The sequence below is a fragment of the Maridesulfovibrio salinus genome, assembly GCF_055394525.1.
In genome coordinates this window covers 57,672-115,342 of sequence record NZ_AP042461.1, presented here as the reverse complement: position 1 = coordinate 115,342, position 57,671 = coordinate 57,672, and the positions used below count along the sequence as shown (strand labels likewise).

The window sequence follows — 57,671 nt, the reverse complement described above, 5'->3', positions numbered from 1 at the left end:
ATGGCTTGCCAAGTATATCGTTAAGGTAGAGTTCGGATAATCTTTGGGCCTGCAATGATTCCAGATCGGCAACCCAGAGTTCCAGCCCGGCTTCTCCGTAGAGGGTCATGGCAATGTACTTACCCTTGGGAGACCATGAAATATGGCCGATTCTGCTTTCCTCGGGTAGATTTTCAACGGTTCTGCTGAGACCGCTTTTGATATTGTAAATTTCGATCGCCACCCCGAGATCCATTGGTCTTTTGGAATTGCTTTTGGGGTCAATGGCAATTCCGGCCAGTCCTACTGTGGGGCGGGCCAGCTCTTCAACAGAGGGCAGCCTGCCATAGTGAGTCAGGAGAAGATTTTTACCGTCAGGGGATGGTTTGGCTTTCGGCGGCATAGGTACATTCATGATTTTTTTTACAAAATCAGGCATGTCCTGATATTTGGATGTATCGGCTGAAACCGGCCCCGCTGCCAGCAGGCAAAGTGCCATGGCCAGAATCGTAAATTTGAAAATATGCATAGTTATCCCTGTAAGTGGATATTCGTTTTAAGCCCGGTTGACAGTTTAAGCAAATGGGTACTGGTGGACATTTGCGAGGGAATCAAGCATAGAGTGCTCAATCCCCGTGGGAAATAATTGTTTGTTGTCTGGAAAATCATGAAGTAATCAGCCCTGAAGAAATAGCATAACTATCTTTTTTTGACAAATATTCAGCATCAATGCGCAGTTATGTCCAGTGGTTGCAGAATCTGTCTGGATACAGGATTTTTTACGGGAACCAGAGATTCAGGAGAATTGACATGAAACATTATTTATTGATTATATCCATCAGTCTGATTCTAATGATGTCTGCCTGTGCCTCAAAACAGGCAAAACCCCTTCCACCCGTTGATGAACCGGTTACCAAGCCCGAGAAAGTCGTCCCGCCCAAAAAGGAGCTTTCTGAAAAAGATGAAGAGAAGGTGGAAAAAAAAGAACCCGTTGCTGAAAAAAAGCCGGTCAAAAAGCCCGAGAAGCCCAAACCCGAGAAAAAGGCTCCTGCAGACCCCTGTATTCTGGCTGAAGGACTGGTCCTCATCGGGGAGCTTGAGCAGGTTTATATAAAAGAAGCCAAAATGAAGCTAACGGCCAGAGTAGATACCGGAGCGACCACTTCATCGATCAGCGCAGATGATATTGTAAGATTTGAAAGAGACGGTGATAAATGGGTCCGCTTTGTGATTCGTGATAACAAGGGCAAAAAATCAGAACTGATTGAGAAACCGCTGTCACGCATAGTGCGAATAAAGCAGCACGATAGTGAGGGCCAGAGAAGACTGGTGGTTGATCTGCAGATACTGATGGGGCCGATAAGGATTAAAAGAGAATTCAGCCTTACTGACAGAAGCGATTTCAAATACCCGGTTCTTATAGGCAGAAATGTACTGCGGAGCAAAGCCGCAGTTGATGTCGGCCACAAATACCTGACCTCACCCATGAGCGAATAATGAAGACAAAATTTCATTTTACGATACTGGTAGCAGTCCTGATTCTCCTTGGGTTGGGACTTACCGCGTACAAGGTACTGGTCCTTGGTTTTTCCCTTTCTCCCAGTGAGAAGGTGAAAGTCTGGACCGTTGAGTCTGTGATCTCATTTACTGGAGATGGCGGACCTGTTGAAGTGTCCCTGAACCTGCCTGACAACCGCAAGGGACTGGTTGTTATGGAGCGGAGGGTAAAAAAGGGCAGCTACGAATACAGCATGGAGAGAAAAGGAAAAGCCATGCGTGGTGTCTGGCGCAAAAATAATGCCGAGGGTCCGCAGAAGCTTTATCTCCAAAGCCAGATCTACCGTAAGGACTGGAAAGAATCCCGTCCGGTAGAGGATGGGTACAAGATAGCTGAGCTTCCTTTCTTCAGCAGCGCTGCCGAGGACCTTGCCCGCGGATTGATAATGAAGGCCAAAGAGGAAGGGAACGGCCCTGTTGAAATTGCCAAAAGTATTCTGCGGCAGTTGAACAGGCCGGAAGAGAACGGAGCTGCCGCTATACTTTTGGAAAAAAAGAAAGATTTTGGCGGAACATTGGAACTGGCCCGCGCGCTTATCAATAAGGCGGGGGTAACAGCACGCACCCTGAAAGGATTCTTCCTCGATAAGGATTCATCCAATATAGAATTGCAGGGGTATGTTGAAATCAGGGACGGAGAGGAGTGGCTGCTGATCGATCCTGTTGAGGTAGAGGTACTTAATTCCGGTTCTTTTCTGCTCTGGCAGATGGATAAGGAATCTGTTTTGGAAGTGACTGGTGGTTATAATTCCAAAGTGAGATTTTCCTCCCTTGCAACCAGCATCATTGCCAACAAGGCGGCTATTGATGCCGGTCTTGGCAAGTCGAAATCCATGTTCGTTGATTTCTCCATATACAGCCTGCCTATAAAAGTTCAGAACTCTTTCCGCCTGCTGCTGCTCATTCCCTTCGGAGCGCTGGTGGTGGTTATCATGAGAAACCTCATCGGAATAAGAACTTCCGGGACTTTTTTACCTATCCTGATCGCCATGACTTTCATCCAGACCTCTCTGCTGTGGGGGCTGGCTCTTTTTATTCTTATCGTCAGCATGGGCCTCGTTCTGCGCTCATACCTCAGCCGATTGAATCTGCTGCTGGTTCCCAGAATATCTGCAGTGCTGGTTTTTGTGATTGTAATTTATGTTTTTATCGCCGTAACAAGCTACAAGCTGGGCAGTGAACTGGGATTGATGGTCTCCTTTTTTCCAATGATAATAATATCATGGACGATAGAGAGAATGTCCATCCTATGGGAGGAGGAAGGCCCCAAGGAAGTGTTCATTCAGGGGGGCGGATCTCTACTCACCGCAAGTCTGGTTTATCTGTTGATGACCAACAGGTACATTGAGCATTTAAGCTATTCATTTCCGGAACTGCTGCTGGTGGTACTGGCCGTGATTCTATGTATCGGAAGTTATACGGGATACCGGCTTAGCGAACTTGGACGGTTTGAACCCATGGGGAGGCTCTGATGCGTTTTATCAGCCCCGGGAAGCTTAAAAAATTAGGTATTGTCGGGATGAATATGCGCAATGTCAGGTATGTGGCGGCAAACAATCCCAGACATCTTTATCCCATTGTGGACGATAAGCTGAAAACCAAGATTGTTGCGGAAGAGGCGGGGCTTGCAGTCCCAAGACTTATCGGAGTCATGAGAGTTCAGAAGCATGTGAAGGAACTGGTTCCTTTTCTGGGAGACCGCGAGGACTTTGTGATCAAGCCGGCCAAAGGAAGCGGCGGCAAAGGAATAATGGTCATAGTCGGTCGCTCCGGTGAAGGATTCGTCAGACCTGACGGCAGGATTATTTATGAGCAGGACCTCCATCGGCACTCATCAAATACTCTCAGCGGCCTGTTCAGTCTCGGGGGAAATCCAGATGTGGCTATGATTGAGGAGAAGGTCCGGTTCTCGAAAGTTTTTGACGGATTCACTTATCAAGGTGTGCCTGATCTCCGAATAATCGTTTATAAAGGGTATCCGGTGATGTCCATGGCCCGTCTGTCAACATCCAACTCCGGTGGTAAAGCCAATCTTCATCAGGGGGCTGTCGGGGCCGGAATTGATATCGGAACCGGAAGAGCCCTCAGGGCTATTCAGCATGGCCTGCCGATTGAAAAACACCCGGATACAGGAAAAGTACTGTCTGGGTTGGCGATTCCGGACTGGCATGACTGTCTCAGACTGGCTTCAAGGTGTTATGATGTGACCGGGCTTGGCTATCTCGGGGCGGACATTGTTCTTGATGTGAACAGGGGACCACTCATACTTGAACTCAATGCACGGCCCGGGCTGGCGATTCAGGTTGCCAACGGCTATGGGCTGCAGCCCAGAGTTGACTTGATCGATACGGTTGCCGGAAGTCAAAGGAGTGTAGAAGACAGGGTAGCTTTTTCTGTTGATAATTTTGGTGAGCTTTAATTTTCTGACTTTTTTCTGGGAAGCGGGCCGATGGGAATGTTCCTGCTCGGCCCGTTTTTTATTCAGGTATTACTGGATTCCTGTTTTTCCCGATTCCGGAATTGTTGAGAAATCAGGGATGTGTCGATGCGATTTCGGAGCTGAACTGCCTTCAGATTCTGCCTCAAGGTTTTCTATGAGAGTTCTGAGTTCGGCAGCAAGGCTGGCCAGATTTTCAGCGGAGCCGAGCGATTTTTCCATGGAACCTGTAGTTGCTTCGGCCATGCGGTTTATGTCCTGCGAGGTTGAGTTGATCTGGTCCGAAGAGACAGACTGTTGCTCTGTGGCTGCTGAAATATTCTGAACCTGTCCGGTAACCCCTTCCACAAGGGCCACTATTTCATCAAGAGCATCTCCAGCCTGTTCCGCGAGGCGGGTGCTGCTCAGTATTGACTGGGAGGCAACCTCCATGCTTTCCACGTTGGCCTTTGAACTATGCTGGATGGTTCTAACCACATTGGTTACATCTTTAGTCGCTTCCATGGTTTTCTCAGCGAGATTTCGTACTTCATCCGCCACAACTGCGAAGCCTCTGCCCGCGTCTCCCGCCCGGGCTGCTTCAATGGCCGCATTAAGGGCCAGCAGGTTGGTCTGATCCGCAATGTCACTGACAACGGACATGATTCTGGTAATGTCTCCGACCTGAATGTTCATTTCGTTAAGATTTTCCTTCAGCAGGTCGCTTTGTTCTTTAACGTGGAAGATAGCTTTAACTGCTTCGGAGGTCATTTCAGCTCCTTTCGTCGCAGTTTCAGTGGCTTCTCCAGCACCTATGACCGCATCGGAACAACTGCGGGCGACGTCCTGAATGGATTCTGTCATCTGGGAAAGAGCGGAGGATGATTCAACAAGGCTTTCCTGCTGCTCCAATGCTCTGGAGCTGGATTCTTTTACATGTGCTGAAATATCATCCGAGGTGTGCGAAAGCCCGTTAACAACCTGCTCAAGTTTGCGGACAACATCTATAATAGCTTCTCTGCGGGCGCCCTCTGCTTTTTCCTGTGCTTCATTGAGTCCCTGCAATGCTTCTTTTGCCGACCGGGCTTCCTTTTCTGCCTTGGCCGAGGCCTCTTCCACTCTTTTCCTGTCTTCACTGATCAGAGCCATCAGCCTGTTGAATGCTTGGGTGAGCTGACCGAGTTCTCCCTGTCCCTTTTCTGCTATGCGGTGGCTAAGGTCTGCACTACCCGAGCCGAGGCCGTTGCTGACCTGAGATATCTCGCCGATGATCCGGCGTAGTGGGTTAATGATAATGGTTCTGCTGAGTATGATCAGCAGCAGCCCGATAACCGCTGCAATCCCGGTAATACCTTTAACCGTGGTCCCTGCTTTCTGCTGCATGGCGGTATACTGTGAAACCTGGCTGCTCCGGAACTGTCTAGCCATTTCCTGAAGTTCAATTCTTGCAGAATCCATTGAAGCCATATCTTTTTTCATTTCAAGGCTCAGGTCAAAGTAGGCCTTGAAACTTTGGTAATATTGATTGGTCAGCTCTACTATGGAGTTAAAAAGGAGTTTTTCTCTTTTTGATGTGAAGAGAGGGGAGAATTGGGGGTATGAAGCTCCCATAGTTGCTTCTTTGTCAATGCCGAGGAGTTTCTCTATGTCTACTATAAGACCTGAGCCGCTTTTTTCATCTTTATATAGAATGAAATCCTTGGCCATTTCTTGAAACCCCAGAGGTTTGTTCAGCAGTATGGCGGAAGTCTGCCGTTTTTCAGTAATAGCCTGCATTTCCTCTACTGCTCCAGACAGTTCCCGGGCAATATTCTGATAATCCTGCCCGTCTTCAGCTGACATTGCCCGTTTTCTGAGTTCTCTGATCTTCTTTTCGGTTCTGCGTGCGCTACGATCAATGCTTTTCTGGAGGGATAGAGCTTTGGCAAGAATCTGAACAGACGTTTCCCGCAGCCCTTTGACTATTTCTGTTCCCGCGTTGAAATTGTTCTGGAATTTATCAAAACTGTGATCGAAATTATTGAATCCGGTCTGAAGCATGGTTATGTCGGAAATGAGCAATTCATTGCTGGTGGTTTCCAAAGCATGTCCCAGAGTTTCTCTTACTTCCGATGCTTTCACCGTATATTTTACTTCCGGACTCTCATGGCTATTTTCACCTGATTTCATTGAGAGTTCTTCACGGTGTGCCAGCCAGTCCAGAGCGTCTTCCTGAGCTTCTACAGCTAGAGAGACAATTTCTTCCAGCCTGTTACGGGTTTCCATTTTCCGGGTCAGCACATCAAGTGTAAAAATCGAAACAGCTCCAAGTCCCATTGCGCAAATGAGGAAAACGAGCATCCCGAAAACTATTTTATGCGAAAGTTTGAATGTATACTGCATCTCTTAGCCTATTACAGGTGTCCATGAATATTGGCGGGGTGCGCGGGATACGATCATGACCACCCTGGTTGGTTATAGTGTTTGCGGCGGACGATAGTGAAAATGAAAAGCGAAATCAATAAAAGAAAACACAATTATGTTTTTGCCGTTTGACGGTGAAAAATATGAATTGGGAATCTCTGTTCTGTTTCGTGATTTAGTCGTGATGATTTGTGTTCATAACAGGCTTGACTTTGAAGATGGTTACCACTATCGATTGAAAACGACATTCAATCTCGACAAAGAGATTGCAAAATAATCGGGGTCTCCGGGGGTGGAGAGATATGGCTACAGATTTTTTTTACAAGGAACAACGGCTGCTGGATAAGTCTTTTGATGTGCTTCAGGCCGGAAAATGCAGCTGCACAGTGACCAGAGATACGTTTGAAGAGCTTGTGAAAGGTTATTCAAAATTATTGCGGCAAAGCAGACGTCTGGTGACCATGGGGGACCGCATGCAGCTCACTCTGAATGATCTTAACCATAGCCTGTCCATAAGTGAGCAGAAGTACCGTGGAATATTTGAAAATGTTACCGAGGGTATATACCGGTGCAGTCCATATGGGGATCTTGTCGAGGCCAATCCTGCTTTGGCTTCGATGTTCGGCTATTCTGAGCCTGATGACTTCATGGCAGCAATAAAAAACATAAGGTCGCTCTTTTGCAATTCAGAAGATTTTGATCGGTACCAGGAATTGCTTGCTGCAGGAGAATTGAAAAATTTTGAGGTGACGGTCTACAGTCCCAAGGGCAGTGTGCTCTGGGTTGAGATAAGTGCGTCGGTTATACACGACGGAGATGATGGTGACGCCTGCAGGGGAGTTGCGGGGGTTTTAAGAGATGTAACCGAACGCAAGGCTATGATGGAGGAAATGTGCCGTCTGGCTCGAACTGACAGTCTCACCGGCCTCTGGAATCGGGGGTACTTCATGGAATTGGCCGGGCGGGAGATGCTGCGAACCGTGCGCGGCAATCAGCCTTGTTCCCTTATTCTTGTTGATGTGGATTACTTCAAAAAGGTCAATGATAATTACGGGCATGACGTAGGGGACTTGGTCCTTGTGGAGCTGGCCGGCATCCTTTGCAGGTCAGTACGAGAAATTGATGTGGTGGCCCGGATTGGCGGAGAGGAGTTTATTGTTTTGCTTCCTCAGACGGGCAGGGATGAGGCGGGGATCGTTGCCGAACGGATAAATACGAATGTCCGCAGAGCAGAAATCAGAGCGGGGCGCGGAAATCTGTCCATAACAGTGAGTCAGGGGCTTTGCGCGTATCAGGAGGGAGATGATCTGGACAGTATCATCAAGCACGCCGATATAGCGCTGTATGCAGCCAAAGCTAATGGAAGAGATAGAACGGAAGTCTACCGCGGTTCTTGTGAACAGGCTGGGCCCGGGCATGGTGAAGCTTTTGACAACAGGAGGTCCTGCCGACAATGAGCCTGTTTTTAAATCTGTTCAGCCCGCTGCTGAACTGGAGTGTCCAGCGCAAAATGGTGTTTATTCTGACGCTGCTGATGGTGATATTACCACTCTCCGTCCTTCTGATGCTTGATTCGAAGGGCCCTGCCGAGACAACCAATCTGCTGGTGGCTTTGGTAACTGTCGCAGTGGTTCTGGTCGTGCCTTTTTCAAAGCTTTTGAGCCACGTGGTTGCTTTGAATTGTATCAATGACCTTAATGAACAATGCCGGATGCTCAAACAGGGAAACTACGAACCGACTGAAAAGCTGCCGGATGGTGTGGCAGGCCATGATTTCATAGCCCTCAAGCGGAATATGCACTGGATGGGATACACCATCGCCGTCCGGGAGAAGAAACTTGAAAAGGCGATGACTGATTTGACCGCTGCTAAGCACCAGATCGAAGAGAGCATTGAATACGCGAGCCTTATTCAAACTGCTTTCCTGAATGGAGCCCGTAAGCTGGAAGAGGTTATTCCAAACCATTTTCTTTTATGGGAGCAAAGGGATTCTGTCGGCGGAGATTCGTATTGGTGCAGGCCGTGGGGCAGCGGTTATTTCATCGGCGTGATTGACTGCACCGGGCATGGAGTTCCGGGAGCTTTCATGACTTTGATTGTACAGTCACTTCTTGAGAGATCGGCAACGGTAACCTCGTCCAGTCCGGCCAGTGTGCTGGAGTCAATGAATATCCAGATCAAGGATGCTCTCGGTCAGCATTGCAAAAGTTCGCATTCGGACGACGGCATGGATTGCGCTCTCTGTTACGTTGAACCGGAGCGGAGAAAGCTTGTTTTTGCCGGGGCCAACCTTCCACTATATGTCGTTGACGGTAAAGGGACTCGTTTGATTAAGGGTGATCGTTGTGGTGTGGGTTATGTGCGATCTCCGGGCGACTACAAATTTACTGACCATGAACTGGATGTTGAACAAGGGATGCGTTTTTATCTGGCTACTGACGGGATAACTGACCAGGTTGGTGGCTCCAAGGGTTTTCCTTTCGGCAAAAAAAGATTGATGCGGTTCATGGGGGATAACCTGAAAACCGCGATTACTGAACAGGGTGATTGCCTTGGCAAGGTGCTTAGTGAGTATCAGGGGATGGAAGCAAGGCGGGATGATGTTACCGTACTGGGTTTTGAATTAAGCTGATGAGGATGAAATGGCTATAGAGTTGTACAAATATTATGAAGAGATGCACAAGTGTGGAACCATATTGTATTTCAACGGACCTGTTTCGCAGACTGTTGTTGAAGGAATAGCCGATATGCTGCGGGACAAGCTCAAGGCTGATTCAACCGGAATGGGTGCTGTACAGCGGGTTTTCTCCGTACTGGTTGAGCAGATGCAGAATATCGTCAGGTATTCCGCAGAACGGATAGAGACGACAGGGGGATGGGAAGGTGAGATCGCTTTCGGAACCCTTCTAGTCGGTCGCGAAACAGACGGCAGTTATTTTATTGCCTGCGGAAACAGAATAAGAAATGATGAAAGCGAATCTCTTGCACGCAGGATAGATGTCATTCAGGACATGAGCAAAGAAGATTTAAAGGCCTATTACAAAGAACGCCGTAAAATGAAGATAAATGAAAGCCGGAAAGGCGCTGGACTGGGGTTTATCGAAATGGCCCGAAAAGCGGCCCGGCCCCTTGATTACGCTATAATCCCGATAGACGGGGACAGTTCTTTTTTTATGATGAAAGTAGTTACGGTTTAGGAGACAGGCATGGATGCGTATAGAGTGGCAGCGACAAAGTCTTCTCCTGAAATTGACTTTGATCCTGATAATGATCTTTTTAAAATTACCGGTGAATCTTATCCTGAGAATTGCTGGAATTTCTACAAGCCAATGTTCAAGTGGCTTGAGCAATATTTCGCCGAAGCCAGCCCGGACAGATTCGAGTTGGTGATGGAGCTTCTTTATTTCAACAGTTCTTCGTCCAAGACCTTTATGGACTTATTTGATCTTTTGGATGAACACGCGGACGCAGGCTGCGAAGTGGTAGTTAAGTGGCGCTACCATGAGGAGAATGAAACTGCCATGGAGTGCGGAGAAGAATTTATGGAGGATGTTTATTCCATAGATTTCAGGTTGGTGGAGTTTATGGACATTTAGTTTTTCTTCATTATATTGACGGAGATTCAAGCGTTCTAAATGTAATTGAAAATGAATTTATTTTTTGATTGACCATGTCGAGCTTCATCTTTAAAGTGAGATCGAAAATTAATATCAATACCGACTGGACGCATGTTAGATGCGATAAGGCTCGGGAAACTAAATATTACGAGACTGGTGAGATATGACTTTGGATGAAATGCAGCCGGGTAGCAATTGCGTAATGAAAGATGTCTCCGCCACAGGGGCACTGGGACAGCGCCTGATGGATATGGGGTTCTATCCCGGGGCTGAAATCCTTGTTGTACGCAATGCCCCGTTTCTTGATCCGGTTGAACTGCGTTTAGAAGGTTACCACCTTTCAATTCGTCACATTGAAGCAAGGCATATCGAGGTAGAGTAGCATGAAGGGGAGTAATCTTCTGGTTGCCCTTGCAGGGCAGCCGAACTGCGGGAAATCCACAGTTTTCAATATGCTGACCGGGGCACGGCAACATGTCGCCAATTATCCCGGCGTGACTGTTGAAAAGAAAAGCGGTGCTTTCGATCTGGAGAGTATCCGTGTCGAGCTGGTGGATCTGCCCGGTATTTACAGCTTAAGCTCATATTCCCTTGAAGAAAGAGTATCGTGTGATTTCTTGCTGAACGACAGCCCGGAGGTTGTTGTTGATGTTGTGGATGCCTCAAATCTTAAACGCAACCTTTACCTGACTGTTCAGATTCTTGAAATGCAGATTTCCACTATCCTGAATTTAAATATGATGGACGTGGCGGAACGCCGGGGACAGGAAATAGATATCTATAGGCTTCAGCAACTGCTGGGAATTCCTGTTGTGGGATCTGCGGCAAAGAGAGGTTCCGGGCGTGAAGATATCCGCAGGGCAATAGAAGAGTTGTCTGCCTGTGGAGCAAAACCCGATTTCCATGTGGATTACGGGGCCCTTGAGAAATATATCCCTGAAATAGAGGAACTCCTGGAAAAAAATCCGGTCTTAAGTGCCCAGTATCCGGTACGCTGGCTGGCGGTAAAGTTGCTTGAGGGAAGTGTACAGGCGGTCGAGTTGCTGAGGGACAATCATGCTGATTGGGAGGCAGTTGTTCAAAAAGCCGAGCAGATAAGGGAAGAGGCAAGTTCGGTTGTCGGGAATCCTCTTGAACGACACATTGCTTTCACCCGTCATTCCGTCTGCGCAAGTATTGCCCGAAAGGTGGTTTCTCAGTCCGATAAGGGAAAACATGATTTTTCCGATGTAGTGGACAGGTATGTGTGCGGGCGTTTTACCGGGCCGATCATACTGGTGGCGGTTCTTTTTGTCCTTTATCAGGTATCGATAGTTTTCGGCGGTTGGCTTGCGCAGGTAGTCTGGCCTTTCTGGGCAGGTATTGAAAACCGCACGCAGGATCTACTGCCTCATGCCGGGTTTATGACCGATCCCCTTTTGAGATCTCTTCTGATCTGGGTTCTTAAATCCGTTACATCAATACTCAACTATCTGCCGATATTTTTCCTGCTGTTCTGCCTGATCGCCATACTTGAGGACAGTGGATACATGCCGCGTATGGCTTTTATACTGGACAGGGTCTTCAGACGGTTCGGTCTGCATGGGCAGTCCACACTGCCAATGATTCTCGGGGGAGTCTATGTAGGGGGATGTGCTATCCCCGGAGTTATTTCAACCAAGGCGATACCTGATGAAAGGGCCCGACTGGCGACAATAATGATTGTTCCGATGATGAATTGCCTCGCAAAGGTTCCCCTTTACCTGATTCTTATCAGTTCATACTTTGCTGAAACCGGTGGTCTTGCGATGTTTTTCATTGCGACTGTAACTCTCTTCATGGCGCTGCCGGTGGCTAAGCTGCTTTCAGTCACTGTATTGAAAAATCACCAAAGCGCTCCGTTTCTTATGGAAATGCCACCTTACCATCTCCCAACTTTAACTGGTGTCCTCCGGCGGGCTTCTGAGCGTATCTGGCTTTTTGTAAAGAAGATAATCACTGTGGTCGCCGCTATCGCCGTTGTTGTATTTGTTCTTATAAATTTCCCCGGATTGTCAGAAGAGCGCATGGCTGATTATGAATCCCGCCGGGACGCTTCAATCAATTCATTTGTTACTGAGGTGGATAAGACAGGTTACAGGAATTACATAACAGCAGATAATGTTATTGATCTGATTCATTTCAATGAAAGCCTCAAGGAAGCCAAGATCGGAGTTGCTGATCGAGAAAAGGCAGCTGAAATAAACAGGGGATTTGAAATCGTTGATCCGGTTTTCTACGCAGTTGCAAAAAGGGTCGGGCCTGAAGGCAGGCAGCTAAACCGCGCTTTCAGGAAACTGCTTAATACCCGCAAGGAACTGCGCCGTGAGATTCGCGCGGACCGTTTCAAGTCCAGTTTTCTGGGCTCATTGGGACGTGCTCTTGAGCCTGTCACACAGTTTGCCGGTTTCAATTGGAAAATAAATATCGCGCTGCTTTCCGCCTTTGCGGCAAAGGAAAACAGCGCAGCGACCCTGGGATCAATTTATGGGATTGATGATTCCGGGCAGTCTGTTCAGGAGAGTATGAAGGCTGGAGAAAGCGGATTTACTCCCTTGCATGCTCTGGCTCTCATGCTTTTCATGGCTCTTTACCCGCCCTGCGTGCCTACTTCTATAATGGTTCGGCACCAGACAAACTCAACAAAGTGGATGTTTTTCTCTATCGGTTTTCAGACCCTGCTCGGAATATTTGTCGCCAGCCTGGTCTTTACCGGCGGATCGCTTCTGGAATTAACCGGTTTTCAGGCCATGTGGGTTTTTTACGCTGTATGTGTTGCAGCGACTCTGATTTCGGCCTTGATTCCGACACCTGAAGAGAGGGCCGTAAAAGAGATTTTAACTACAAATTCAGTTCAACAAAACTGTTCTTAAGGAGGAATTGGTATGAAAAAAATCGCAATTACACTCACTCTGGCTGCTATGCTTGCTTTTGCGGGGCAGGCTTTTGCCCACAGTCCGCTCATGAGTTGTTTCGACAATGGAGACAACACCATTACATGCGAAGGCGGCTTTTCAGACGGGTCATCCGCATCCGGTGTTAAAATGTTCATCAAGGACGGCAATGGTAAAACCATTATTAATGGCAAGATGAATGAATACAGCGAGTACACTTTCGATAAACCCGCTGGTGAATACATGGTAATTTTCGATGCTGGCGAAGGACATCAGGTTGAAGTCAATGGCGCCGACATCGTTGAGTAGGATGTAGAACTGTGCACGGGCGTATTATCTCGTGCATATTTTTTACCATTTTGGTTGAAAATAAAATTCAGTTTCATTTTTAAGGAGTGACCAATGAAAAAACGTTTGATTCTTCCCCTCGCAGCACTTTTCGTGCTTGCCTTCGGCAGTTCCGCTTTTGCACATTTCATGATGATGTATACCCCTGAGATCGCGATGGATAAAGGTCAGGAAATGGACATGCGTATCGTCTTCACCCATCCTGCCGAAGCGGGACACATGATGGATATGGGTGGCATTGAGGATTTCTATGTACTCAGCCAGCGTGGCGATTCCAAAGCCAAAAAGACCGATCTTAAACAGTACCTCAAAGAAATTGAATGGAAAAACCCACATTCCAGCGCTCCTGCTTTTGAAGCAAAGATCCCCAAGAAAGTTGTCCGTTCCATGGGTGATTACGTTTTCGTCATGAAGCCCGGCTACTATTTTGAAAAAGAGGAAGGTATCTATATGCAGCAGATCACCAAGCTCATTGCCAATGTTGCGGGTGTTCCCGGCAACTGGGCAGAGCCTGTAGGTCTTCCCTGCGAAATCGTCCCCCTTATCAAGCCCTACGGCATGTGGACCGGGAACGTATTCAAGGCTCAGGTTCTTTCAGGCGGAAAACCCGTTGCGGGCGCTGAAGTGGAAGTTGAGTACATGAGCCATCAGCCCGATCTGAAAAACAACTCTCTGTCCGCGAAGTCTTCCGTTGACTATCCTCAGGACTCTTTCGTGACTCAGACCATTTTCTCCGATGAGAACGGTTACATCACTTTTGGTGTTCCCAAAGCCGGATGGTGGGGCTTTGCTGCTCTTGGCGTAGGTCCCGAGACTGAGCACAAAGGCAAAGAACTCAGCCAGGACGCGGTAATCTGGATCAAAGCCGTAGATATGAAATAGACCCCGAACAGAATACTCTGCAGCAACAGAAGTATCCTCCATTTATACGGCGGGGCGGATTCTCCGCTCCGCCGTCATGCGTTAATCAAGTGAGACCCGCCATATGACGAAACAGGATAATCCCCGCTGTGTTACCATTGTAAGGGCCGCAGGATCATCCACAGAGACCAGACTGGTATTCTTGGCTGTGCTTATAACCTTGGTGATAAGTGCTTCAAGTATAGGTCTCAGAAATATATCTTACGGAAATAAAGAAACACCTGAGTGGCAGATAGAAGCTTACAGTTCATTATCTCCACAGGAGCTGGCCGTTTTTAATGCGTTGATAAGCGCCGGTGCAGAAATTGAAAATTATCATGCCGATGAAGGCGGATGGCCTGAAGTAAGAGACCTTGAGGAAGATTATATCCCTCCTTTCGTCAGGGACACTGCCTGGGTAAAAAGCGGAAGTATAGTCTGGGATCGTAAGGTTCTCAGCCAGAATATGAATCATGTAGTTTTATACCGGGGAGTTGCCAAGGATCAGGATATTGTCTCCTCAACTTTTCTTCTAGTCATAATGCACGACCATGTAAAAAAGCAGGGTAATGCCGGAGTTCCGGAACATGCGCCTTATGAGATATGGATGCACTCTTCTCCTGATAAAACATTTCCGGTGATTGTAACTGATCAGGCATTGATCAACACGGGCTGGAAGGAAGTGGTCGCCAGACGGGGGGAAGATGAAATGAAAAAGACAAAGGGCGAGGAGTTTATGTAATGGTCAGAAAAATTTTATACGCGCTGCTTTTTATCTTTATTTTTCCCGGTAATATTTGGGCAGCCCCTAAACCCAGAATCGGGGTCACTCTTCATCCCTACTACAGTTTTACAAAAGCGGTTGTCGGCGACACTGCAGAGGTGGTCCCCCTTATCGGCGAAGGTTTTAATCCGCACAACTATCGTCCCCAGCCCGAAGATATCAAGCGCTGCATGACTCTTGATGCACTGGTGGTGAATGGCATCGGTCATGATGAATTCGCATTCGAGATAGTTGAAGCCGCAGACCTTAAAGGCAGACTTCCCCTTGTAATGGCCAATAAAGATGTCTCCCTGATTCCTGTTGGCGGAAACCTTGACGGTAGAAAGATTGTCAATCCTCACACATTTGTCTCAATCACTGCTTCGGTTCGTCAGGTTTATACTATTGCTGCTGAGCTTGGCGGATTGTTCCCCCAAAATGCGGATTTATATCGCAGGAACGCCCGTAAATATTCAAGACGTCTTCGCAAGATGAAAGCACGGTATATGAAACGGATTGCCTACCTCCCGACAATGGATTTTCGCTGCGCCACAATACATGGTGGATATGACTACCTTTTTCAGGATTTCGGGTTGCAGGTCACAGCGGTTATCGAACCGGGACACGGTTTGAAGCCGACAGCCAGCCAGCTTGGGAAAACCATTGATGAGATCAAAAGACTGGGTGTTGAGGTCATTTTCACCGAGATGGCGTTCCCAGATAAATATGTTGATACCATCCATAAGGAAACCGGTATCAGAATCCGTCATCTTTCCCATCTCACTTACGGCGAATATTCAGAGGCCGGCTTTGAAAAAGGGATTGAGGCCAATCTCAAAGCTCTTACCGATGCGCTTATTGATGCCCGTAAAATAAAAGAAGGTAGTTGAGATGCTTGAAGGATCTTTAAAAACAGCTGGGCCGTCCATAAATTTTGAAAAGGTTGGACTGCAACTCGGGGGTAGCAGGATACTGCGAGATGTTTCTTTTGAAGTGGAGGCGGGGTCGATACACTGCATCATAGGACCCAATGGAGGAGGAAAGACCTCGCTTTTGCGTTGCCTTCTGGGGCTGATGCCGCACACAGGACATATTTCAGTCTGCGGCGGAAAGAAGGTTGTGACGGGATATGTTCCCCAGTCACTTGATTTTGATGACACACTGCCGATGACTGTTACGGATTTCATGACCATGGTCGGTCAAAAGAGAAGGCCTGCCTTTCTTGGTATGAAAGGAGAGAGAAAAAAAGAAATACAGGCAGCCTTGGCAAAAGTGGACATGATCCATAAGGCCGGCAGACCGTTCGGCTCTCTTTCGGGTGGTGAACGGCAGCGGGTTCTGCTGGCCCAGTCCCTTATGCCTGAACCGGATCTGCTCATTCTTGACGAGCCTGCGACCGGGCTGGACAGGTCCGGGGCGGCCATAATGCACGGAGTTATCGAAGATCTTTCCGCCGCAGGCACAACCGTTCTGATTATCCATCATGATCTTGCTGCGGTTCGCGATATGGCACATGGGGTGACCTGTATCAGTAAGGAAGTCCTGTTTTCAGGTGATCCGGTAAAGGAACTTACTGCGGAACGGATTTTTACCATTTTTTCATGTCCGGGCAAATCGCCGACCGAAACATCCGGAGTGGCCTGATTATGGACAATCTTTATGATCTTTTCCGTCTGCCGTTGATGGATTGGGCCAGAGCCGGGCTTGTCCCCGAGTTTCTGCAGTATGGATTTGTAGTTAATGCCCTTGCCTGTGCTTTGGTTGCCGGCCCTCTGCTGGGAGGACTCGGGACAATGGTGGTAGCTAAACGGCTGGCATTTTTTTCTCAGGCAGTAGGACAGGCAGCCCTGACTGGGGTTGCTTTGGGGTGCTGCTGGGTGAACCGGTGACCGCCCCATATGCATCACTGTTCGGTTTTTGCATTATTTTTGCCCTTGCAATGAACTATACCCGCAACCGGACCAGAATGACACAGGATACAATTATCGGTGTTTTTCTTTCCATTTCGCTGGCGGTGGGAGCCTGTGTACTCCTCTATGTGACAGGCAGGGTTAATATGCACGTATTGGATAACATACTGTTCGGATCAATTCTCACTGTTAATGATACGGATATGAATGTGCTGTTTTTCATCGGAGGGCTGTGTCTCGCGGTGGGAGTCCCGCTTTATAATCGAATGCTGCTGGCCAGTTTCAACCCTTCTCTGGCGATGGTCAGGGGAGTCAACGCCAGACTTTACGATTACATTTTCGTTATGATGATCACAGTTGTAACAGTCGCCTGTCTTAAAATAGTGGGTGCTGTACTGGTCGAGGCCCTGCTCATTATTCCTGCTGCCGCAGCCCGCAATGTAAGCCACTCCATCAGAGGGTTTTTCTTTTACAGTGTAACTTTCGCAACTGTGAGTTGCATTCTCGGGATTATTGTACCTATGCAATTTGAAATTCCGGTTCCATCCGGGGGAGCAATCATACTGGTTGCTTCGATCATATTCGCGGGTACTGCCGTTCTACGTTCTTTCTCAGGCTCTTTAAGACAGGCTGGTTTCTAATGAAAAAGATTATAGTCATCGTTCCTTTGATATTGTCCCTTTTGATTTCGGCAGTTGCAATGGGAGCGGAAAAGAAGCCTCTGGTTTTGACCTCGCTTGATATTACACAGGCTCTTTGCAGTGTTCTTTGCAAAGGTACTAATATAAAAGTGCAAAAAGTGGTTCCCGGCGGATATTCAATGCCGGGCCATAATGCCTATTTCAAGAAGCACCGGGAGGTGTTTTTCGAAAAGTCGGCAAAGGCTCAAGGAGTTATTTCGGTTGCCTCGGTATGGGCGGGAGATCCTTTGTACCGCTGGGCCAGAAGGGGGAATCTCCGCATTGTGAATATTGATGCAGGCAAGCCTCTCGATGGTTATGGGGCAGGAGTTCCGCTTATTGAGATTGATGGAAAGTATTGCCCCTATGTCTGGCGAAGTCCCGCAAACCTTACCCGCATGGGTGCGATTGTCGCCGATGATCTAGGAATGCTGTTTCCGGATCAGGCTCAAATAATTAATGGCAATCTGAAAAAGCTTCAAACAGCTTTATTCAAGTTAAGAACTGAGTTCGAAGAAACATTTCTTGAGAATGAGTCCTGTAATTACGGGGCGTTGACCGATGGATATGTTTACCTGACCGATGAATTCGGACTGAATGTGTATTTTTATTTCCTGCAGCAGGAAGACAGATGGACCCGGCAGGATATTGAAAATCTTACCCGCTTGATTAAGGAAAACGGCTTGGAGGTTGTGATTTGTCCGTGGGAGCCGGGGGAAAAAGGTAAAAAGGCTATTTCTGCAGGTGGCGCCAGAGCGGTGGTCTTGAGCAGATTTGTTTATAAAGAGGGCGACTCCCCTCTGAACTCTCTACTTGAATGGTATAAAGACAACCTGAGCGGCTTGGCTGAATAGCGCATTCAACCTGGCTGCTGTATTTGAAATGCCGGGACATCCCTCAGTATTGTAAGTATCACTTAGTAATAATTCTCAGCCTGTCTGCATGACCGGATTCTCCTGAGTATCTCAGCATACAAATCATAAGTGCAGAAAACACTGGAACAAAGTGTATCCGAACACTCCTTGTCCCAGTGTTTTCTGTTTTCAGCAACTTGCGGGTTACCTGTATGTCGTTCTTAAACGTCTACAGTAATCCATATGGACAGTTCTTGACGCTGATCCTGATCTCAGCCGGAGTAAAAAGTACCAGTGTGTGATTACCCCTAAGGATAATACCCAACATAGCAACAATGAGCTTCATAACCCATGCTGGCAGTGGAATTGATTATAAATACAAATAAGTATGCCCGTGTTTCCATGTAAAATACAATGGGAACAGATTTGTCTGCATTTATAAGCAGGACACTAAAGAATAGTATTCTGTTAAGTATCAGCTACTACACACACTCCGAGTTTTAACAGTTTAGCTGGAAAGTGTCCCCACTTGACTCTTTCCATTTCTAACCCACCCAACGTAGGATGACTATCTTAAGCAAAATGCGAACCAAAATTACTTGTGCTTTAATTTCAGTCTCTTCCGCTGTTTGCTGTGGGAGAGTAGTGGTTCAGAATAGAACCGCTGGAATTCAGGTCTGCCATTTTATGGGTAGGTAATTGTGTCAATCAGGTGAATTTCATGTCTTTCATTTCAATATGTTGAAGGAAGTATGGATTCATGTGTGGGTTATTGAGAGGCTGGCGGGTCATTTTGACCCGCAAGATATGTGTTTGTTTTAGGTTGTTTTTCTGATTATTAATTCAGTCATAAAATCCATTGTGTTTGGAAATCTAAAGCGGAATTGATTCTGCCGACTGAAGTTGTCCAGCTGTTATTTATGTGATCTGTCTGGAGCTGAGATGAGTTTGAATTTATTAAGTTTAATTCTACGAGGTGATTTCTGGGGTAACCCACGCACCATTGCCGGAAGGGTTCTGCTGGCCACCTTCTTCTCTACTCTGGGGGTGGGGGCTTTTACTTTCGCCTTGTCTCTCAAAGCAGAAGAGATCGGCTTTTCGGCGTCCTGGCTGGGATTGGCTTTTTCGGGGTATTTTCTCGCAAGGCTGGTTCTTGCTCCTGTTATCGGCTACGGAGCGGATTCTATTGGTCCCAGGCCATTTCTTCTAACTGCATCAGGGGCGGGGGCTCTTGTCCCGGCTTTGTACTGCTTTGATCCGAGTGCTGAGACCCTTGGACTGATTCAGATATGTCTGGGTTTTTGTACAGGTATTATTAAACCGGTCAGCATGGCTCTTCTGAGCCGTAGTATACCCCGGGAAGAAAGGGGCAGGGTCTTCGGAGCATATAACATATGTCTTTACAGTGCCTTTATCGCCGGCCCTTTGGCTGGCGGGGCGGCAGCCGCGATACAGGGGCAGATAGGCAGTTTAATCCTGCTTATGCCTTTTCTGGGTATGATATTTTCATTTGTTCTTTATATTTCCATTCACGGTAAGTCTGATGAAGGGGGGGCGGCTGAAACAGTCTCGGAAATAGCAATACCCTGGCGCGATACAGGGTTTATTGTACTGCTCGTGGCTGTTCTGGGAAGGACTATGGGAGCTTCCGCTGTTGTTGCCTTTCTCCCGCGTCTTATCAGTGAGCAGTTCGCTTTTGACGCTTTTTGGGCGGGGGCTGTATTTGCATTGCCTAATATTATGATTGTCCTGCTCATGCCGGTCAGCGGCAGGTGGGCTGATATGCTGGACAGGTCCGGGCTTACTTTTCTGGGTATGGGAATCTGCGCAGGCTCACTGTTCGGGCTTGGAAGCGTTTCAGATATCTGGTCACTCTGTTTTCTGGCAGGACTCATGGGGCTTGGCTCCGCAGTTTCACTGCCAGCCTCCATGTCACTTGCCTCTGATTTGGGAAAATCGAAAGGTAAAGTGATGGGGCTGTTTTTGGGGGCCTCCAATCTGGGATTTGTGCTGGGGCCGATTGTAGCAGGCTTTGCAGCGGAGTTCGGAGGGGTTGGTGACGCCTTTGAGCTGACTGCGTTGATCAGTGCTTTTTTCCTTATGCCCATGTTTATTCAGATAGCCGGGAGACTAAATGCCGGATAGCCGATTGTACTGACTTTTATCGAAAAGTTCAGGGGAAAATTTTCACAATCTCTTGACCTTTCCGTTTGTAGCAGATAGTGATTAAGTCCAACGTAAAAATCCAAGTGCGTAACACCCCACTTATCCGGACTTCCTGTCCGGAGCGTACAGGATTTCAACTAGTTCTATACACCCGCCCATCAAGGAGACGTCTTGGCGTTTGCGCTGAGACGAGTTGTACTGTTGCACCCGATTCTTAAGTCCAATCAACCTTTAGGGACAAGGTGTATTCTCCATGATAAAACTCAAGAAAGGACTGGACATTCCTCTCTCGGGCGAGCCTGTACCGGAGTTTTCCGAAGGAAAATCTCCCAAAACAGTGGCTGTTCTCGGCGGCGACTATGTCGGTATGAAACCGACCATGGCCGTTGCAGAAGGTGATACAGTCAAGCTTGGCCAGACGATCTTTACCGACAAAAAGATCGACGGGGTCGTTTTTACGGCTCCGGGAGCGGGAAAAGTAGTCGCCATCAACCGAGGTGAACGCAGGGTTTTGCAATCTGTGGTCATCGAACTGGACGAAACGGTCGGTGAAGTTGAATTTCCTGTATATGAACGGGAAAATCTCCTTGGACTGGGCCGCAAAAGTGTTGTTGAAAATCTGGTTAACTCGGGTATGTGGACCGCGTTTCGCACACGGCCCTTCAGTAAAACCCCGGCACTGGATTCCTCCCCGAATTCAATCTTTGTTACGGCCATGGACACGAATCCTCTGGCCGCAGAACCAGCTCCCATAATCTGGAAAGAGTCGGAAGCATGGCTTGACGGCCTGCGAGTGTTGACCCGGCTTACAGAGGGAGCGGTGCATGTCTGCGCTGCCTACGGATCGACTCTTCCGCTCATTCAGGAAGTGGATATGCACATGTTCTCCGGCCCGCATCCCGCCGGGCTGCCCGGAACACATATCCATTTCATTGATCCTGTTGGACCCTCCAAGACAGTCTGGCATATCGGCTACCAGGATGTGATCGCGATCGGAAAGCTGTTTACTACCGGCCGGCTTTACACTGAAAGGTATATAGCCCTGACCGGACCAATGGTTAACCGCCCTAGGATTGTCAGGACCCGTCTTGGAGTTAATCTTGACGAACTGCTCACAGGGGAACTGGGAAATGAGGAAACAAGAATTGTTTCCGGATCCGTTCTTTCAGGCTTCAAGGCAGACGGCCCCCTGTCCTTTCTAGGACGTTTTCATAATCAGATCACGGCAATAGTCGAAGGTGGAAAGCGTGAACTGCTCGGCTGGATGGCTCCGGGAAGAGACAAGTTCTCGGCCAAGCCCGTTTTCCTGTCGGCTTTCCGTGCCGGGGGAAAACGTTTTTCCCTCAATACTCTTCTTGGTGGAAGCCACAGGGCCATTTACCCTACCGGGGCTTTTGAAGAGGTCATGCCGCTGGACATTCTGCCCACCTACCTTGTCCGGGCCATGGCTGTAATGGATTCGGACGAAGCCCAGGCACTCGGCTGCCTGGAACTCGATGAAGAAGATCTCGCCCTGGTTTCCTTCGTGGACTGCGGCAAAAATGATTTCGGGCTGATGCTGCGCGAAGTCCTGACTCTGATCGAGAAGGAAGGGTAGGCTTATGAGAACATTGCTCAATAAAATGCACGACGCCGTTACCGGGGACGGGAAGTACAAGAAATACTATCCCATCTACGAAATGGTGGACACCTTTCTGTATTCGCCAAGCGAGACAAGTACGGGTGCTCCCCATGTCCGGGATGCCATAGACCTCAAAAGGGTCATGATTACTGTGGTTTTTGCCCTTATTCCGTGTTTCTACATGGCTATGTGGAACACCGGCTATCAGGCAAATGCCGCTCTTGCCTCAATGGGGCTTGAAGCGGGGACCGGCTGGCGCTGGGGCGTGATGGAAATGTTCGGTCTTGTGGCTAATCCTGAAAGCCTTGCTGCGAATATAGTCCTGGGTGCTCTTTATTTTCTGCCCATCTATATTGTCTGCAACATAGCTGGTGGATTCTGGGAAACTCTTTTTGCGGTCATCCGCAAACATGAAATTAATGAGGGTTTTCTGGTAACCGGCTCCCTTATCCCTTTGATTGTTCCTCCTCATATTCCGCTCTGGCAGGTGGCTTTGGCTACCAGTTTCGGTGTGGTTATAGGTAAGGAAATCTTCGGTGGAACCGGAAAGAATATTCTCAACCCGGCTCTCTTGGCCCGCGCCTTTCTCTTCTTCGCCTATCCGGGACAGATTTCCGGTAACGGTGTCTGGGTAGCTGTGGATGGTTTTTCCGGAGCAACTCCGCTTGCGCTCGCCTCTGAAGGCGGAATTAACGCCGTCATGGCCAAGTATAGCTGGTGGGATTGTTTTATCGGTACAATCCCCGGATCGCTGGGTGAGACTTCCGCACTGGCCTGCCTCATCGGCGGAGTCGTACTTATAATGACAGGTATTGCCTCATGGCGGATAATGGTTTCCATTCTGGGTGGAGCTTTTGCCGTGGCGGTGATTTTCAACGCCGTAAGCAGTGGCTCAAACCCGATGATGACCGTGAGCCCTCTGTGGCATCTGGTCATGGGCGGTCTGGCCTTCGGAATGGTCTATATGGCAACCGACCCGGTGTCCTCCTCCATGACACCAAAAGGACAGTTCTACTACGGGGCGTTGATCGGAATCATGATTGTCCTGATCCGCACGGTCAACCCTGCTTATCCGGAAGGTGTCATGCTGGCGATTCTCTTCGGTAACGTATTTGCTCCGATCATCGACCATTATGTGATGCGGGCCAATATCAAGCGAAGGATGGTGCGCAGTGTCTAATGAATCCACAACTAAAATATTCACGGTTGCGTTTGCCCTCTGCCTTGTCTGCTCGCTCTTGGTGTCAACCGCGGCAGTTGGTTTGAAGCCAATTCAGGAAAACAACAAGGTCAAGGAACGTAAGGAAAACATTCTCAAGGCTGCAGGCATTTATGATGAAGATGTCCCTGTAGACGAACTTTATAAACAGATACAGCCCAAAGTCGTTGATCTGGCCACTGGCGAATATGTTGATATGGACGCTGCTGCATATGATCAGCGTCAGGCCGCCAAAGAACCGGAATCGAGCGTAGACATCCCGTCTGACCTGGACAAGGCGGGAATAGGGCATCGCGCAAAGTTCGCCAGTGTTTACCTGCTTATGGATGGCGAAAACATAAAGCGTGTAGTCCTGCCCATTCACGGTAAAGGTCTGTGGTCAACCATGTACGGCTTCATCGCGCTTGCTCCCGACTTCAACACGGTCAAGAACTTCGGTTTCTATGAACATGCAGAAACTCCGGGACTTGGCGGAGAAGTGGACAACCCCAACTGGAAAATCCTCTGGGTGGACAAGAAAGTCTACAATGATGAGGGTTCTCCGGTGATTGACGTGATAAAGGGCTCGGTAAGCGCGGAAGACCCCATGGCTGATTACAAAGTCGACGGGATTGCCGGGGCGACCCTGACCGCACGCGGTGTCGCCAATCTGGTTCAATACTGGCTGGGTGAGGGCGGATTCGCTCCCTACCTCAAGCGTCTCGCAAGCGAGGGAGGTGAACAAAATGGCTAGTTTTAAGAAAGTTATGCTTAAGCCGCTTCTGGAAGAGAACCCCATCGCTGTCCAGATTCTCGGTATATGCTCAGCTCTGGCCGTCACCACCAAACTGGAAACGGCATTTGTAATGAGTCTGGCCGTTCTCTTTGTGTGTGCGGCTTCAAACGTATCGGTCAGTGCCATCAGGCAGCATATTCCATCAAGTATCCGTATCATCGTTATGATGACCATTATCGCGACTCTGGTAATCATTGTTGACCAGTTCCTGAAGGCTTTTGCCTACGGAGTCAGCAAACAGCTCTCGGTTTTTGTCGGGCTGATTATTACCAACTGCATCATCATGGGACGCGCGGAGGCTTTTGCCATGCAGAATACTCCGAGAATGAGCCTTGCTGATGGTATCGGTAACGGTCTCGGCTATGGCCTGATCCTGATCATAGTAGCTTTCCTGCGTGAGTTCTTCGGTTCAGGAAAGATATTCGGCCTGAGTGTCCTTAAGCTGACTTCCGAAGGCGGATGGTACGAACCCAACGGGCTGATGCTTCTGCCGCCAAGCGCTTTCTTCATTATCGGACTGCTCATCTGGTCGGTTAACGTTTATGAAAAGCGGAAGAACAAACGCTAAGCCATAGGAGTGAGTCGTGGAACATCTGCTTAATATATTCGTCAAATCGATTTTTATCGAAAACCTGGCTCTGGCTTTCTTTCTGGGCATGTGCACCTATCTTGCGGTGTCCAAAAGGGTTGCCACTTCTATGGGCCTCGGCGTGGCCGTAGTCGTTGTTATGACTATCACCGTGCCGGTGAACAATCTGCTCTACAATTACTTCCTGCGTGAAGGAGCTCTCGCCTGGGCCGGATTCGGTAATACCGACCTGACCTTTGTGGGACTGATTTCATATATCGGTGTCATCGCGGCTATTGTCCAGATTCTGGAAATGGCTCTCGATAAATATGTGCCGTCCCTGTACAACGCGCTGGGTATATTCCTGCCATTGATCACAGTTAACTGCGCAATTCTGGGTGCTTCCCTGTTCATGGTTGAACGTGATTACAACTTTGTGGAGTCGGTCACTTTCGGTTTCGGCTCCGGGGTCGGCTGGGCGCTTGCCATAGTCCTATTGGCCGGTATTCGGGAGAAAATGAAGTATTCCGATGTGCCTGAAGGATTGGAAGGACTTGGAATCACATTTATTGTGGTAGGGCTCATGTCCTTTGGATTCCTGTCCTTCTCCGGCATCCAGATGTAGGAAGCCCCGGACGCTTTTATGCGTCCCTGACTAAAACCGTTAAACTGTGGGGAAGAACCATGGTTGAAATAATACTCGGTGTTGTGATGTTTACCGGCGTGGTACTCGCGCTGTGTGTGTTCATCCTTCTGGCCCGGGCCAAACTTGTCCCGAGCGGAGAGGTGAACATTGAGATCAACGGTGATCCGGAAAAGACCATCGAGGTCAGACCGGGCAGCAAACTGCTGGGTGCTCTGGCTGAAAAGGAAATCTATGTTCCTTCCGCCTGCGGCGGTGGCGGCTCCTGCGGCCAGTGCAAATGCAAAGTCCATGAGGGCGGAGGAGAAATCCTGCCGACAGAGACTTCATTCATCAGCAAACTGGAAGCCCGCGAGGGCACTCGTCTGGCCTGTCAGGTCAGTGTTAAACAGGATATGAAAATTGAGGTCCCGGCTGAAATTTTCGACATCAAGAAATGGGAGTGCACGGTTAAATCCAATATTCCCCGTGCAACCTTTATCAAGGAACTGACCCTTGAGCTGCCGGAAGGTGAGAATGTCGATTTTCGCGCCGGTGGCTACATACAGATCGAGGCTCCCGCCCACACCGTCCATTACAAGGATTTTGAAGTGGGTGACAGATTCCGTGAAGACTGGGACAAGTTCGATCTCTGGCGTTACACCTCAGTGGTCAAGGAGCCAATCGTCAGGGCTTATTCCATGGCCAACTATCCGGAAGAGAAAGGCCTGATCATGCTTAATGTGCGTGTCTGCCCGCCTCCTCCGTTTGCGCCGGATGCCCCCCCCGGACAGATGTCCTCATTCATCTACAGTCTCAAACCCGGTGACAAGGTCACCATTTCAGGACCTTACGGAGAATTCTTCGCCCGTGATACCGAGGCCGAGATGATCTTTATCGGCGGTGGCGCGGGTATGGCCCCCATGCGTTCACATATCTTCGACCAGTTGAAGCGTCTCGCATCAACACGCAAGATCAGTTACTGGTACGGTGCCAGAAGTCTGCGCGAAATGTTCTATGTGGAAGAGTTCGACAAACTGGCAGAGGAATGCCCGAACTTCACATGGCATGTTGCGTTGTCCGACCCCCTGCCTGAGGATAACTGGACCGGTTATACCGGATTCATCCACCAGGTGCTTTACGAGAACTACATTAAAGATCATCCCGCTCCTGAAGATTGCGAGTTTTACATGTGCGGACCGCCGATGATGGCTGCCGCAGTGGAAAAAATGCTTATGGATCAGGGTGTGGAAAAAGAAAATATAATGTATGATGACTTTGGTGGCTAATCAGCCATTCTCATAGGAGATCATCCGGGCCGGATAATACGTCTCTCCGGTCCGGGATCTCCGTCACTTGGAGTTTAATGCGGCTCGTCTTTTATAAATATCTGGTTGCTCCCGGCAAGCAATACAACCGGGGATTCTGTAGCTCCAGTTGGTTTGTTTGGCGATTATCAATCAGCCGTGTTGAAGCTAATTCAGGAAGGTGTTGTGGATGACTAAGGTTTGTGGATTAATGGCCAGAACTGCCGTTTTACTGGCGGTGCTGTTCATGCTGCCCGGATGCGGTAGCGAACCCGACCCAGTGCGGCTTCAGGGCAGGGCAATCGGTACAACGTATTCCATTGCGGCTTACGGGGTTCCGGGCAGTCTCGATGCCGATGAACTGCGCCTCGGAGTTGAGCAGGTGGTGGCTGATGTGAATCTGGTCATGTCTCTGTTCAATCCTGATTCCGAACTTTCCCGCTTCAATGCCTATAAGGAAAGCAAATGGTTTCCGGTTTCAGGAGAACTGGCAGAGGTGGTGCAGACCGCCAAAACTATCAGCCTTTTGACCGGTAACGGGTTCGACATAACTGTGGCCCCTTTGGTCAACCTGTGGGGCTTCGGCCCTGATAAAAGACCCGATAAAGTTCCATCCGCCATGCAGATAAAAGAAGCCCGGTCCATGGTCGGTGCCGATTTTGTTGAAGTCCGCATTGATCCACCTGCTTTGAGAAAGCTCAAACCGTCTATCACGATCGATCTTGCTGCTATTGCCAAGGGTTATTGTGTCGATGCTGTTTCCGGCTGGCTGCAAAATCAGGGGATTCCAGCTTTCATGGTTGAGATCGGCGGTGAAGTGCGGACTCTGGGGACTAAGCCGGGCAACCAAGATTGGCGGATTGCTGTGGAAAAACCTGTTACAGGCGGACGCGCTGTTCAGGCTGTGATTAGTTTGAATGGCAGGTCCATGGCTACTTCCGGAGATTACCGCAACTACTTTGAAGAAAACGGAAAGCGTTACTCTCATATAATCAATCCTGTAACCGGGCATCCCATTACCCATAACCTTGTTTCAGTCAGTGTAGTGGAAAAATCCTGTACTATGGCTGATGCCTTAGCCACCGGATTGATGGTTCTGGGGCCTGAAAAAGGGATTGAGTTAGCAGAAAGAAATGACTTGTCTGCTTATTTCATTGTGAAAACCGCGGATGGGTTTGTCCAGACAGTTATAGGTGATTTCCCTCAACACGAAACTTTGAACTGAGGAGATTTCTCATGGAAACTTTAATGATGACCGCCATTGTTTTTGGTCTAGTCTTTCTGGCTCTGGCCATTGGAGTTATTTTCAAACGTAACTGCATCAGGGGGTCCTGCCAGGGATCGATTCAGGCGGGAGACGGTTCAGGGTGCAGATGCGGCAAATATGATTTCGATAAAAAGCTTGTCGATAAAAACAACTCATCACTGAAGCCGCTTTAGCAGGCTTACAGGAGAATTGATATGACGACCTCAATCCAGACCGCCAAAGATGTGATCGACCAGACCAAGGCATTTCACAAGCGATTGGTGTCTTTTTATAAAGATCTGTCGGATACGGTGGAAAAAGAAAGGGTGAAAATTCTTTTGGATTATATGAGCAGACACCATGAAAACCTGCTCTCAATTATTGAAGATTACGAGTCCCGCCTGTCCGAGCGCATCCTGAGCACATGGTTTATGTATGTGCACCAGGAGTGTGATCTGAGTCCGTTTTTCGATGCTGCTCTGGGGCCTGAAATGACAGCCCAGCAGGCCATTAAGGTAGCCGTTGATCTGGATAAGTGCTTACTGGAAACCTACGAAGCCATGCTCCAGAATGACATTCCTGATGATGTGAGCGAGGCTTTTCAGGGTCTGCTTGATATGGAAAATCGTGAAAAGATCAAGCTCGCCAAAAGTGCCTTGAAGATTGAGACGATGTAGTCACGGTTTTACGAGTTGAAAGTAGCCCGCCACTCTCTTTTGAGAGTGGCGGGATTTTGTTTTAAATGCTGGAGAATCATGTCAGGTATAAGGTCCATAAATGGGACAGCGGCATGACCAGAATCAGGGCCGGTATCATGTTGGCGACCGGGAACTGTTTGATACCGCAGATGCGGAAGCCAGTCGCTAGCATTATGAGACCTCCGCAGGCAGAGAAGTCGGCAAGCATGTCCGGGGTGGTTAAGGGCAGAATCAGGGAAGCCGCCAGAAACAAGGCGGTTTGCACCGCAAGTTGGGGTATTGCCAGAATTGCTACTGTAAATCCCATGGCTGAAGAAAATATCGGGGCGGTAAAAAGATCCAGAATAGCTTTAACAATGAGCAGAGTAGGGTCACCGGTCATACCTTCAGTCAAGGCTCCGTATATTCCTGTTCCGCTCAGGCAGAAAAGGACCAGTAAGGCTACAAATTTATCAAGAAATTCTTCCTGTCCCATGTTTCCGGAAGGTCTGGTCAGTTTATCAATAACTGTTCTGGCGCTGGTTGCAGCACGCTGGATTATTGATTCCAACTGGATAATCTCACCCATGAGAGATCCTGCGACAAGTGCCAGCATAACCGGGGCCAGCAGTTTTACCTTTACGATCATTGCCACGCCGAGGCCCATGGAAGCGCATCCGAAAACCATTGGCATGCGTGTGCGGATGTTCGAGTTGAGCTTCGGGCCGAGAAGAGCTCCGGCTATACTGCCTACAAGCAGTGCCGCGCCGTTAATATATGGTCCTGTCATGTTAAATCCTGTTCTTCTGATTTGTTATCTGTAGCTTGAGTTCTGAAGTAAGGCTCTGAATGCTTTGCGAAAGCGGCAGGGCTGACTTGCTCCGCAAAGTTGTAATCTAAAATGTGAAACCGAATTCAGCTTTTGATCTGGAATAGAAAATAGAGAGTTTTTCAGATTTGATGCGGCTCAGTAATTCATCGCATTCATCAGTTGTTAGAGCCATTGTGACCAGTTGGGGCGGAGTCTCAAGATCAAAGTAATTTCCGGAATGAAAGCGTCCGTCATGGCCGAAGCCTTCTTCTCCTGTGAAAAGGGTCGCTCCTCGGACTCCAGCCTTGCGTGCCTCTTCAATTATCCAATCAGCCATGGGAACTCCATCATGTTCACGGTTCTGTTGAGTAAAGAAAGTGATTATGTATCCATCCATCATAAATTATCCTTTAAAATTGCTGGTTGAAGATGTTTGATTGCTGATCGAAGCAGTTGGAAAAGGGCGGAAGGCCACACAAGACTCAGTAATATTTTCCAAGTCCTCCTCGTTTGATGGCAAAGTCAAAATTCCAAGATGTTTTAAGAAAATTACGGATGCCGGACACAAGAAAATACCGGAACGAAGCGTAGTTGGAGATTCGTTGGTTACAGCGTTTTCTCGCATCAACGGCGCAAGTGCTGCTTTCTCAGCAATTAAATATCACGGATGGGATTTGAATATTATGGAAGCAGTATTTTGAACAATGACGTGCGTCACTTAAGGCTTAAAAATCAGATTATAAAAAAAGGACATGATGAAATATCGTCAAGTCTTTCTTTGTCCAGAATGGTTATATTGCCCCGGGATTTAGAAATTATTTCCGCTGATTGAAGGCGGGATATGACCCGGGCGGCTGTTTCCCGGGAGGTTCCTACCATTTCCGCCAGATCATTGTTGGTTAATGGAAGTGCGGGGCCTATTCTGGATGAAAGCATATGCAGTACATTCATAATACGGGTTTCGACACTCTCATCTATAAGATCAAGTATTCTCGTGTATGCTCCGTCCAGAAGATCTCCCATTGTTCCAAGTATTCCAATCGCTACGTCCGGATTATCCCGGACCCACTCCCTGAATTCAGAACAGGGGATAGAAATTATGGCCGCATCCTCAACGACCCGGGCGGAGAATAATCTGGGGCTGGATTTGAAACAGGTAATGCCGTTCAGAGTCATTCCGCCAGTAGCTACAATATAAGTAAATGATCTGCCTGAAGCCGCTTCTTTTGAGAGAATAACTTTTCCGTTCTCCACCAGATAAAAATAATTCGAATCTTCACCTGACTTGAAAATATAATCACCTTTGTTGAAAAGAAGCCTGCGCGCTTTGCCCGCGAGTGACTTGAGGGCCGATAATTCAGCCTTGTTTAAGTTTATATCAGTCTTGAATATTTCGATAATCTCTTCTGTGTTCAGTGTGTATCTGTCCATTGAAGCATCCTGCTTTATATTTGTATCTGTTGATGCATGAATAACTTCGGTTGCATACCCTGTCGATCAGATTCTCAGGATTGCAGTTATGAAAACGCGCTCGTACTTGTTTATATTTGCTACACACCCGGTTTCCTGAAACGTAGGTAGGCTTTCTGAAGAAATGGTGTAAAATTATTTATTTGTAATATTTACTTTTGCATTAATGTAGATTGACGGGGTGTTTTTTACATTAGTGTGAAAAGATAAAAAAGGCTCTTTTGTATAACTCCCTAAAAAGTATGGCTTAGTTTTGTGTTGGAGATGTGGCATCCCCTTTGCTTAGCTACAAATATGTACCCCTCGTTGCATGGATTAAAGCTTTCCGCGTTATTGGCCATTTGTCAGGCCATTGAGCAGGCGCTGGATCTGGAGTCGGCCCTTGATGGTGTTCTGAGTATTCTGTCCGAGAATCTGAGCATGAAAAGGGCCACTGTAACCCTTTACGACCCGGAAACAGGACAGCTTTCCATTAATGCCTCATACGGCCTTTCAATTGAAGAAAAACAGCGCGGAGTCTATCGGCTGGATGAAGGTGTGACCGGACGTATTTTTCAGACCGGAGAGCCTTATTATGTGCCCGACATAAGCAAGGAACCGTTGTTTCTTGATAAAACAGGGTCGCGCAAAATTCAGCGCGGTCTTACTTCTTTTATAGGGGTCCCCATTATTCTTCACGGGCAGCCCATTGGCGTGCTGAATGTGGACCGTATTTTTGGCGATGATGTCGCTGCTGAAGAAGATATTGATTTTTTGAAAATTGTTGCAACGCTGATCGGACAGTTCATAAGTCTTAACGAAAAGATAATGGAGCGGGAAGCTGTACTTAAAAGAGAAAACACCTCGCTCAAGTATCAGATATCCAAGAAAAGCAAAGGTCTGTACATAGTCGGCCAGAGTTCAGCCATGGTGGAGGTGCAGAGACAGCTTGAAAAAGTTGCGCCCACAAAGGCCACCGTACTTTTACTTGGAGAGTCTGGGGTAGGTAAGACGCTGATTGCGCGCATTATCCACGAGCTTTCCGACCGCAGCGGACATCCTTTTATTAAGGTTAACTGCGCTTCCATACCTGAGAACCTTCTTGAATCTGAGCTGTTCGGTTATGAAAAAGGAGCCTTTACCGGGGCAAGTGGAACCCGGCAGGGACGCTTCGAAGAGGCTGACGGAGGAACAATATTTCTCGATGAGATCGGTGAATTTCCCATGAACCTGCAGTCCAAGCTTCTGCGTGTGTTGCAGGAAAAGGAACTGGAGCGTCTGGGGTCCAACCGAACCCGTAATATTGATGTCAGGATCCTTGCCGCAACCAACCGGGATCTTGGAGTGCTGGTTGAGCGTAACGAGTTCAGGCTGGATTTGTTTTATCGCTTGAACATTTTCCCGATTACCGTGCCGCCTCTACGTGACCGAAAGGAGGATATAACCGGTCTGCTGAATCATTTTCTGCAGAAAATGTCTGAAGATTACGGGCGTAAGATGTACTTTACTCCGGCCGCGCTGGATGCGCTGATGCTTTATGACTGGCCCGGCAATGTCAGAGAAATGCAGAACCTCATTGAGCGTCTGGTTATCATGTCCGATTCGGAGTATATCACTCTTGAGTTTTTGAAATCCTACCTTGCTCCGGGGCAGGCCGGTTCCAGCCCGGCAGGAACACCGGAAGCAACTGCCAAATCCATAGATGAACCTCCGCATTGTACATCGTTGCAGGAAGTGGAGCGCAATGAAGTTGTCGCAGCACTGGAACGCAGCGGCTGGATTCAGTATAAGGCTGCCGAGACTCTGGGGCTTTCCGCGCGGCAGATGGGATACAGGGTTAAACGATATGGTCTTGAATCAATGATAGCTGAAGGGCGGGCCAGACTTCGACGAATGAAGAAAGAATAATAAATTTCCTGACTGGCTTAAGTCGCAGCCATCGGGGTTGCGACTGATAAAAAATCCCCGCATCGGGCGGGGATTTTTTACGTTTATAGGATAATATAAGTTGCCTGAATATTTGACTCCGGGGTCTGTTTTTTATTTCTGGCAGGCTTTAAACCATTCTCCCTTGTATTCATATTTCCATGCGGCACGGTTCAGAATCGGCTTGATGTCAGGCTGTTCATTGAGAAGAACCGTTTTAATTATGGCATCATTTCTCCCTTGCGGGTGACTCCAGACTGCTGTACCGCCGCCCTGATTGGAAGGAAGTTCCACAACGATAGAGTCTTTTGACTGTGTTCTCCATCTTTTCACTTCATGCCCGTTAAATATGATTCTTCCGTCAGGCAGAATTACAACCGAGTTTGCCGAGGAGTCCTTCCAAAGGCCCCATGCCCAGCAGCTTCCCAGATTCTTGAAATTCCCACTATCCGCATTTTTTGTTTCCGGCTGTGCCTTGAGGCCGGGGAATCTCCATGTAGACATGGCATGCCGGACCTGCTGCTTTGTTTTTTGATGACCTTTCAGGTGCATGCCGAGGAGTATATATTTTTTATCCCTGAAACTTGAAGCCGTCACTGTGGAACTGAAATTTGTTCCTGATCCGGTTGATCCTGTGAAAGAACGCTTCAGGGCAGGGCTGCCGGAAACATGAGTCTGGGTTTCTGAAAGACGTGTCTGAAAAGGCATGCCTTTGTTTTTCATTTTGGTGGTCCAGCCATCCAGTAATTGGGCAAGTGTAATTCCCATTCGCGGATATTCATAGAGTTCTACAAAAGCATCTCGTGCAGGAGAAATACATCTTTTGACAATTTTAGAGTCATTATTACCTGTTTTTTCCGTCCAGCCGGGAGGGCATTGCAGTCCTTCCCCGATATCCGCCGCATCTGAGAATGAAGTTAAACAAGTCAAAAATGCCGCAAAAAGTAGTAAGATCCTGATGCTTTTTTTCATTCTTTATCTCCGTAAAATTTATACAAACCGTACCTGCTTTTGATGTTTTTTTCCACATTTTCCGAGCCATAAATAAAGCTGTATTTCTGCATTACCAAAGTTGAAGCCCCCGCCAGAGCAACTTGGCGGGGGCTTCGCAGTGTATGGAAACGAAGTCGTTTCTAACGTATTTTATGTATGCTTGAGGGATATTTTCAATCGAGCAGCAGATCAGCCGCATTTGTTTCCGGTTCCGCTGCAGCATGCATCTGCTATGCTGCCTCTTCTCCCTTTGTGAACTTCCATATTGCCGCCATTATAAATTGTTTCAAGCGCACCTTCTATGAATCCACTCACAACATGGGGGGCGATACCGTTTTCCTCAAGCATTAGTGACGGAGTCTCGCCTATAGCAGCGGCAAGTACAGCCCGGCAGTCGATCAGGGCTTCGGCAAGATCATTCCATCTTCTGGGACCGCAACCGGCTGTCGGTGCTTTACGTTTTTCAATCAGTTTAAAACCGCCTTCCTCGGCTTCACCCCAGATATGGAATTCTCTAGCCTCGCCAAGGTGCTGATTGATAAGCATACCTTCACGTGAAGCCACTGCCACATAGGGTCTGGGCTTTTCGATATCTATGGGTTTCAGCTCGGAACAGGATTTTAAAGTGCCGCAGAGGGATGCTGATTTATCATCCCCCAGAAGGCCGACAGCATCTGCCCGACAGCGCTTGCAGTGAGTCATCTGTTCGATGACTTTCCCAGCTTCCTTACGAAGCGGTCCGATAGTCTCGTGCCCCGGTTCGGTAATTTCAGCGAAAGGTGTATCCTCTGTGGGTTTAAGGGGAATCATGTTCTGAATATCCGCCCCGAGTTCAGCAACAACCTTAGCCACTTCGTGCACGTGGTCCTCATTGATGCCGGGGATGACTATAGTGTTCACCTTGACCACAATCCCGCGTTCCTTGAGCCCTTTTATCGCTGCAAGCTGGCGGTCCAGAAGCACTTTTGCCCCTTTCTCTCCGTGATATACGACTTTGCCGTCTTTAACCCATGAGTAAATTTTGGCGCCGATTGCCGGGTCTACAGCGCTAATGGTGATTGTTACATGCGAAACGCCAAGTTCGGCTATATCATCAAGGTATGGAAGAATCCCCATACCGTTCGAAGACAGACAAAATAGCAGGTGAGGGTGCTTTTCATTCAAAAGCCGCATGGTTTCCAGAACTTCTTCCGGATTTGCGAAAGGATCTCCTGGGCCTGCAATGCCTGCAACTGTGATTCTCGGTTCTTTTTCAAGTACCGTGTCCATGTACTCCGCTGCCTGAAAAGGTTTAAGGATTCCACTGGTTACGCCGGGGCGTGATTCGTTCACGCAGTCATACTTGCGGTTGCAGTAGTTGCACTGGATGTTGCATTTGGGAGCTACGGGAAGGTGTACTCTGCCACATGAACCGGCGGTTTCCTTATTGAAGCATGGGTGTTTGGTAGTGTCTTTCATGATGTATCTCCCTTTTGTCTGCGGCGACCTGGCGACATATTGGCAAGGTTTCGCCGATAGCTTTTGTTTGGTTATGCGTAATGGTGAAAGTTTATCTTTTCATTCTGATTATTATTTAAACTGTTTAAAGCCTTATGAAGTTCAGATCACGCCGGAGGCTACATGTAGCCGTATCCGACAGGACTGTCGGCCTGCTTCTTTTCAAGGACTGCATTCACGATCATATCGAACATGTTCAGTGCGCCTTTGTAACCGATATGCAGGATGCGTTGCCCGCCGAAACGGTCGTGAACAGGGAAGCCTACGCGGATGAGCGGGATTCCCCATTCCTTGGCATAGCGGTAGCCTTTGGAGTGGCCGATGAGCAGATCGGGTTTAAGTTCTTCGGCCCGTTCCGCGATATCGTGAAAGTCGACACCTTCATGTATTTCCGGTGTGGAGCGGGCTACACCATCGGTTACGGCTGCCACGGCTTTATCGAGGCCTTTTTTTCTGGCACCGGTCCCTGCGAGGATCACATCAACGCCTATTTCTGCCAAAAATGAGCAGAGTCCGGTTACAAGGTCTTCTTCGCCGTAAACAACAGCCCGTTTTCCGAACACATATTTGTGTCCATCGACATACGCATCAATCAGCCTTCCACGCTCCCTTTCATAACGGGCCGGCATAGAAGTCCCTAAGGCTGCTTCAAGAGTTTCGAAAAAGATGTCCGATTCACGTAGTCCCATGGGAAGACCGATCTGATGGTTGGTTACACCGAATCTTTTAGACAGAACGGTTCCGCCGGTCTCACGTGGCAGGCAACGGCCGAATTCAATTGTCGCGTCCGCGCCGGACATCTTTTTAATGGAATCAATGGGGGTTCCGCCGGAAGGAATTTTCACATAGTCCTCCAGTGCCGGGCCATCCAGAGTTTCCGAAATGTCAGGTAGGATTGTGGCTTCAACACCGAAATCATCACAGATGTCCTGCAGATGCCGGATATCCTCACAGGAAAGCATATTCGGCAGGATGTTGATGGTGTTATTGGCAGCAGCTTTTTCCTTGTTGAGCTGGTCAACCATGGAACTGACAGCTCCGTGCCAGCCGTCGGTATGGGTGCCGTTATAGCTTGGAGTGGAAACCTCTACGATTTCAGGGAGGTCAAGGTCTCCGAATTCTTCATTGAACTCGAAAAGGTATCTGGGAACATCATCACCGATGGTTTCGGTAAGGCAGGTTGTCGCCACTCCGACCATTTTCGGTTCATATTTTTTCATTACATTGAGGATGCCCTTCTTCAGGTTCGGAGCACCTCCGTAAATAGCGTGTTTTTCACCAAGAGCAGAAGAAGCAATATCGACCGGCTCACGGTAGTGGCTGATGATGTAACGGCGCATATAGGTCGCGCAGCCCTGAGAACCGTGCAGGAAAGGTATGGCTCCTTCAACGCCGCGGAATGCGAGTGATGCTCCGAGAGGAGTACAAAGTTTACAGGCATTAGTTGTGGATGTGTAATTTTTGCTTTTAGTGGTCATGATGATCTCCTGAATGCCTTCGGCAACCCTGCCGGGGGGGGCTACCGGCGGTCCCTCCGGGGGCCAGAGAAACTTTTTGAATTTCTCTGGACTCTTCAAAAACTTTTAATAGGGCTTCGCCGTCGTTGGCTTATAAAAAATTATTCTAAAGAACTTGTTTAAACGGGCCTGATAGGGAGATTAGTTTTAACTCTTTCTCCCGGTGTGCCGATCCCTAAGAGTGAAACCTGTCAGGGAGTCCAGAGGGGCTTAGCCCTTCTGGTCCCGCTGAAGGCGCCCTCGGAGAGCCGCCGGAGGCCTATGTGGCACTCTTGATGCGCTGTGCTCTTCTCGGTGCGAACTGCCAGACCGGGCTCATGGCCGAGGAGTGGATCTCACGTGCGAAGTTGAGCATTCCTTCGAAACCTTCCAGTGCTTCCTTGCGTTCGTGGTTGTGATCGCAGAACCCGACACCGAGTTTGTAGGCAATTGGGCGTTCCTTGACGCCTCCCACAAATATGTCCACGTCTTTTTCCTTGATAAAGTTGGACAATTCTAGCGGGTTGGCATCATCCACAAGAATGGTTCCGGGATCGGAGATGCGTGCCAGTTCTTCGTAATCTTCCTTTGTGCCGGTCTGTGAACCGACCATGACCACTTTCATGCCGAGGTGACGAAATGCTTTCATCAGCGAGAAGGCCTTAAAGGAGCCTCCAACGTACATGGCGACTTTTTTACCTTCGAGATCTTTGCGGATGCGTGCCAGTTCAGGCATGAGCTTTGAGAGTTCATCGCGTACGAGGTCTTCTGTGCGTTTGACAATGTCCGGGTCGACATCCTTGAAGAAATCAGCAACCTGATAGAGGGAGTCCGCCATGTCTTCGATGCCGAGGTAGGAGACGCGCATATAGGGTTTGCCGTACTCTTCCTCAATCATTTTGGCCAAATCCAATGTCGCCCCGGAACACTGCACAAGGTTGAGGGCCGCGCCGTGGCTGCGCCCGATATCCTTCACACGTCCGTCGCCTGTGATGTTGGCGACGACTTCCACCCCCATCTTTTTGAAATATTCACGGATTATCCAGATTTCTCCGGCGAGGTTGAAGTCTCCGAGTATATTCACGGATATGGGAGAGATATCGGAGGTGTCTTCTGTCCCGACGAGTTTGAACATGGCTTTGCAGGCTGCGAGGTAACCTTCACGTTTGCTGCCTTTGAATCCTTCGGACTGAACAGGCAGGACCGGAATGCCTTTTTCTTCGGACATTTTTCTACAGACCGCTTCAAGGTCATCGCCTATCAGACCGACTATGCAGGTGGAATATACAAAGGCGGCTTTTGGGCTGTGACGGTCTATAAGTTCATCAAGTGCCGCTTCAAGTTTTTTCTCACCGCCGAAGATAACGTCTTTTTCCTGAAGGTCAGTGGAAAATGAGAGTCTGTGCAGTTCCGGGCCGCTGGAAAGCGCACCTCGGATATCCCAGGTGTATACGGCACATCCTATAGGGCCGTGCACGAGGTGGAGCGCATCGGCAATGGGATAGAGAACAACCCTTGAGCCACAGAACACGCATGCTCTCTGACTGACGGCTCCGGCCAGTGAGGGCCTGTTGCAGGCCATGTCCAGAGCTCCTTCACCCGTACGGTGAATCTGGTCTTTGCGTTCGTCTAAAATATGTTCATTCATGGCTGACTCCGTTGTTGATACACTGTGTTTATATGGCTTGTTGCTCTGTTTCGGTTATTTCGTGATTATTGGCTGTTACGCCTCAGGCAGATCAGTTTTGTACTGCTCCAGCCTTTTTGCTTATAAAATTGCAGGGCAGGTTGATTGTCGCAGTCTGCAAGTAGTTGCAGCCGGGTTGCTCTGTTCTCTTCTGCGAATTCATAAAGTCCCTGCATTAACCGGGAACCGATGCCCTGTTTTTGAAAATCCTTACGGACCACAACATCTTCCACCAGAATGGAAGGTCCGCCCTCTGCGGTGGAGATGACAACCTGTCCGGTACACATGCCGACCACTTCTCCGTTGCTTTCCGCTACAAGAATACGGGCTCGTGGGTTACCCAGAAGCATTCTCAGTCCCTCAAGCTGTCTGGACCTGTCAGCTGAAAAGTCTGCTTCTACTGAGAAAAGCATTTTCAGCAGGTTTGCCATAGGTTCGAGATCAGCGGAGTGGGCGGTGCGGATGGATACAGTGGTCGACATGTGTACAAACTCCCCTAGCCGATCAAATAAGCGGCGCAGGGCTCGCCGTCTTCCAGACCGTCAAGAATCTCATCAATGGCTTCCTCGGAATCCACTCCCTTGAACCACCAGTTTTCAGGCTGTACGACCAGGATTGGACCGTTGTCACACTGTTTGAGACAGCTTGTGGCAACAACAAGTCCGTCAATGCCGCGGTCGATAATTTCTTCTTCAATGTACTGCAGGAACCCATCTGTCTGCTTGTGACAGATGCCTTTGGGGTCACCTGCTGCACGAAAACTCTGACAACAAATGATCATTTTCTCCGGGGTAGCCATATTTTTCTCCTCTCTGGTAGATTGTGCTTTAGGGCCTCCGGCGGTCCTGCCGGGGGGCCCGCCGGGGCCAAAGAAACTTTTTGAAATAACTTTCTCTGGGCTCTTCAAAAACTTTTATTAGGGCTTCGCCGTTTTTGTGTTTTAGTGTGCTTTTATTGTTTGCATTTCTTACCCTTCTTGCCACCTCCGTAGAGCACATCCACTGTGCCTTCCACATTCTCTTCGGAGATGATGACTCGCACTCCTTTTGATTCCAGAACCTGTCTGGGCTTTTCTCCTGCGCTGGAGGTAAGCAGTACAAAACAGTCATTTAAAATTTCCGCCAGATCTTCCCAGCGGGATGATCCGCCGCCGGGCTCAGGAGCGGGGCGTGTTTCGAGCAGACAGTTCAGGCCGTCGGCCCGGGGGCCGTAAACTAGGATCTGGTGTGCATGGCCGAGATGCAGGTCGATATCCATTCCTGTGGAGCTTACAACGGCAACGTTGGGGCGTTCTTTTGTAGGGCGGGGCAGGGTGCTGGTCGGAGGAACTTCAACCTCTGCCCCGCATTTGACCCAAGGCGCCATAAGCTCAATGTGCTTGGCCGCAAGCGAGCGTGCAGTTTCAGTCTGCTCTTCACTTACCGCAGAAAAATTACTGTCCTCATCAGGATAGAACGGGGCAATACCCATGATATCTGCGCCGTACTCCTTTGCTCTCTTTGCGATTTCTTCAATGTGTTCAAAGTTATCGGGATAAAGAGTGGTGTTGACCTTCACGGTCAGCCCTGCTTTTTTGAAAGCTTTGATAGACTTGGCCTGCTCTTCGACAAGTATTTTTGAAGCATCAGGAAGCGGTACTGTTTTGGTGGACGGGCGGATCCAGGCATAGATGGTCTCGGCAATGACCGGGTCCACCGCGTCTACCAGAACAGTGATGTGGGAAATATTAAGATCAGCCAGTTTCTCGGCGTATTCTTCTCCATTGAAACCGAGGGTTGTCAGACAGAGTGAGATGTCAGGGAAGCTGCTTCTGACCATTTCAAGAGTTTTGCAGGTGAGGTCAAAGGTAGTCAGGGGATCGCCGGGACCGGTGATGCCGACCACGCTGATTTTCTTACCTTCACTTATTGTCTGCTCAAGTGCGGATACGGCAGCTTCAGGAGTTATTGCTGCGGGGTTTTTAGTTTCCGCAGCAAAGCGGATGCGCGCATTTGAACGGGGAGCAACCGGGAGATGCATGCGGGAAACGGAAGCTTTAGCGGATTTACCGAAGCAGGGATGGGAAGAATAAGAAGTCATGTTAAAGCTCCACGAGTTAGAAAATATTTAGTAAAAATCTAAAAAATATCTAAATTGAATGTTTGATTATAAACCCGAGATCTTGTTTGCCGGGCCATTCTGCAATGTATCTGAGACTGATTGTTGCTTAAGGCGAGCCGTGGCGATCAAGACGGCTAAGCCCGGATAAAAGTTTTTGGGATTCTCAAACCCTTTTTACAAAAAGGGTTTGAGGCCCCCGGCAGGGCCGCCGGAGGCCTCCAATAATTTAGTATACGAGTTCGAATTTTTCTTCGGGTGTGTCGCGGTCCATGCGGTCCATGAGCAGTCCGAGAATTTTTTCGAGCAGGCGCAGTCCGCCTTTGTATCCCACTGTGGGGAAGTACTGATGTCCCTGGCGGTCTGTGATGGGGAATCCCCAGCGCAGGAAGGGGACATCTTCATCCCGGGCAATATATTTGCCGTAGGAGTTACCGATCAGCAGGTCCACAGGTTCATTTTTCATCCACTGGTGCATGGTGAACATGTCACCTTTGGCTTTTACCTTGACCTCGTAAGGCATATCGGCGGTAAGCTCTTTGATGCGTTTCTCGAACTTTTTGCCGGGAGTTCCGGTGACGACATAGACGGGGCACATGTCGATGGAGCGCAGAAACTCAACCATTGAGATGAGGTTGTCGGGATCACCGAAAATGGCGACCTTTTTGCCGTAGAGGTACTGGTGCATGTCGGAAATCATGTCCACGAGCTGTCCCCGCTCGTTGGAGATGGATTCGGGAACCGAAACACCGGCCACTGTGCGCAGTACATCAATGAAGCGGTCAGTTGCTTTCAGACCGTAGGGCATATCCAGTACAGTGCAGGGAACCTTATGCTTGGAATCGAGCCAGCGGGCCGCATCAGCGGAACACCACTCACCCAGTGCGAGGGTTCCCATGGCCTGTCCGGTTTCCTTGAGTTCCTTCACGGTGACACCGCCATCGGGGAACATCTTGTATTCACCGCTGAGGGGGCCGTTAAGCACGCCGGAAGTATCCGGGAACAAGGTGATGTCTACTCCGATGAGTGAGCAGAGACGTTTGATCTCTTCCATGTCGCAGGGTTCAACCCAGCCGGGGATAATATTGACTTTTCCGTTCTTCTTGTCAGAAGGCTCAGCCATCTGGGCCATGGCCTTAACCATGTTTGAGAAACCGGTGACATGTGAACCCACATAACTCGGGGTGGGTGCGCCGATTACCGTTTTGCCTTCGGGAATCTTACCGTCCTTGTGGCCTTTAGTGATGATCTGGTTGAGGTCATCACCGATAGTCTCTGAGAGACAGGTGGTGTGCACCGCGATTATCTCGGGCTCATAGACGGTAAAGATGTTGTTCATGGCCTGCAGCAGGTTGGCCTGACCACCGAATACCGATGCACCTTCAGTGAACGAACTGGTCGCAGCGGAAACAGGTTCTTTATAGTGCCTGGTCAACATAGATCTGTGGTATGCACAGCAGCCCTGTGAACCGTGCGAGTGGGGCAGGCAGCCTTTAATACCGAGAGCCGCATACATTGCGCCTATGGGCTGGCAGGTCTTGGCCGGGTTGATGACCAGTGACTTGCGTTCTTTTATTTCTGTGGGGGTGTGTCTGAGTAACATTTCATTCTCCTTAATCTAGTCTCCGTGCAGGGCTTCACAAATTGATAAGATGCGAGGCGAAGGATAAATCAGGAACAAATCATACTTTTCCGTATGTGAGTTTCCGGTTTTATCGAAGCAACGAAGCAGATCGCTTTTTTGTGTCGTCCAGCTATTCCCAGACGAAAGTAGCGGTCAGCTCGGGGTTTTCCTGCCAGGGAGCCTTCATGTAGCTCCAGACCTTGCTGCCTACGAGACGGTCGATTTCCTTGTAGAAGTTGATCGCGCCCTGGAATCCCGCGTAAGGTCCGCCGGAATCGTAGCTGTGCAGCTGTTTCATCGGTACGCCGGTTTTCTGAATGGAGAATTTCTCCTTGATACCCGCGCAGAAGAGGTCCGGCTTGAGCAACTCAACAAGTTTTTCAGCTTCGTACTGGTTAAGGTCGTCAATGATGATTGTTCCCTTATCCATGTCCGGGTTGAGACCGTCATAGTGTTTGAATTTATACCCGGCATCTTCAAGGGCTTTAATCTCTTCCTCGGTTTTGCGTGGGCGATAATGTTTCTCGTCTGCCACAACATCGATTTCCTCAATGTTACGGGAGTCTGCATCCACCTTGATATCCGGAATTACGCGGCGTCCCTCGTAGTCATCGCGGTGGCCGAATTCGTAACCGGCAGAGAGGGTCTTCATGCCCATTTCATTGAACAGCTCCTGATAGTGGTGTGCTCTGGAACCACCCACGAACAGCATCGCGGTTTTGCCTTCGGTACGGGAGCGTACGTCTTTGGCTACAGCTTCAACTTCAGGCATTTCTTCGGCGATAACTTTTTCAATCTTGTCAATGAGCTTTTTGTCGCCAAAGTATTCACCGATTTTGCGCAGTGACTTGGCTGTGGCTTCAGCGCCGATGAAGTTCACTTTGATCCAGGGGATGCCATATTTGGTCTCAAGCATGTCTGCCACATAGTTGATTGAACGGTGGCACATTACACAGCTGAGGTCCGCGTGCTGGGCAGAGGCAAACTGGTCATAGGTTGAGTTGCCGGAGAATGTGGCCAGGTTTGTGATGCCGCACTTCTTGAGTATGCGGTCGATCTCGAAACCGTCACCGCCGATATTGTATTCACCGAGCAGGTTGATTTTGTATTCTTCGGTTCTCGGCTTTTCGTTGGTTCCCACCAGATGGGTGAAAACTTCGTTGTTCGCAATATGGTGACCTGCGGACTGGGATACACCTTTATAACCTTCGCAGGAGAAGGCGAAGACGTTACAGTCGCCGAATTTTTCCTTCATCTTTCTGGCAACGGCGTGGACATCGTCACCGATGAGCCCCACCGGGCAGGTCGAGAATATGCAGATTCCCTTGGGGTGAAAGAGGTCGTAGGCTTCCTGAATGGCCGCCTCAAGTTTCTTTTCACCGCCGAAGATGATGTCCTGATCCTGCATGTCGGTAGAGAAGCAGTAGGTCATGTAGTTTTCGCCATCGGGACCGGCATCGGTCTGGTTACGACGGGTCAGCCAGGAGTAGAAGCCACAGCCGATGGGGCCGTGAGTGATGTTCACGATGTCGCGGGTGGGGCCCATGATAACCCCTTTACAACCTGCGTAGGTGCAGCCGCGCATGGTGATGATACCGGGGATGGTTCTTACGTTTGCAACGATTTCCGGAGGAGCTTCACTCTCGTTTGCTTCGTTGATCATTATCTGTTTGGCGCGCTTGCGGGCTACTTTAGGCGGGTACTTCTTGAGAAGTTCGTCTTTGACGTCCGCCGGGTCCCACTGCACCACTTTAGTCTTGGTACTCATTCTGAAATCTCCTTCTGGTGCTAGGATATGGACTTAGCGCCGGTCTCACCGGTTCTGACTCTTACTGCGTCACCCATTGAGTTGACGAAAATTTTTCCGTCTCCGGGCTTTCCGGTCTGGTTAACTTTTATGATTGCGCTGACGACCGTTTCAACAGATTCGTCCGGGACAACAACGGTGACTATTCTTTTGGGGTAGAGCTTACCTTTTTCCCCGAGTACTGCTGCGGCTTCCTCGTATCCGGATTCCGCGCCTTCAAGCACGGTGGAGTTAACGAATCCTTTTCCCCTGCCCTGGGCCTCGTGGGCGAAGAAGGCATCTATGCCCGCTTCCGTGAGGGCCTGTTTGGTGCGGTTAACCATGTTCATCCGCACGACTGCGATTACTTCTTTCATTTAGGCCTCCGCTACCGGGGCTGCTTCGTTTACGCCGGAACTGATGGTGAAAACGTCTTCCACATCGCTTACGAAGATTTTACCGTCACCGAATGCTCCTTTCACGCCGGAACGGGCTGCATCCATAATAGTATTGATGACAAAATCCTTGTCGTCGGCAGGGACAACGCTCATGAGCATGGTCTTGGGAATCTCATCGTAGGTGACTTCGCCGATTTTGATACCGCGCTGTTTACCGCGTCCTGCCACTGAATATTTGGTTACAGCGGGGAAGCCGTTGTCCATGAGTGCGGCAAGGACATCGTCCGCCTTTTCCGGTCTTACAATTGCTCTCACCATGATCATCATTTTGTCTCTCCTTGTGTGCTGTTGAAATTGATGCGCTGTGCGCTTATTGAAATTGAATTTTCGGATATTTGTCTAAGCTTCCAGAAGGCCGTAATCGAGAAGGAGCTGTTCCAGTTCTTCAATTTCGAGAGGGGTAGGAACAACAAACATTTCATTTTTGTCGATTGCGTCTGCGAGACCTTTGTACACATCGGCCTGCGGAACTTCGTCGTTCCACTCGATTACGGTTTTACGGTTGATTTCAGCACGCTGAACGTCGTTGTCGCGGGGGACAAAATAGATCATCTGGGTTCCGAGTTTGCGGGCCAGTTCTTCGATCATCTCTTTTTCGTTATCAACATTACGGGAGTTGCAGATGAGTCCGCCGAGGCGTACGCCGCCGGACTGGGCGTATTTCATGATACCTTTGCAGATGTTGTTGGCCGCATACATGGCCATCATTTCACCGGAGCAGACGATGTAGATTTCTTCCGCTTTACCGTCACGGATGGGCATTGCAAAACCACCGCAGACAACGTCACCGAGTACGTCATAGAAAACATAGTCAAGGTTTTCGGACTCCTCGTATGCGCCGAGGTTCTCAAGCATGTTGATTGAAGTGATGATTCCGCGACCTGCACAGCCTACACCCGGTTCAGGGCCGCCGGATTCAACACACCAGGAGTCACCGAAACCGGGTTTACGGATATCCTCAAGTTCAACATCCTCGCCTTCTTCGCGGAGGGTATCGAGAACAGATTTCTGAGCCAGTCCGCCGAGAAGCAGACGAGTTGAGTCAGCCTTAGGGTCACAGCCGACGACCATCACCTTTCTGTCCATGGTTGCCAGACCAGCTACTGTGTTCTGTGTGGTTGTGGATTTTCCGATTCCGCCTTTTCCGTAGATTGCTACCTTTCTCATAATTTCCTCCATGGGGTTGGTTTTGTTGTCGTTGATGCTGTTTCCCATAAGGCAATGAGCGTGCCAAAGTGTATTTTTGATTTTAAGGTTCTGAAATATTGAATTTAATTTCAAATTTAGGAGTTGTGGATCTGGATACCAAAAATGTAGGTAGCTACGAAATTCAAAGACAAAAATGTAGTAAGATACATTTATGTAGTTATCTCCAGGAGCATTGAAGGGAGAAATTTATATATAAATTAAGGTAGATGTGAGTGGTGAAAGTTTTGGCATCAATTGTGCTCAAAGGATTCTGTAATAATGTTTAATCCTATGGAGGATACAATGCTGATAGAAACTACCCTGCGTGAAGGCGCACAGCTTTTCGGAGCATATTTTAATCTTGAGAACCGCAAGCATATCGCATCCGGTCTTATCGCCCTTGGCGTTGAAGAAATTGAGCTGGGGTGGGTAGGACAGGAAGGTCTTCTGGAATTTGCGCAGCATTTGAGCTCTGTTAAAAAAGATACTTACCTGAGTGTCTGGTCTCCCTGCAGAGAGAAAGACATTCTTGCTGCCGCGGAGTTGCCTGTTGACCGGATCAATATAGGTGTCCCGGTTTCAGATCTGCATATTGAAAAAAGACTGGAAATGGATCGCCAGTCCATTTTGCGTAAACTTGCTGCGGCAGTGAAGACAGCCCGTGAAGCCGGGTTTAAATATATTTCAGTTGGCCTTGAGGATATTTCCAGAGCAGACGAGGATTTTTCCCTGAGCATGGCCCTGCATGCTGAAGTCTGCGGGGTTTCGCGGATACGGCTGGCGGACTCGCTTGGACAACTCACTCCTCTGGCCATGGAAAAGCTGGTCACCAGATTCAGATCAAAACTTAATATAGATATAGCTGTGCACTGCCATGATGATTTCGGAATGGCCACAGCCAATGCAGTAACTGCACTTGAGTCCGGTGCAGACTACGTGGATTCATCCGTTCTTGGTATCGGCGAGCGTTCGGGAATTGCTTCTACTGAAGAATTGGCTGCCCATCTGGCCTTAAGAGGAGGGAAAGACGGGTATTCTACAGAAGTGCTGAAAGAAATCTGCATGTATGTTTCTTCCGCGGCAAAAGTCCCGGTATCAAGAACCAAGGCTGTGGTCGGGACAGATATTTTTGCCTGCGAGTCCGGCCTGCATGCCCATGCCTTGAGCAAGTCGCCCGAACTGTTTGAGCCTTATGCTCCTGAATCGGTTGGGACCCTGCGTAAACTGGCTGTTGGAGGAAAGAGCGGGCGAGCAGCTGTAAGAACTTTTCTTGACGAGTGTGGAGTAGACAGCACTTCCACTGACCTTGCAGGCATCACCGAAGCCGTGCGTCAGCTTTCATGTCGGCTGAGCAGACCGCTCACCCGAAATGAATTGCTTAAGATCAGTTGCGGGGAGGTATTGTCATGAGTTTGATTAAACGGGCTTTGTTTATATTTTTCTGGATCACCATGATGGTCCGCCCTGTATATTCCGATGGTCTACGACAAAGTTGCGGACAGCATGATTTGTCGAATCGTTTGGCCCTCGCGGACAGTGCCTGCTCAAAAGGCCCTGAAGCAGGATTTACATCGGAACCAGTTATCCGAGGTGGAATAGAATATGTTTTATACAGAAATTACGGAATTGTGGATGACCCTTAGCTCCGGAATTTTTCCTGGCCTTACTATTTTAGCTGTTGCTCTTCTCCCAATATTATTGATTCTGAAAAGTAACTTGAAGGAAATTTTTTTCAGTAGGGCCGATGATAAAAAAGTAGATCATGAAATTGAAATAATAAGGAAAGAAGGCCCGATTTCCTTGGAACTGAGGAGAGTTGTCAATGAACTTATGCATAACTGATTTAAGAGATATACCGGTATACGGGAAAGTTGAATATTATGTTAGCGGCAATGTCCGTTCCTGCGCCCCCGCAGGAAGATGTCTACTGGATACTGAAGCGGGACAGCTTGTCCCACAGTTTTCAACTGATGACCTGCGCCGAAAGACTGTGCAGGCTGTTCATTTTCATGAAAACGGAAATGTGCGTTCGCTGCCACTTGAGGAGAAAACGCCCGTTTTTACTCCGGCAGGTATAATTTCAGCTGAGATGCTGACTTTTTACGAGTCGGGTAAGGTTAAAAGGGTTTTCCCGCTCAACGGTAAACTCTCCGGTTACTGGACTCAGGAAGATGAAGAGCAGTTGGCAGAGCTTGTTGCTATAGATACCCCGGTGGGGGCTTTATGCGTCAAGGTGATCAGTATCTGTTTTCATGAGAGCGGAGTAATCCGTTCAATTACCCTCTGGCCCGGGGAGACTGTTTCTGTTCCCACCCCCAGCGGAGAGATCAAGGTCAGATCCGGGCTGAGTTTCAGCAGGGAAGGGCGACTTGTCTCAGTTGAGCCTGCGGAGCCGACCGAAGTAGTAACCCGCATAGGTAAAGTTACCGCCTTTGATTACGATTCGGTGGGTATAAATGGAGATGTCAATTCTCTTGTTTTTGATAAGGATGGAAATATAGCACGCCTGAGTACATCTCTTACATCCGTAGCAGCAACTCATTTGTCTGGCAGTCAATCCGTTTTTATTCCCGAGTACAGAGATTCCCTGTGTGGAAGTGGAGAAAAGGAAGTAACTCCCATGACTATTGATTTCGGTGATGCCGGGATCGAAATTGTCAACGGATCTAAGCCGGTTCATATAAGTTATAGTGAGCACGAAATAAGCACGTCTCCATTTCTGCCAAATCTTGATAGTATGTTTGGGGAGCTCAAGTGCTCAATCTGATAGTTTGACCTAAATATGAACGCCCCTGAATATAATTGTGTCCAGGGGCGTTTATAGTTGATGGTGTCTCTCCTTCACTGCTGCACATCAATTTCCGTGATATTTCCTTTCGGGCGCAGCCCAAGTTCAGAAACCCTTTCCACAAGTATCTGTCTCGCTTTAAGAAGCATATCAGCTGTCATGTTGCAGGAGTACCTTTTTATATCTTCCTCGACCATTGCTGCTGCACGCTTGGAAAGATTTGAAATTATTCTTTTTTTGAATTCAGGTGAAGATTCCACCAAAGCACCGCAGAGTTCCTGGCTAGTTATATTTCTTAACAGTTCACTTAGTTGTGCGTCAGATAACAGGTGGAAATCATCAAAGCCGAAATCCAGCGCTTTTTTAAGGTGCGATTTGATTGGAATGTCTGTTTGCTCCAGTTGTACGAGTAATTTATTTCTTTTGGTTCTGCCCAGATGAGGGAGAAGATTGTAAATGATTTTAAATTCAGAGGTTCCTTTCCTGATGGAATTGAAAATCTGGATTGTAATGTGGGCAGGCAGTTTATTAAGGATTAAAACCCTTTCTTCGCTGCGGCTGAAAATCAATTCTTTGAGCATTATACCGGGCAGTAATGTTCCGTTAGGGGGAGCAGGGGTGGAGTCTTCAGACTCCCGTGCCTCAAATCTCGATTTTCCAAAATATATATCTGTACAGGAATCTATAAACGGATGAATAATCGGGCAGGATATCGGGGAAAGATCATCTGAGTCGGTATCGGTCTCAGTGCTGACATGAATATCCAGTATATGGTTTGCAAGGGCTGACATTATGGCTCGCCGGCCTACAATGGGACTTGTTGGTGAATCCGATTCACTTCGCAGATCAACCCCAAGACTTGAAGCGTAAATTCCCCATGCAGTGTATTGCAGTGATGCTTTTTCGGATTCGGACAGGGAGTCGAGTATCAAGTTGAGTGTCTCAGGAGATAAGGTCATGATATCCCAGTATTGAAGATCGCGGAACTTTTCAAAAAGCTGTTTGAATTTAACGAATCTGTCTGGAAGGGCCAGCAGGTCAGGTTTCAGGTTCTTAACAAGGTTAAGCAGGCTGTCGGCGACCGGCATATTCCATTGGCAAAGAGCTGCATCCAAACCGCAGATAAAACTCTGCTCACGCATATCAGCAGGGATATCCAGTTTTTTTTCCAGAGCGCTCCACCGTTCGGGAGGAATTATGGCAGCGAACTCGGCAATCTGTTTTTCAGTGGATAGGAAATCTTCACTCTTTTTGGCTTCAAGGCTCAGGCAGACTTTGAATTTGAACCATTCAAATGCAGATGAAAGGCTGATAGGGCTTGAATTAGGTATATTTTCCGTTTTTATTTTGGGGGAGACCGGATAAGAATCGGCCTGTCTAACTGTTCCCGTCCTGTATGTCCTTGGTATTTCAGTCAAAGTGTGTGCATGCAGAGTCAGTTGGGCAAGGTTAGGGGATTCCCTGTTCAAAATGGAAAGACAACTGCTTTCGGCGATGGAAAAGTTCGTTGCTGCCTTTTGCAGAATCAGTCTTTTACGGTTTTTAAGCCAGTTCTCCACAAAGTCCGGTCCCAAACCTTCCGAAACAAGTTTGAGACCGCTGGATAAATAGGGAGAAGATATACTGCCCAGTATTTCTCCGAGATAGAATATACCTTCATTTCTGATGTTTGCAGCCAACTTAAGCATGCATGAGGCAGTCTCGTCAGGAGTGGTCCCTTCATTTATTGTATCGAGTGTATAGTCTGTTTCCGGGAAATCAGAAGGTTTGATATCAAGTCTTTTAGCAAGATTAACGCGCAATCCTTCAAAGTTAGATCCGGAGCATATCCCGAGACAGGACAGTAACATTATATCAAGCGTCTTTTCTAAATTATCCAGAAATGTTCTACGTATTGTTTTTGGATTGAATCTGTTTCCCCTGCACGACTTTAGGGCTGATGTTATAAGAGTACCAGTGGGTTCGTCTATTTCGGGAGCGAGTTGTTTTTCAAGAATCTGGATGCCGAATCTTCTGCAGGCGTTGATTATCATTACCCAGCGTAAAAGGCTTTCCTCTACATCTGTGAATATCATGCTGTATGGCTCTTCAGCCCATATGAAACGGTGGTTCTGTCCGGTGTCTATCCTGACCTTTGAAAGGTCAAAATCTCTCATGCTGTCAGCCGGAACTATATAGTCTTCAATGTCGTTGCGCTCCGGAATCATACTTAACAGTTCTTTCACTTTTTCGGGTGAAGGCGGAGAAGTCTGCTCCATATTTTTTTTGATTAAGCGGGTGCGTATGCGCGGGAGGTTTTTGAAAAGCAGTGAACGTGTAGCGAAGCTGGCCTGATAAAGTATTGTCGCCCACTCCTGATCGGTGAAGGCCGGTTCTTCCCAGATAATATTCTCAAGAACATGGTCCGCAAAGAAGAGCAGGATGTCTGGACCATAAGCTCCTGTTCTTGGTGGGGTAAAGTTTATCATGGCGGGGTTTGTATAAGATTTTCTCTTTGCGGGTCCTGCGAATTAATTTTTACTGATATTATATTTTGTATAGTTAAGTGTTGCAGGTGTCAATAAACCCGGATTTGAGGCTTAGATGTGTCTGGTAAGAACGGAAGAGGTGAATACTGCTGTCGATATAAAATAGAAAAGGCCGGAACGCTGGTTCCGGCCTCAGATATTGGAGTATGATCTGTAGAGTAAAGTTGGAATTGAAAATTCAAAGACTTTGAAGATCTCAGGTTTAAATTATGCTGTAAAAAAACCGGAATCCGGGTGTACTAGTCCTTATGCTTTATGTTTCTGCGGCCAGCCATTTTGTCTGCTGTCTGTAGGGCTTTTCTACAGGTCCGGTTTTATTCGGAAACCAGCCTTAGGCAAGTTTTTGCAGTCATGGTGATAGAGGGAATGATACTTTCCAGTTCAATGTACTCGTCTTCACGGTGGGAGTTGGCTCCCACTGTTCCCATGCCGTCAATTGTAGGGATACCCATGGCTGCGGTCCAGTTTCCGTCTGAACATCCTCCGGTGGAAATGTATTCGGGGGCAATGCCCAGTTTTCCGGCTTCATCTGCAAGAACATTCCACATCCGGACAGTTTCTTCGGTATATTCCATCGGAGGCCTGTCAATACCTCCGCTGATTGTTATTGAAGTTCCGGGAATATAGTTTGTCTCAGGAAGCTTTGCAAAAAAAGCATCTACAACAGCCATCTCTTCCATAGTTCCAACGCGAACATCAACATCAAGTTCAGCCAAATCAGGAATGATGTTGGTTTTTTCTCCGCTTTTTATGACGGTGCACTGGGCGGTGATGGTGGTGTCAGGACCATTCAGCTTATTGATTTCAGGAACATGGCAAGCCAGTTCAACCAATGCATTTGCACCTTTTTCCGGGTCAGCACCTGCATGCGAGGAAATCCCTTTGGCTGTGATCTTAACCCGTCCGCCGCCTTTGCGGTGGAGGACATGGCGGTACCCGGGACGGCATGGCTCGAATACAAAAACCCGGTCGCAGTTTTCAGCTGTTTTTTCGATCCATTCACGGGAGTTCTCGGAACCGGTCTCTTCATCACCGTTGAAAGCGCAGCAGATTGATATTTTATCAAGGTGTCCGTCCTTCATGAGCTTTTCAATGACGTAGGTGGCAACAAGAAGACCACCTTTCATGTCGCAGGTTCCGGGACCCATTGCCCGGCCATCAGCTGTGGAGAAAGGTCTTCTGGCTGCTTCCCCGGTGGGGAAAACAGTATCCATGTGCCCGAGGAACATGAAGTCGTAGCGCCCGTTTTTGCTGGGAGTGCAGGCCCTGAGGCAGGGCACGCCGTCTTTGCCTTCCCGGGTGACTTCAGCATCAAGGCCGAGATCGGAGAGTCTTTTTTTAAGGTGCTCTGCAACAGCAGCAACGCCTTCCAGGTTTTCGCTGGCACTGTCCATATTGACCAGAGTTTCAAGTTCACTGATAAAATTGTCGTAAGTCTGTTGTTCGTTTGTCATTTTGTAGTCCAGAGTATGCCTTGGGCTGCCCGGTAAGATGGCTCCATCCCGCAGCAAACAATAGTATTTTAATTAACAGAATGAATTCGAATGAAGTCAGGCAGAAGTGGGCTTCTGGGTGGCTTTTTAACGAACTCCAAAAAGCAACCCTCAGGTATTCCAAAGGGGGATTGTCCGTTTCATGCCCCCGGCAGATACCGGAGGCATGTATAAATTCAAACTACCTTGCCAGCTTGGGGTTCATTTCATCACGCAGCCAGTCGGCGAAAAGATTGATCCCCACGACGAGCAGAATGAGAGCTGCGCCGGGAAACAGGGTCATCCACCACATTCCGGCATAGATGTAGTTCTTGCCGATGGAGATCATCATTCCCAGTGATGGTTCGGTCAGAGGCACGCCTACGCCGAGAAAACTCAGTGTGGCTTCCAGCATGATAACGACCGCGAGGTCGACAGCCATGACGACGAAGATCGGCGGCAGGGCGTTGGGCAGAATATGCTGGAAAAGAATACGGAAATCCTTTGCCCCCGAAGACTTGGCAGCCATAACATAGGGGTTGTTTTTTATCTCGAGCACACTGCCCCGGATGGTCCGGGCATATTTAACCCAGTCCGCTATACAGATGGCGAAAATAACCGTTCCGATTCCCCGGGTTTCGAAAACACCCAGAAGCAGTACGGCCAGCAGAGTGGTGGAAAAGGAGAATACTGTATCGGCACAACGCATGACGAAGGCATCGATGATACCCCCGTAGTATGCTCCGATCATGCCAAGCACGATGCCGAAAGTACCGGCAATGGTTACAACTGATCCGCCGACAAGAAGGGAGGTGCGAAGGCCGTAAAGTATTGTGGAAAGTATTCCGCGCCCCTGATCGTCAGTTCCCAGAGGAAAGACTGAAGATCCGCCGTCCATCCAGAAAGGCTGCAGAAGCATGTTGCCCAGATCAACGGAGTTCAGATCGTAAGGGTCCATGGGAGCCAGAAGCGGGGCGAATATTCCGGCAAGGATGAAAATAACCAGAATGGCCGCGCCGATTATTGCAGGCTTGTCGCCTTTGAAGCTGTTGATGCGCTTTTTTAAAAGTGGTCTGTTCATTATAGTTCCTAATCGTAGCGAATTTTGGGGTTGAGCACTGCGTAGAGCATGTCGACCATAATGTTGATGAACAGGATAATGAATGAAGTCAGCATAATATATGTGACGATAATGGGCTGGTCTGTTTCAAAAATGGATGTAAGCAGAAGGTTGCCCATGCCCGGCCACTGGAAAATTGTCTCGGTTACGATGGAGAACGCTATGAGTTCGCCGAAAGAAAGACCGGCAATGGTAACGACCGGAATCATGACGTTGCGCAGGGCGTGTTTCATGATGACCTTGAAGGGGGAAAGTCCTTTGGCCCATGCGGTTTTGATGTATTCTTCGCCCATTACTTCTCGCATTCCGGCGCGGGTCAGTCTGAGCATTACCGCAAGCTGGTATCCGGAAAGGGTCAGGGCGGGGAGTAAGATATGTTTCAGGCCGTCAATGGTGAGAAGTCCCGTGCGCCAGTCGCCAACCATGACTGTTTCACCGCGCCCGAAGGAGGGCAGGATATCCAGATATACAGAGAACACCATGACCAGCAGGATACCTATCAGGAAGGTCGGTATGGAGATGCCCATGAGTGATCCGGCCATTATCGTTCGGCTGACGAATCCTGTCGGCCAAATGGAGACCACAATTCCAAGTCCTACCCCGACAGTGAAGGAAATAAGGATGGCGGCGAGGGCCAGTTCAAAAGTGGCAGGAAAACGCTCAAGGATGGTATCCAGCGCGTCCACCTGACTGATGTAGGACTTGCCGAAGTCACCTTTGAGTGCTCCGCCTATGAACTTTACATATTGAACGTAAGTGGGCTGATCCAGTCCGTATGCTTCGCGGACCATTTCCCGTTCCTGCTGGGTGGCATATTTGCCCGCCAGCATAAGAACCGGGTCTCCGGTAAAGCGGAAGAGGCAGAAGCACACGAAGGAGACGGCCAGCAATACCAGTCCCCCCTGCAACAATCTTCGAAAAATATATGATGCCATGGTAACTTTAACGGGGCCGCCGGAGCGGCCCCTGATTTTAATATGTTATTTGATTTCCTTGAGCACGATCCAGCGGTCGGCGCGGGGAGTGAATTTGATGCCTTTGCCCTTTACCACAGCAAACATATCCTGTTGGTAGTGCAGGGGGATGTAGGCTACGTCTTCCATGGCCATTGCATTGATCTTCTGAAGAGCTTTTTTGCGCTCATCACGGTCGATGATGGATGAAGACTCGATGATCAGTTTGTCAATCTCGGGGTTGGAGTAGACAGCGCCGTTGTATCCGCCCATTCCTTTGTCTTTATCCCAGGTATGAAGCAGTTTTTCAGCGGAGCGACCGAAGTCGTAGGAACCGTCAAACCAGCCGATGAGGTAGAAGGGATGCTTGAACTCGGCAGTTTCATCAAAGAAGATGGACTTGGGTTTAACATCAAGGTTTACTTTCAAACCTACTTTGGTGAGATATTTGGCGATAGCTTCACAGATTTTTTCGTCATTGATGTAACGGTCGTTGGGACCGGCAATGGTGATTTTGAAACCATCGGGGTAGCCCGCTTCAGCGAGGAGCTTTTTGGAAAGCTCGGGATTGTACTCAAGACGTTTGATCTCGGGATCGTAACCGATGGTAGCAACGTCTGGAATCTGAGCGGATTTGGTCGCGTGCCCCTGCATTACCTTTGCAATGATTTCGTCTTCGTTGATGGCGTGGGCCAGCGCCTGGCGGACGCGCTTGTCTGCGTAGGGAGTGCCGGGCTTGTTGGACACATGCAGGTAGATACAGCGGCGTGCGGGGCGGTTGATGGTTTCAACATACGGCATTTTTGAAATGCGGTCGTAAAGGGTCAGGGGAACACCGTTGACGATGTCTACCTGACGGCCGGCCAGCGCGGCGAAGCGGGTTGCTTCTTCAACGATGGGGCGCATTTCAACTGTTTTGTATTTGGCTTCGCCTTCCCAGTAGTCGGGGTTGGCATGCATGCGGATGTAGGAGCCTTTGACCCATTCATCAAAAATGTATGCGCCGGTGCCGATGGGTTTGGTGTTGTAGTCGCCATCGTCACGTTTGAGTGAGGATTCTTTATCCACTATGAAGTTCTGATGCATGGTTTCAGCAAACCAGGGGACGGGTTTCACGGTCTTGAAAATTACAGTGTATTCGTCCGGGGTTTCTATGGAGGCAATGGCATTGCCGAAGTTCAAAAATTTTGAATACTTGGGGTCTTTCATGCGCTCGAAGGTGAATTTCACGTCTTCGGCGTTGAACTTGTTGCCGTTGTGGAATTTTACGCCCTTGCGCAGCTTGAATTCCCAGGTCAGGGGATCAATACGCTTCCATTCAGTCGCCAGAGCAGGCTCCAGCTTGCCTTCGGGGGCCTTGCGCTGAAGCAGTCCGTCGAAGAAGTTGGACATGTAGGAGTAGTTTGCGTCAGAAGAAAACGCGTGCGGGTTCATTGATTTGGGCGGAGCGTCCGTTGCGATGACAAGGTCAGACTTTGCCATGGCAAGGGAGGGCAGCAACAGCATTGCGACAAGACTCGCAACAACAGCCAAACGTTTCATGGATTCAACCTCCGGGAAAAAAGTTAACACTTTGATATTGATGCCGCTTAATACAAGTGGCATGCGGCCTGATGCCCCTCACCGAAGTCAGTGGCAACGGGTATTTCCTGTGAGCATATGTCCATAGCCTTCGGGCAGCGTGTGTGAAACCTGCATCCCGAAGGAGGATTGATAGGGCTGGGCACGTCCCCGGTGAGGATCTGCCTGTCCTTAACCCGGCGCGGGTCCGGAACCGGAACGGCTGAGAGCAGTGCCTGGGTATAAGGATGTTTAGGGTTGCTGTAGATATCGGCATAGGAGCCGGTCTCAACCACTTTCCCCAGATACATGACCACGATGCGGTCACAGATGTATTCAACAACTGCGAGGTCGTGGGAAATAATAATCAGAGAGAGGTCAAACTGCTGCTTGAGGTCCATGAGCAGATTGATGATCTGGGCCTGAATTGAAACGTCAAGAGCGGAAACAGGTTCATCTCCGATGATTACCGATGGATTGAGAGCCAGAGCACGGGCGATTCCGAGACGCTGTCTCTGCCCGCCGGAAAATTCGTGGGGATAACGCATTCCCTGATCAGGGTTCATGCCGACTGTTTCCATTAGAAAGGCCAGACGGTCATTCCTCTCTTTGCCTTTGTACATTCCGTGTACATCCATGGGGTTGGAGAGGATCTGGTTTACGTTCATGCGCGGGTTGAGTGAGGAATACGGGTCCTGAAAGATGAGCTGCATTTCACGGCGCAGGGCACGCATTTCTTTCGGAGACATCTCCGCCATATCCCTTCCCTGCCAGCGTACTGTGCCGTCAGTAGGTTCGATAAGTCTCATCATTGCCAGACCTGCGGTGGATTTACCGCAGCCTGATTCTCCCACTATGCCCAGAGTTTCCCCTTTGCGCAGTTCAATGTCGATACCGTCAACCGCGTATACGTATCCGGCAACGCGGGACAGGATTCCTTTCTTGATGGGAAAATGGACCTTGAGATCTTCTGCTTGCAACAAAAATTCAGACATAGGCTAGTGGGGGATATGCAACCAGCATCTGACTGCGTGGCCGCTGTTTATTTCGGTGAGATCCGGCTCTTTTTCAGCACAGACCGGCAGGGCCCTTGGGCATCTTTCCCTGAATTTGCAGCCCTGCGGAAGGTTGTAAAGACTGGGAACCATCCCTTTGATCTCATTAAGGCGTTCAAATTTGCCCGCGGTTCTGCGTCCCAGAACGGGAGTGGAGTTGAGCAGACCCTTGGTATAAGGATGGAGGGTGTTCTCGAAAAGTTCTATAGTGTCCGCCTGTTCCACAACTTTTCCTGCATACATAACCACAATGGAGTCGGCTGTTTCGGCGATGACTCCCAGGTCATGGGTGATCATTTCAACCGCAGTCCCAAAGTCATCCTTGAGTTTCATGATAAGATCGATGATCTGCGCCTGAACGGTAACGTCCAATGCTGTGGTCGGTTCGTCCGCAATAAGTACTTCAGGGTCACAGGAAAGTGCCATGGCGATCATGACCCTCTGGCGCATTCCGCCGGAAAGCTGGTGCGGGTATTCCTTTACTCTGGCCTCGGGAGCAGGAATCTGCACCTTGGAGAGCATTTCCACTGAGGCGTCCAGAGCGTCCTTTTTGCTCATGTTCCTGTGGATAAGGAACATCTCGGACAGTTGATCGCCAACGGTGAATACCGGATTAAGGGAGCTCATGGGTTCCTGAAAGATC

55 protein-coding genes and 1 pseudogene (2 of these 56 cut by a window edge) are annotated in these 57,671 nt (G+C 48.8%); 32 read left to right on the top strand and 24 right to left on the bottom strand.

Features of this window, described 5'->3' with window-relative positions; genetic code table 11:
• Positions 1–508, bottom strand: the 5' end (the start) of a protein-coding gene (locus ACZ5PW_RS00515) for a S9 family peptidase (RefSeq protein ID WP_464557028.1). The gene continues 1,952 nt to the left of window position 1, outside the view; only the first 508 of its 2,460 coding nucleotides appear in the window; its start codon is at positions 506–508; its stop codon lies off the left edge, out of view.
• Between the two features lie 281 nt (positions 509–789).
• Here ACZ5PW_RS00515 and ACZ5PW_RS00510 point away from each other — a divergent pair, with 281 nt between their 5' ends.
• From ACZ5PW_RS00510 to ACZ5PW_RS00500, 3 genes are read left to right on the top strand one after another with little or no spacing between them, the layout of a single operon-like run.
• A complete protein-coding gene (locus tag ACZ5PW_RS00510; RefSeq protein WP_464557027.1) occupies positions 790–1,476 on the top strand; it encodes an ATP-dependent zinc protease family protein in 687 nt (228 codons plus the stop codon).
• The gene (locus tag ACZ5PW_RS00505; RefSeq protein ID WP_464557026.1) at positions 1,476–3,008 is read left to right on the top strand and encodes a UUP1 family membrane protein; all 1,533 of its coding nucleotides are present in this window, start codon (positions 1,476–1,478) and stop codon (positions 3,006–3,008) included. The genes ACZ5PW_RS00510 and ACZ5PW_RS00505 overlap by 1 nt, the downstream gene beginning before the upstream one ends.
• Positions 3,008–3,955: an alpha-L-glutamate ligase-like protein gene (locus ACZ5PW_RS00500; RefSeq protein WP_464557025.1), complete on the top strand. Its 948-nt coding sequence runs from the start codon at positions 3,008–3,010 to the stop codon at positions 3,953–3,955. Before ACZ5PW_RS00505 ends, ACZ5PW_RS00500 begins: the two co-directional genes overlap by 1 nt.
• Positions 3,956–4,024: 69 nt before the next feature.
• Here the strand turns inward: ACZ5PW_RS00500 and ACZ5PW_RS00495 are convergent, their stop codons facing one another.
• Positions 4,025–6,334 carry a methyl-accepting chemotaxis protein gene (locus ACZ5PW_RS00495; protein WP_464557024.1) on the bottom strand — a complete coding sequence of 770 codons (2,310 nt, stop codon included), beginning with the start codon at positions 6,332–6,334 and terminating at the stop codon, positions 4,025–4,027.
• Between the two features lie 323 nt (positions 6,335–6,657).
• On the opposite strand from ACZ5PW_RS00495, the gene ACZ5PW_RS00490 reads away from it, so the two are divergent.
• The 23 genes and pseudogenes from ACZ5PW_RS00490 (at position 6,658) to ACZ5PW_RS00380 (ending at position 28,540) form a co-directional block, all read left to right on the top strand.
• On the top strand, positions 6,658–7,812 hold the full coding sequence (locus tag ACZ5PW_RS00490) for a GGDEF domain-containing protein (RefSeq protein ID WP_464557023.1): 1,155 nt from the start codon (positions 6,658–6,660) through the stop codon (positions 7,810–7,812).
• The gene (locus ACZ5PW_RS00485; protein WP_464557022.1) at positions 7,809–8,987 is read left to right on the top strand and encodes a PP2C family protein-serine/threonine phosphatase; all 1,179 of its coding nucleotides are present in this window, start codon (positions 7,809–7,811) and stop codon (positions 8,985–8,987) included. Before ACZ5PW_RS00490 ends, ACZ5PW_RS00485 begins: the two co-directional genes overlap by 4 nt.
• A gap of 10 nt (positions 8,988–8,997) precedes the next feature.
• Positions 8,998–9,552, top strand: a complete 555-nt coding sequence (locus ACZ5PW_RS00480) for a SiaB family protein kinase (RefSeq protein ID WP_464557017.1) — start codon at positions 8,998–9,000, stop codon at positions 9,550–9,552.
• A gap of 9 nt (positions 9,553–9,561) precedes the next feature.
• Positions 9,562–9,951, top strand: a complete 390-nt coding sequence (locus ACZ5PW_RS00475; RefSeq protein WP_464557013.1) for a DUF1987 domain-containing protein — start codon at positions 9,562–9,564, stop codon at positions 9,949–9,951.
• Between the two features lie 184 nt (positions 9,952–10,135).
• Entirely contained in the window at positions 10,136–10,354 is a 219-nt protein-coding gene (locus tag ACZ5PW_RS00470) for a FeoA family protein (RefSeq protein WP_464557010.1), read from the top strand.
• 1 nt (position 10,355) lies between these two features.
• A complete protein-coding gene (gene feoB / locus ACZ5PW_RS00465) occupies positions 10,356–12,863 on the top strand; it encodes a ferrous iron transport protein B (protein WP_464557009.1) in 2,508 nt (835 codons plus the stop codon).
• A 12-nt stretch (positions 12,864–12,875) separates the two neighbouring features.
• Positions 12,876–13,193 (top strand): hypothetical protein, encoded by a 318-nt coding sequence (locus ACZ5PW_RS00460; protein WP_464557008.1) that lies wholly within the window; start codon positions 12,876–12,878, stop codon positions 13,191–13,193.
• 93 nt (positions 13,194–13,286) lie between these two features.
• Positions 13,287–14,114 (top strand): DUF4198 domain-containing protein, encoded by an 828-nt coding sequence (locus tag ACZ5PW_RS00455; protein WP_464557007.1) that lies wholly within the window; start codon positions 13,287–13,289, stop codon positions 14,112–14,114.
• A 103-nt stretch (positions 14,115–14,217) separates the two neighbouring features.
• Entirely contained in the window at positions 14,218–14,874 is a 657-nt protein-coding gene (locus tag ACZ5PW_RS00450) for a DUF6162 family protein (RefSeq protein ID WP_464557006.1), read from the top strand.
• Positions 14,874–15,785: a metal ABC transporter solute-binding protein, Zn/Mn family gene (locus ACZ5PW_RS00445; RefSeq protein ID WP_464557004.1), complete on the top strand. Its 912-nt coding sequence runs from the start codon at positions 14,874–14,876 to the stop codon at positions 15,783–15,785. Before ACZ5PW_RS00450 ends, ACZ5PW_RS00445 begins: the two co-directional genes overlap by 1 nt.
• A 1-nt stretch (position 15,786) precedes the next feature.
• Complete coding sequence (locus tag ACZ5PW_RS00440) at positions 15,787–16,539, top strand: metal ABC transporter ATP-binding protein (RefSeq protein WP_464557002.1); 753 nt, start codon at positions 15,787–15,789, stop codon at positions 16,537–16,539.
• Positions 16,497–17,446, top strand: a pseudogene (locus tag ACZ5PW_RS00435) (metal ABC transporter permease). Before ACZ5PW_RS00440 ends, ACZ5PW_RS00435 begins: the two are co-directional and overlap by 43 nt.
• On the top strand, positions 17,446–18,339 hold the full coding sequence (locus tag ACZ5PW_RS00430) for a metal ABC transporter substrate-binding protein (RefSeq protein ID WP_464556999.1): 894 nt from the start codon (positions 17,446–17,448) through the stop codon (positions 18,337–18,339). The pseudogene ACZ5PW_RS00435 and the gene ACZ5PW_RS00430 overlap by 1 nt, the downstream one beginning before the upstream one ends.
• 942 nt (positions 18,340–19,281) lie before the next feature.
• Positions 19,282–20,484, top strand: coding sequence for an MFS transporter (locus tag ACZ5PW_RS00425; RefSeq protein WP_464556996.1), 1,203 nt, complete (start codon positions 19,282–19,284; stop codon positions 20,482–20,484).
• A 274-nt stretch (positions 20,485–20,758) separates the two neighbouring features.
• Positions 20,759–22,102 (top strand): Na(+)-translocating NADH-quinone reductase subunit A, encoded by a 1,344-nt coding sequence (locus ACZ5PW_RS00420; protein WP_464556994.1) that lies wholly within the window; start codon positions 20,759–20,761, stop codon positions 22,100–22,102.
• A gap of 4 nt (positions 22,103–22,106) precedes the next feature.
• Positions 22,107–23,306 (top strand): NADH:ubiquinone reductase (Na(+)-transporting) subunit B, encoded by a 1,200-nt coding sequence (locus ACZ5PW_RS00415; protein ID WP_464556993.1) that lies wholly within the window; start codon positions 22,107–22,109, stop codon positions 23,304–23,306.
• Complete coding sequence (locus ACZ5PW_RS00410) at positions 23,299–24,078, top strand: Na(+)-translocating NADH-quinone reductase subunit C (protein ID WP_464556992.1); 780 nt, start codon at positions 23,299–23,301, stop codon at positions 24,076–24,078. The genes ACZ5PW_RS00415 and ACZ5PW_RS00410 overlap by 8 nt, the downstream gene beginning before the upstream one ends.
• The gene (locus tag ACZ5PW_RS00405) at positions 24,071–24,688 is read left to right on the top strand and encodes an NADH:ubiquinone reductase (Na(+)-transporting) subunit D (RefSeq protein ID WP_464556991.1); all 618 of its coding nucleotides are present in this window, start codon (positions 24,071–24,073) and stop codon (positions 24,686–24,688) included. The genes ACZ5PW_RS00410 and ACZ5PW_RS00405 overlap by 8 nt, the downstream gene beginning before the upstream one ends.
• Positions 24,689–24,704: 16 nt before the next feature.
• A complete protein-coding gene (gene nqrE / locus ACZ5PW_RS00400) occupies positions 24,705–25,313 on the top strand; it encodes an NADH:ubiquinone reductase (Na(+)-transporting) subunit E (protein ID WP_464556986.1) in 609 nt (202 codons plus the stop codon).
• Between the two features lie 59 nt (positions 25,314–25,372).
• Positions 25,373–26,599, top strand: coding sequence for an NADH:ubiquinone reductase (Na(+)-transporting) subunit F (gene nqrF, locus ACZ5PW_RS00395; protein ID WP_464556985.1), 1,227 nt, complete (start codon positions 25,373–25,375; stop codon positions 26,597–26,599).
• A gap of 208 nt (positions 26,600–26,807) precedes the next feature.
• On the top strand, positions 26,808–27,842 hold the full coding sequence (locus ACZ5PW_RS00390) for an FAD:protein FMN transferase (protein ID WP_464556980.1): 1,035 nt from the start codon (positions 26,808–26,810) through the stop codon (positions 27,840–27,842).
• Positions 27,843–27,853: 11 nt separating this feature from the next.
• Entirely contained in the window at positions 27,854–28,057 is a 204-nt protein-coding gene (locus ACZ5PW_RS00385; RefSeq protein WP_464556976.1) for a hypothetical protein, read from the top strand.
• Positions 28,058–28,078: 21 nt separating this feature from the next.
• On the top strand, positions 28,079–28,540 hold the full coding sequence (locus ACZ5PW_RS00380) for a hypothetical protein (RefSeq protein WP_464556972.1): 462 nt from the start codon (positions 28,079–28,081) through the stop codon (positions 28,538–28,540).
• A 76-nt stretch (positions 28,541–28,616) separates the two neighbouring features.
• Here the strand turns inward: ACZ5PW_RS00380 and ACZ5PW_RS00375 are convergent, their stop codons facing one another.
• Positions 28,617–29,330, bottom strand: coding sequence for a DUF554 domain-containing protein (locus ACZ5PW_RS00375; RefSeq protein WP_464556970.1), 714 nt, complete (start codon positions 29,328–29,330; stop codon positions 28,617–28,619).
• Between the two features lie 106 nt (positions 29,331–29,436).
• Positions 29,437–29,751, bottom strand: a complete 315-nt coding sequence (locus tag ACZ5PW_RS00370) for a DUF190 domain-containing protein (protein WP_464556968.1) — start codon at positions 29,749–29,751, stop codon at positions 29,437–29,439.
• Between the two features lie 37 nt (positions 29,752–29,788).
• On the opposite strand from ACZ5PW_RS00370, the gene ACZ5PW_RS00365 reads away from it, so the two are divergent.
• Complete coding sequence (locus ACZ5PW_RS00365) at positions 29,789–30,052, top strand: hypothetical protein (RefSeq protein WP_464556967.1); 264 nt, start codon at positions 29,789–29,791, stop codon at positions 30,050–30,052.
• 31 nt (positions 30,053–30,083) lie between these two features.
• Here the strand turns inward: ACZ5PW_RS00365 and ACZ5PW_RS00360 are convergent, their stop codons facing one another.
• Positions 30,084–30,782 (bottom strand): Crp/Fnr family transcriptional regulator, encoded by a 699-nt coding sequence (locus tag ACZ5PW_RS00360; RefSeq protein WP_464556965.1) that lies wholly within the window; start codon positions 30,780–30,782, stop codon positions 30,084–30,086.
• Between the two features lie 333 nt (positions 30,783–31,115).
• On the opposite strand from ACZ5PW_RS00360, the gene nifA reads away from it, so the two are divergent.
• The gene (nifA, locus tag ACZ5PW_RS00355; protein WP_464556963.1) at positions 31,116–32,708 is read left to right on the top strand and encodes a nif-specific transcriptional activator NifA; all 1,593 of its coding nucleotides are present in this window, start codon (positions 31,116–31,118) and stop codon (positions 32,706–32,708) included.
• A gap of 132 nt (positions 32,709–32,840) precedes the next feature.
• Here the strand turns inward: nifA and ACZ5PW_RS00350 are convergent, their stop codons facing one another.
• The 12 genes from ACZ5PW_RS00350 to nifH form a co-directional block, all read right to left on the bottom strand.
• Entirely contained in the window at positions 32,841–33,698 is an 858-nt protein-coding gene (locus ACZ5PW_RS00350; RefSeq protein ID WP_464556960.1) for a hypothetical protein, read from the bottom strand.
• Between the two features lie 210 nt (positions 33,699–33,908).
• Positions 33,909–35,177, bottom strand: coding sequence for a radical SAM protein (locus tag ACZ5PW_RS00345; RefSeq protein WP_464556959.1), 1,269 nt, complete (start codon positions 35,175–35,177; stop codon positions 33,909–33,911).
• A gap of 158 nt (positions 35,178–35,335) precedes the next feature.
• A complete protein-coding gene (locus ACZ5PW_RS00340; RefSeq protein ID WP_464556958.1) occupies positions 35,336–36,694 on the bottom strand; it encodes a nitrogenase component 1 in 1,359 nt (452 codons plus the stop codon).
• A gap of 298 nt (positions 36,695–36,992) precedes the next feature.
• Entirely contained in the window at positions 36,993–38,360 is a 1,368-nt protein-coding gene (nifE, locus tag ACZ5PW_RS00335; RefSeq protein WP_464556956.1) for a nitrogenase iron-molybdenum cofactor biosynthesis protein NifE, read from the bottom strand.
• Positions 38,361–38,425: 65 nt separating this feature from the next.
• A complete protein-coding gene (locus ACZ5PW_RS00330) occupies positions 38,426–38,881 on the bottom strand; it encodes an N-acetyltransferase family protein (RefSeq protein ID WP_464556955.1) in 456 nt (151 codons plus the stop codon).
• A 14-nt stretch (positions 38,882–38,895) separates the two neighbouring features.
• On the bottom strand, positions 38,896–39,198 hold the full coding sequence (locus tag ACZ5PW_RS00325; protein WP_464556954.1) for a (2Fe-2S) ferredoxin domain-containing protein: 303 nt from the start codon (positions 39,196–39,198) through the stop codon (positions 38,896–38,898).
• Between the two features lie 152 nt (positions 39,199–39,350).
• Positions 39,351–40,478 (bottom strand): radical SAM protein, encoded by a 1,128-nt coding sequence (locus ACZ5PW_RS00320; protein ID WP_464556953.1) that lies wholly within the window; start codon positions 40,476–40,478, stop codon positions 39,351–39,353.
• Between the two features lie 247 nt (positions 40,479–40,725).
• Positions 40,726–42,099 carry a nitrogenase molybdenum-iron protein subunit beta gene (nifK, locus tag ACZ5PW_RS00315; RefSeq protein ID WP_464556952.1) on the bottom strand — a complete coding sequence of 458 codons (1,374 nt, stop codon included), beginning with the start codon at positions 42,097–42,099 and terminating at the stop codon, positions 40,726–40,728.
• 151 nt (positions 42,100–42,250) lie between these two features.
• On the bottom strand, positions 42,251–43,888 hold the full coding sequence (gene nifD, locus ACZ5PW_RS00310; protein ID WP_464556951.1) for a nitrogenase molybdenum-iron protein alpha chain: 1,638 nt from the start codon (positions 43,886–43,888) through the stop codon (positions 42,251–42,253).
• A gap of 20 nt (positions 43,889–43,908) precedes the next feature.
• Entirely contained in the window at positions 43,909–44,283 is a 375-nt protein-coding gene (locus ACZ5PW_RS00305) for a P-II family nitrogen regulator (RefSeq protein WP_464556950.1), read from the bottom strand.
• Positions 44,284–44,631, bottom strand: coding sequence for a P-II family nitrogen regulator (locus ACZ5PW_RS00300; RefSeq protein ID WP_464556948.1), 348 nt, complete (start codon positions 44,629–44,631; stop codon positions 44,284–44,286).
• A 72-nt stretch (positions 44,632–44,703) separates the two neighbouring features.
• Positions 44,704–45,531 (bottom strand): nitrogenase iron protein, encoded by an 828-nt coding sequence (nifH, locus tag ACZ5PW_RS00295; protein ID WP_464556946.1) that lies wholly within the window; start codon positions 45,529–45,531, stop codon positions 44,704–44,706.
• A gap of 324 nt (positions 45,532–45,855) precedes the next feature.
• Here nifH and ACZ5PW_RS00290 point away from each other — a divergent pair, with 324 nt between their 5' ends.
• Genes ACZ5PW_RS00290 through ACZ5PW_RS00275 form a run of 4 tightly spaced genes read left to right on the top strand, consistent with a single transcriptional unit; the run spans position 45,856 to position 48,319 of the window.
• Positions 45,856–46,962 (top strand): LeuA family protein, encoded by a 1,107-nt coding sequence (locus tag ACZ5PW_RS00290; protein WP_464556943.1) that lies wholly within the window; start codon positions 45,856–45,858, stop codon positions 46,960–46,962.
• Complete coding sequence (locus ACZ5PW_RS00285) at positions 46,959–47,195, top strand: hypothetical protein (protein ID WP_464556939.1); 237 nt, start codon at positions 46,959–46,961, stop codon at positions 47,193–47,195. Before ACZ5PW_RS00290 ends, ACZ5PW_RS00285 begins: the two co-directional genes overlap by 4 nt.
• Positions 47,185–47,394 (top strand): hypothetical protein, encoded by a 210-nt coding sequence (locus ACZ5PW_RS00280; RefSeq protein WP_464556936.1) that lies wholly within the window; start codon positions 47,185–47,187, stop codon positions 47,392–47,394. Before ACZ5PW_RS00285 ends, ACZ5PW_RS00280 begins: the two co-directional genes overlap by 11 nt.
• A complete protein-coding gene (locus tag ACZ5PW_RS00275) occupies positions 47,375–48,319 on the top strand; it encodes a hypothetical protein (protein ID WP_464556932.1) in 945 nt (314 codons plus the stop codon). The genes ACZ5PW_RS00280 and ACZ5PW_RS00275 overlap by 20 nt, the downstream gene beginning before the upstream one ends.
• 74 nt (positions 48,320–48,393) lie before the next feature.
• On the opposite strand, the gene ACZ5PW_RS00270 is transcribed toward ACZ5PW_RS00275, so the two are convergent.
• The 7 genes from ACZ5PW_RS00270 to ACZ5PW_RS00240 form a co-directional block, all read right to left on the bottom strand.
• A complete protein-coding gene (locus tag ACZ5PW_RS00270) occupies positions 48,394–50,808 on the bottom strand; it encodes a FliG C-terminal domain-containing protein (RefSeq protein WP_464556930.1) in 2,415 nt (804 codons plus the stop codon).
• Between the two features lie 374 nt (positions 50,809–51,182).
• A complete protein-coding gene (locus tag ACZ5PW_RS00265) occupies positions 51,183–52,322 on the bottom strand; it encodes a M20 family metallopeptidase (RefSeq protein ID WP_464556926.1) in 1,140 nt (379 codons plus the stop codon).
• Positions 52,323–52,542: 220 nt separating this feature from the next.
• Positions 52,543–53,421, bottom strand: coding sequence for an ABC transporter permease (locus tag ACZ5PW_RS00260; RefSeq protein ID WP_464556922.1), 879 nt, complete (start codon positions 53,419–53,421; stop codon positions 52,543–52,545).
• 8 nt (positions 53,422–53,429) lie between these two features.
• On the bottom strand, positions 53,430–54,395 hold the full coding sequence (locus ACZ5PW_RS00255) for an ABC transporter permease (protein WP_464556917.1): 966 nt from the start codon (positions 54,393–54,395) through the stop codon (positions 53,430–53,432).
• Between the two features lie 45 nt (positions 54,396–54,440).
• Positions 54,441–55,955, bottom strand: a complete 1,515-nt coding sequence (locus ACZ5PW_RS00250; protein ID WP_464556913.1) for an ABC transporter substrate-binding protein — start codon at positions 55,953–55,955, stop codon at positions 54,441–54,443.
• A gap of 47 nt (positions 55,956–56,002) precedes the next feature.
• The gene (locus ACZ5PW_RS00245) at positions 56,003–56,953 is read right to left on the bottom strand and encodes an ABC transporter ATP-binding protein (RefSeq protein WP_464556909.1); all 951 of its coding nucleotides are present in this window, start codon (positions 56,951–56,953) and stop codon (positions 56,003–56,005) included.
• A gap of 18 nt (positions 56,954–56,971) precedes the next feature.
• Positions 56,972–57,671: the 3' portion of an ABC transporter ATP-binding protein gene (locus ACZ5PW_RS00240; protein WP_464556904.1), read on the bottom strand. The gene runs 299 nt beyond the window's last position; the window shows 700 of its 999 coding nt (coding positions 300–999); its start codon lies beyond the right edge, outside the window; the stop codon is at positions 56,972–56,974.

Coding starts and splice junctions, on each gene's coding strand:
- ACZ5PW_RS00510 (WP_464557027.1), top strand. CDS start 790: ATGAAACATTATTTATTGATTATATCCATCAGTCTGATTCTAATGATG.
- ACZ5PW_RS00505 (WP_464557026.1), top strand. CDS start 1,476: ATGAAGACAAAATTTCATTTTACGATACTGGTAGCAGTCCTGATTCTC.
- ACZ5PW_RS00500 (WP_464557025.1), top strand. CDS start 3,008: ATGCGTTTTATCAGCCCCGGGAAGCTTAAAAAATTAGGTATTGTCGGG.
- ACZ5PW_RS00495 (WP_464557024.1), bottom strand. CDS start 6,334: ATGCAGTATACATTCAAACTTTCGCATAAAATAGTTTTCGGGATGCTC.
- ACZ5PW_RS00490 (WP_464557023.1), top strand. CDS start 6,658: ATGGCTACAGATTTTTTTTACAAGGAACAACGGCTGCTGGATAAGTCT.
- ACZ5PW_RS00485 (WP_464557022.1), top strand. CDS start 7,809: ATGAGCCTGTTTTTAAATCTGTTCAGCCCGCTGCTGAACTGGAGTGTC.
- ACZ5PW_RS00480 (WP_464557017.1), top strand. CDS start 8,998: ATGGCTATAGAGTTGTACAAATATTATGAAGAGATGCACAAGTGTGGA.
- ACZ5PW_RS00475 (WP_464557013.1), top strand. CDS start 9,562: ATGGATGCGTATAGAGTGGCAGCGACAAAGTCTTCTCCTGAAATTGAC.
- ACZ5PW_RS00470 (WP_464557010.1), top strand. CDS start 10,136: ATGACTTTGGATGAAATGCAGCCGGGTAGCAATTGCGTAATGAAAGAT.
- feoB (WP_464557009.1), top strand. CDS start 10,356: ATGAAGGGGAGTAATCTTCTGGTTGCCCTTGCAGGGCAGCCGAACTGC.
- ACZ5PW_RS00460 (WP_464557008.1), top strand. CDS start 12,876: ATGAAAAAAATCGCAATTACACTCACTCTGGCTGCTATGCTTGCTTTT.
- ACZ5PW_RS00455 (WP_464557007.1), top strand. CDS start 13,287: ATGAAAAAACGTTTGATTCTTCCCCTCGCAGCACTTTTCGTGCTTGCC.
- ACZ5PW_RS00450 (WP_464557006.1), top strand. CDS start 14,218: ATGACGAAACAGGATAATCCCCGCTGTGTTACCATTGTAAGGGCCGCA.
- ACZ5PW_RS00445 (WP_464557004.1), top strand. CDS start 14,874: ATGGTCAGAAAAATTTTATACGCGCTGCTTTTTATCTTTATTTTTCCC.
- ACZ5PW_RS00440 (WP_464557002.1), top strand. CDS start 15,787: ATGCTTGAAGGATCTTTAAAAACAGCTGGGCCGTCCATAAATTTTGAA.
- ACZ5PW_RS00430 (WP_464556999.1), top strand. CDS start 17,446: ATGAAAAAGATTATAGTCATCGTTCCTTTGATATTGTCCCTTTTGATT.
- ACZ5PW_RS00425 (WP_464556996.1), top strand. CDS start 19,282: ATGAGTTTGAATTTATTAAGTTTAATTCTACGAGGTGATTTCTGGGGT.
- ACZ5PW_RS00420 (WP_464556994.1), top strand. CDS start 20,759: ATGATAAAACTCAAGAAAGGACTGGACATTCCTCTCTCGGGCGAGCCT.
- ACZ5PW_RS00415 (WP_464556993.1), top strand. CDS start 22,107: ATGAGAACATTGCTCAATAAAATGCACGACGCCGTTACCGGGGACGGG.
- ACZ5PW_RS00405 (WP_464556991.1), top strand. CDS start 24,071: ATGGCTAGTTTTAAGAAAGTTATGCTTAAGCCGCTTCTGGAAGAGAAC.
- nqrF (WP_464556985.1), top strand. CDS start 25,373: ATGGTTGAAATAATACTCGGTGTTGTGATGTTTACCGGCGTGGTACTC.
- ACZ5PW_RS00390 (WP_464556980.1), top strand. CDS start 26,808: ATGACTAAGGTTTGTGGATTAATGGCCAGAACTGCCGTTTTACTGGCG.
- ACZ5PW_RS00385 (WP_464556976.1), top strand. CDS start 27,854: ATGGAAACTTTAATGATGACCGCCATTGTTTTTGGTCTAGTCTTTCTG.
- ACZ5PW_RS00380 (WP_464556972.1), top strand. CDS start 28,079: ATGACGACCTCAATCCAGACCGCCAAAGATGTGATCGACCAGACCAAG.
- ACZ5PW_RS00375 (WP_464556970.1), bottom strand. CDS start 29,330: ATGACAGGACCATATATTAACGGCGCGGCACTGCTTGTAGGCAGTATA.
- ACZ5PW_RS00370 (WP_464556968.1), bottom strand. CDS start 29,751: ATGATGGATGGATACATAATCACTTTCTTTACTCAACAGAACCGTGAA.
- ACZ5PW_RS00360 (WP_464556965.1), bottom strand. CDS start 30,782: ATGGACAGATACACACTGAACACAGAAGAGATTATCGAAATATTCAAG.
- nifA (WP_464556963.1), top strand. CDS start 31,116: ATGTACCCCTCGTTGCATGGATTAAAGCTTTCCGCGTTATTGGCCATT.
- ACZ5PW_RS00350 (WP_464556960.1), bottom strand. CDS start 33,698: ATGAAAAAAAGCATCAGGATCTTACTACTTTTTGCGGCATTTTTGACT.
- ACZ5PW_RS00345 (WP_464556959.1), bottom strand. CDS start 35,177: ATGAAAGACACTACCAAACACCCATGCTTCAATAAGGAAACCGCCGGT.
- ACZ5PW_RS00340 (WP_464556958.1), bottom strand. CDS start 36,694: ATGACCACTAAAAGCAAAAATTACACATCCACAACTAATGCCTGTAAA.
- nifE (WP_464556956.1), bottom strand. CDS start 38,360: ATGAATGAACATATTTTAGACGAACGCAAAGACCAGATTCACCGTACG.
- ACZ5PW_RS00330 (WP_464556955.1), bottom strand. CDS start 38,881: ATGTCGACCACTGTATCCATCCGCACCGCCCACTCCGCTGATCTCGAA.
- ACZ5PW_RS00325 (WP_464556954.1), bottom strand. CDS start 39,198: ATGGCTACCCCGGAGAAAATGATCATTTGTTGTCAGAGTTTTCGTGCA.
- ACZ5PW_RS00320 (WP_464556953.1), bottom strand. CDS start 40,478: ATGACTTCTTATTCTTCCCATCCCTGCTTCGGTAAATCCGCTAAAGCT.
- nifK (WP_464556952.1), bottom strand. CDS start 42,099: ATGTTACTCAGACACACCCCCACAGAAATAAAAGAACGCAAGTCACTG.
- nifD (WP_464556951.1), bottom strand. CDS start 43,888: ATGAGTACCAAGACTAAAGTGGTGCAGTGGGACCCGGCGGACGTCAAA.
- ACZ5PW_RS00305 (WP_464556950.1), bottom strand. CDS start 44,283: ATGAAAGAAGTAATCGCAGTCGTGCGGATGAACATGGTTAACCGCACC.
- ACZ5PW_RS00300 (WP_464556948.1), bottom strand. CDS start 44,631: ATGATGATCATGGTGAGAGCAATTGTAAGACCGGAAAAGGCGGACGAT.
- nifH (WP_464556946.1), bottom strand. CDS start 45,531: ATGAGAAAGGTAGCAATCTACGGAAAAGGCGGAATCGGAAAATCCACA.
- ACZ5PW_RS00290 (WP_464556943.1), top strand. CDS start 45,856: ATGCTGATAGAAACTACCCTGCGTGAAGGCGCACAGCTTTTCGGAGCA.
- ACZ5PW_RS00285 (WP_464556939.1), top strand. CDS start 46,959: ATGAGTTTGATTAAACGGGCTTTGTTTATATTTTTCTGGATCACCATG.
- ACZ5PW_RS00280 (WP_464556936.1), top strand. CDS start 47,185: ATGACCCTTAGCTCCGGAATTTTTCCTGGCCTTACTATTTTAGCTGTT.
- ACZ5PW_RS00275 (WP_464556932.1), top strand. CDS start 47,375: ATGAACTTATGCATAACTGATTTAAGAGATATACCGGTATACGGGAAA.
- ACZ5PW_RS00270 (WP_464556930.1), bottom strand. CDS start 50,808: ATGATAAACTTTACCCCACCAAGAACAGGAGCTTATGGTCCAGACATC.
- ACZ5PW_RS00265 (WP_464556926.1), bottom strand. CDS start 52,322: ATGACAAACGAACAACAGACTTACGACAATTTTATCAGTGAACTTGAA.
- ACZ5PW_RS00260 (WP_464556922.1), bottom strand. CDS start 53,421: ATGAACAGACCACTTTTAAAAAAGCGCATCAACAGCTTCAAAGGCGAC.
- ACZ5PW_RS00255 (WP_464556917.1), bottom strand. CDS start 54,395: ATGGCATCATATATTTTTCGAAGATTGTTGCAGGGGGGACTGGTATTG.
- ACZ5PW_RS00250 (WP_464556913.1), bottom strand. CDS start 55,955: ATGAAACGTTTGGCTGTTGTTGCGAGTCTTGTCGCAATGCTGTTGCTG.